At 71.8% G+C, this 41,004-nt stretch carries 31 protein-coding genes; 8 read left to right on the top strand and 23 right to left on the bottom strand.

What is annotated here, in order from left to right; genetic code table 11:
* Nucleotides 1–60 precede the first annotated feature (60 nt).
* From moaB to GVN67_RS10420, 6 genes are all read right to left on the bottom strand, one after another.
* Nucleotides 61–594 carry a molybdenum cofactor biosynthesis protein B gene (gene moaB, locus GVN67_RS10445; protein WP_159995547.1) on the bottom strand — a complete coding sequence of 178 codons (534 nt, stop codon included), beginning with the start codon at nucleotides 592–594 and terminating at the stop codon, nucleotides 61–63.
* 14 nt (nucleotides 595–608) lie between these two features.
* Nucleotides 609–2,252 carry a diguanylate cyclase gene (locus GVN67_RS10440; RefSeq protein WP_159995545.1) on the bottom strand — a complete coding sequence of 548 codons (1,644 nt, stop codon included), beginning with the start codon at nucleotides 2,250–2,252 and terminating at the stop codon, nucleotides 609–611.
* Nucleotides 2,245–2,631, bottom strand: coding sequence for a response regulator (locus tag GVN67_RS10435; RefSeq protein WP_159995543.1), 387 nt, complete (start codon nucleotides 2,629–2,631; stop codon nucleotides 2,245–2,247). Before GVN67_RS10435 ends, GVN67_RS10440 begins: the two co-directional genes overlap by 8 nt.
* Nucleotides 2,632–2,637: 6 nt before the next feature.
* Nucleotides 2,638–5,127, bottom strand: coding sequence for a response regulator (locus tag GVN67_RS10430; RefSeq protein WP_159995541.1), 2,490 nt, complete (start codon nucleotides 5,125–5,127; stop codon nucleotides 2,638–2,640).
* 255 nt (nucleotides 5,128–5,382) lie between these two features.
* Nucleotides 5,383–7,002 (bottom strand): lytic transglycosylase domain-containing protein, encoded by a 1,620-nt coding sequence (locus GVN67_RS10425; protein ID WP_235035224.1) that lies wholly within the window; start codon nucleotides 7,000–7,002, stop codon nucleotides 5,383–5,385.
* Between the two features lie 335 nt (nucleotides 7,003–7,337).
* Nucleotides 7,338–8,258: a uracil-DNA glycosylase family protein gene (locus GVN67_RS10420; RefSeq protein WP_159995539.1), complete on the bottom strand. Its 921-nt coding sequence runs from the start codon at nucleotides 8,256–8,258 to the stop codon at nucleotides 7,338–7,340.
* Nucleotides 8,259–8,362: 104 nt separating this feature from the next.
* Between GVN67_RS10420 and GVN67_RS10415 the strand changes: the two genes are divergently transcribed.
* Nucleotides 8,363–9,970: an electron transfer flavoprotein-ubiquinone oxidoreductase gene (locus tag GVN67_RS10415; RefSeq protein ID WP_200845217.1), complete on the top strand. Its 1,608-nt coding sequence runs from the start codon at nucleotides 8,363–8,365 to the stop codon at nucleotides 9,968–9,970.
* A 258-nt stretch (nucleotides 9,971–10,228) separates the two neighbouring features.
* Here the strand turns inward: GVN67_RS10415 and GVN67_RS10410 are convergent, their stop codons facing one another.
* The 5 genes from GVN67_RS10410 to GVN67_RS10390 form a co-directional block, all read right to left on the bottom strand.
* The gene (locus GVN67_RS10410; protein WP_159995535.1) at nucleotides 10,229–11,023 is read right to left on the bottom strand and encodes a class II glutamine amidotransferase; all 795 of its coding nucleotides are present in this window, start codon (nucleotides 11,021–11,023) and stop codon (nucleotides 10,229–10,231) included.
* Between the two features lie 89 nt (nucleotides 11,024–11,112).
* A complete protein-coding gene (locus GVN67_RS10405) occupies nucleotides 11,113–11,508 on the bottom strand; it encodes a DUF3293 domain-containing protein (protein WP_159995533.1) in 396 nt (131 codons plus the stop codon).
* On the bottom strand, nucleotides 11,509–14,538 hold the full coding sequence (locus GVN67_RS30335) for an AAA family ATPase (protein WP_159995531.1): 3,030 nt from the start codon (nucleotides 14,536–14,538) through the stop codon (nucleotides 11,509–11,511).
* Nucleotides 14,538–15,662: an exonuclease SbcCD subunit D gene (locus GVN67_RS10395; RefSeq protein ID WP_159995529.1), complete on the bottom strand. Its 1,125-nt coding sequence runs from the start codon at nucleotides 15,660–15,662 to the stop codon at nucleotides 14,538–14,540. The genes GVN67_RS30335 and GVN67_RS10395 overlap by 1 nt, the downstream gene beginning before the upstream one ends.
* 55 nt (nucleotides 15,663–15,717) lie before the next feature.
* The gene (locus tag GVN67_RS10390; protein ID WP_159995527.1) at nucleotides 15,718–19,830 is read right to left on the bottom strand and encodes a M10 family metallopeptidase C-terminal domain-containing protein; all 4,113 of its coding nucleotides are present in this window, start codon (nucleotides 19,828–19,830) and stop codon (nucleotides 15,718–15,720) included.
* Between GVN67_RS10390 and GVN67_RS10385 the strand changes: the two genes are divergently transcribed.
* Nucleotides 19,817–19,999, top strand: a complete 183-nt coding sequence (locus tag GVN67_RS10385) for a hypothetical protein (protein WP_159995525.1) — start codon at nucleotides 19,817–19,819, stop codon at nucleotides 19,997–19,999. The two genes, GVN67_RS10390 and GVN67_RS10385, sit on opposite strands and share 14 nt — an antisense overlap.
* Nucleotides 20,000–20,024: 25 nt before the next feature.
* Here GVN67_RS10385 and GVN67_RS10380 read toward each other — a convergent pair whose 3' ends face one another.
* Nucleotides 20,025–20,801 carry an enoyl-CoA hydratase/isomerase family protein gene (locus GVN67_RS10380; RefSeq protein ID WP_159995523.1) on the bottom strand — a complete coding sequence of 259 codons (777 nt, stop codon included), beginning with the start codon at nucleotides 20,799–20,801 and terminating at the stop codon, nucleotides 20,025–20,027.
* Between the two features lie 67 nt (nucleotides 20,802–20,868).
* On the opposite strand from GVN67_RS10380, the gene GVN67_RS10375 reads away from it, so the two are divergent.
* The gene (locus GVN67_RS10375; protein ID WP_159995521.1) at nucleotides 20,869–21,693 is read left to right on the top strand and encodes an IclR family transcriptional regulator; all 825 of its coding nucleotides are present in this window, start codon (nucleotides 20,869–20,871) and stop codon (nucleotides 21,691–21,693) included.
* A gap of 96 nt (nucleotides 21,694–21,789) precedes the next feature.
* On the top strand, nucleotides 21,790–22,791 hold the full coding sequence (locus tag GVN67_RS10370) for a tripartite tricarboxylate transporter substrate binding protein (protein ID WP_159995519.1): 1,002 nt from the start codon (nucleotides 21,790–21,792) through the stop codon (nucleotides 22,789–22,791).
* 42 nt (nucleotides 22,792–22,833) lie between these two features.
* On the opposite strand, the gene GVN67_RS10365 is transcribed toward GVN67_RS10370, so the two are convergent.
* From GVN67_RS10365 to GVN67_RS10315, 11 genes are all read right to left on the bottom strand, one after another.
* The gene (locus tag GVN67_RS10365) at nucleotides 22,834–24,000 is read right to left on the bottom strand and encodes an acyl-CoA dehydrogenase family protein (RefSeq protein ID WP_159995517.1); all 1,167 of its coding nucleotides are present in this window, start codon (nucleotides 23,998–24,000) and stop codon (nucleotides 22,834–22,836) included.
* Nucleotides 24,001–24,019: 19 nt separating this feature from the next.
* Nucleotides 24,020–25,153 (bottom strand): CaiB/BaiF CoA-transferase family protein, encoded by a 1,134-nt coding sequence (locus tag GVN67_RS10360; protein WP_159995515.1) that lies wholly within the window; start codon nucleotides 25,151–25,153, stop codon nucleotides 24,020–24,022.
* Nucleotides 25,154–25,155: 2 nt separating this feature from the next.
* Nucleotides 25,156–26,316 (bottom strand): acyl-CoA dehydrogenase family protein, encoded by a 1,161-nt coding sequence (locus GVN67_RS10355; RefSeq protein WP_159995513.1) that lies wholly within the window; start codon nucleotides 26,314–26,316, stop codon nucleotides 25,156–25,158.
* Nucleotides 26,317–26,324: 8 nt separating this feature from the next.
* Nucleotides 26,325–27,677 (bottom strand): MmgE/PrpD family protein, encoded by a 1,353-nt coding sequence (locus GVN67_RS10350; protein WP_235035223.1) that lies wholly within the window; start codon nucleotides 27,675–27,677, stop codon nucleotides 26,325–26,327.
* Between the two features lie 94 nt (nucleotides 27,678–27,771).
* Entirely contained in the window at nucleotides 27,772–28,680 is a 909-nt protein-coding gene (locus GVN67_RS10345) for an SDR family NAD(P)-dependent oxidoreductase (protein ID WP_368667232.1), read from the bottom strand.
* Nucleotides 28,681–28,747: 67 nt separating this feature from the next.
* Nucleotides 28,748–29,137 (bottom strand): Zn-ribbon domain-containing OB-fold protein, encoded by a 390-nt coding sequence (locus GVN67_RS10340; protein WP_159995506.1) that lies wholly within the window; start codon nucleotides 29,135–29,137, stop codon nucleotides 28,748–28,750.
* A 3-nt stretch (nucleotides 29,138–29,140) separates the two neighbouring features.
* The gene (locus GVN67_RS10335; protein ID WP_159995504.1) at nucleotides 29,141–30,313 is read right to left on the bottom strand and encodes a thiolase domain-containing protein; all 1,173 of its coding nucleotides are present in this window, start codon (nucleotides 30,311–30,313) and stop codon (nucleotides 29,141–29,143) included.
* Nucleotides 30,314–30,358: 45 nt separating this feature from the next.
* On the bottom strand, nucleotides 30,359–31,504 hold the full coding sequence (locus tag GVN67_RS10330) for an acyl-CoA dehydrogenase family protein (protein ID WP_159995502.1): 1,146 nt from the start codon (nucleotides 31,502–31,504) through the stop codon (nucleotides 30,359–30,361).
* Nucleotides 31,501–32,556, bottom strand: a complete 1,056-nt coding sequence (locus tag GVN67_RS10325) for an acyl-CoA dehydrogenase family protein (protein WP_159995500.1) — start codon at nucleotides 32,554–32,556, stop codon at nucleotides 31,501–31,503. The genes GVN67_RS10330 and GVN67_RS10325 overlap by 4 nt, the downstream gene beginning before the upstream one ends.
* Complete coding sequence (locus tag GVN67_RS10320) at nucleotides 32,553–33,404, bottom strand: MaoC/PaaZ C-terminal domain-containing protein (RefSeq protein WP_159995498.1); 852 nt, start codon at nucleotides 33,402–33,404, stop codon at nucleotides 32,553–32,555. The genes GVN67_RS10325 and GVN67_RS10320 overlap by 4 nt, the downstream gene beginning before the upstream one ends.
* Nucleotides 33,401–35,551 (bottom strand): acetate--CoA ligase family protein, encoded by a 2,151-nt coding sequence (locus GVN67_RS10315; RefSeq protein WP_159995496.1) that lies wholly within the window; start codon nucleotides 35,549–35,551, stop codon nucleotides 33,401–33,403. Before GVN67_RS10315 ends, GVN67_RS10320 begins: the two co-directional genes overlap by 4 nt.
* Nucleotides 35,552–35,808: 257 nt before the next feature.
* On the opposite strand from GVN67_RS10315, the gene GVN67_RS10310 reads away from it, so the two are divergent.
* The 4 genes from GVN67_RS10310 (at nucleotide 35,809) to mntR (ending at nucleotide 40,972) form a co-directional block, all read left to right on the top strand.
* Nucleotides 35,809–37,023, top strand: a complete 1,215-nt coding sequence (locus GVN67_RS10310) for a serine hydrolase (protein WP_235035222.1) — start codon at nucleotides 35,809–35,811, stop codon at nucleotides 37,021–37,023.
* 212 nt (nucleotides 37,024–37,235) lie between these two features.
* The gene (locus tag GVN67_RS10305) at nucleotides 37,236–37,976 is read left to right on the top strand and encodes an SDR family oxidoreductase (RefSeq protein ID WP_159995492.1); all 741 of its coding nucleotides are present in this window, start codon (nucleotides 37,236–37,238) and stop codon (nucleotides 37,974–37,976) included.
* Nucleotides 37,977–38,059: 83 nt separating this feature from the next.
* Complete coding sequence (locus GVN67_RS10300; RefSeq protein WP_235035221.1) at nucleotides 38,060–40,420, top strand: helicase-related protein; 2,361 nt, start codon at nucleotides 38,060–38,062, stop codon at nucleotides 40,418–40,420.
* Nucleotides 40,421–40,540: 120 nt separating this feature from the next.
* The gene (gene mntR / locus GVN67_RS10295) at nucleotides 40,541–40,972 is read left to right on the top strand and encodes a manganese-binding transcriptional regulator MntR (protein ID WP_159995490.1); all 432 of its coding nucleotides are present in this window, start codon (nucleotides 40,541–40,543) and stop codon (nucleotides 40,970–40,972) included.
* The last annotated feature ends 32 nt before the right edge of the window (nucleotides 40,973–41,004 follow it).

The raw sequence follows: 41,004 nt of genomic DNA, 5'->3' as shown, positions 1-41,004 counted from the left end.
CACCCCGGCGGGGGTCTGGGGGCGGAGCCCCCAGCGGCGTGCCTGCCCTTCGTCCTGAACTTACCGAAGATGTTCCTGCAACCGCGGCATCAGCTCCACCAGGTTGCACGGCTTGTGTCGGGCATCGAGCTGGAAGCGCAGGATATCGTCCCAGCCGTCCTTCACCGCCCCCGACGACCCCGGCAGCGCGAACAGGTAGGTCCCGCCCGACACGCCGCCGATGGCGCGGGACTGGATCGTCGAGGTGCCGATCTTTTGGTAGCTCAGCATGCGGAACAGCTCGCCGAAGCCGGTGATCTCTTTCTCCAGCACGCGGGCGAAGGCCTCGGGCGTCACGTCGCGGCCGGTGATGCCGGTGCCGCCGGTGGTGATGCCGACATCGACCTCGCCATCAGCGATCCAGCCGCGCATCACCGCCTCGATGGCGTTAGCCTCGTCGCGGACGATCTGGCGGCTGTGCAGGCGGTGGCCGGCGCCCTCGATCCGCTCGGCCAGGATGGCGCCGGACTTGTCGCTGGCCAGGTCGCGGCTGTCGGAGACGGTCAGGATGGCGATCGAGACCGGCAGGAAGGGCAGCGACTCGTCGATCGGCATGGGGCGTGAACTCCTCAGGGCGCCAGCGTCACCCGGTTGCGGCCGGCGCGCTTCGCGGCATAGAGGGCCGCATCGGCGGCGGAGATCAAGGCCTCGCCCGATGTCGTCTCCGCCGCCCCGGCGGCGATGCCGTCGACGCCGGCGCTGAAGCGGCAGAAGAAATGGCCGCTGGTGGTCTCGAAGGGGGTCTCGGCGAAGCGGGCGCGGATGCCGTCGATGATCTCGGCGGCGGCCTCGGGGGCGGTGTTCAGCAGCAGCACGGCGAATTCCTCGCCGCCATAGCGGCCGATCACGTCGGTGCGCCGCAGCCGCTTCTGCAGGCTGCGCGACAGGCCGCGGATCACCCGGTCGCCGACCAGGTGGCCATGGGTGTCGTTGACCGCCTTGAAATGGTCGATGTCCAGCAGCACCAGGGACAGCGCCATGCCGTGGCGCTGCGCCCGCTCCAGCTCCAGCCCCAGCCGCTCCTTGAAGCGGGCGTGGTTCAGCAGCCCGGTCAGGCTGTCGGTCTCCATCACGGCGCGCAGCGCGCGGGCGCGCTCGGCGCGCAGCCGCACCAGGTCGACCAGCCGGTCCAGGTCGACCGGCTTCGGGATGAAGTCGTCGCCGCCCAGGCGGCGGGCCAGCATCTGCTTCTGCGGGTCCTGCTCGGCGGACAGGAACAGGATCGGCAGCGACAGGTTGCGGCGGGTCTGGCGGATGACGCGGGCCAGCTCGATGCCGTCGATGCCGGGCATCTGCATGTCCATCAGCACCAGGTCCGGCGTCGCCGCGGCGATGGCGGCGATGGCCTGGGCCGGGTCGGAGATGGCGGTGACCTGCATCCCCGCCTGGCGCAGCGCCAGGGCATAGGCCTCGGCCAGCAGGGCGTCGTCGTCGACCACCAGGATGGACGCGGCGGCCTCGGCGCGGGTGCCGGCGAAATGGTCCAGCCAGTCGGCCAGCTCGTTGACCTCCAGCGGCTTGGGCACCACGGCCTCGACCCCGGCGCGGGCGGCGGCCAGGCGGGCCTCGAAGGTGCTCTCGCCGGCCAGCAGCACCAGCGGCGCGCGGCCGGCCAGGCGGCGGCACAGCTCCAGCGCGCCGGGCACGGCGTCGTCGACCACGGCCGCCGCGATGCGCGGCGTCTCGGCGCCCTCGGCCAGCTCCGGCAGCCGGGTCACGGCATAGCCGAGATTGGCGATCACCGCCGAGAGCATCGCCCGTTCGCTCGGCTCGGCGAACAGGAAGACGGGCTCGGCGGCCTCGGCCGGGCTGCGCGCGGCGGCGGGGCCGGCAGCGCTGTCATGCCCGTCGGGCCCGGCTTCCCAGGCGGCGGCGACGGCACCGATCAGCAGCGTCGCCTGGCGGATATGGTCGGTGCTGGGGATGGCCTCGTCGCGCAGGCCCAGCAGGATCAGCTCCAGCGGCGCGGCGGCCGCCGACAGCGCCGGGAAGCCGAAGGTGCCGCCGGCCCCGGCCAGCCGGTGCGCCGAGGCCGCCAGCTCGGCCACCGCCTCGCGCGCCGCCTGGTCCCAGGCCAGCCGGCGCGGCTGAAGCGCGGTCCAGGCCGCCTCGAGGTCGCGCACCCGCTCGCCCAGCCGCTGCACGCCATCGGCGCGCAGCCGGCGCAGCGCGTCGCGCATCTCGAGCTCGGCGCCGGGCGCGGGCTCAGCCATCGCGGCGGTTCCAGATGTCGCGGACCTGGGCGGAGAGGCTCATCGGGTCGAAGGGCTTGGAGATGACGTCGAGGCTGCCCAGCGCGCGATACCGCGCCACCTCCTGCGGCTGCACCTTGGCGGTCATGAAGATGGCGGGGGTGGCGCTGGTCGCCTCCAGCAGCCGCAGCCGCTCCAGCGTGGTCGGCCCGTCCATGCCCGGCATCATGACGTCGAGCAGCAGCAGCTGCGGCGCGAAGGCCCCGACCTTCTCCAGCGCCTCGGCGCCGGAGGCGCAGGCCTCGACGGTGAAGCCGCCCACCGCCTGCAGCGTCAGCGCGGCCAGGCGGCGGACATCGTCGTCGTCCTCGACATAGAGGATGCGGTTCAGATCGGTCATGGCAGCTCAGGCCTCGGTCGCGGGGGCCGCGGGCGTGCCCTCGATCAGGTTCAGGATGGTGCCCTGCAGGGCGCGGTTGTCGGTGCGGCTTTTCACCAGCGACGCCGAGACGCTGCGCGTGGTGCGCGCATCCATGTCGCTGGCCGAGAAGATCAGCACCGGCGGCGGCGGGTCCAGCGCCCGGATATCCTGCAGCAGGTCGAGGCCGCTGCCATCGGGCAGGCCGACATCGATGATGACCAGCGCGAAGGGCGACGACCCGGCCAGGGCCTCGCGCGCCTCGGCGAGGCTGCGGGCCGGCACCATCTGCGCGGCGTCCCCCATCACGGCGGAGACGACGCGGGTGATGTCGGCATCGTCCTCGACATGCAGGATGGTGGCCGGGCCGCCATGGTGCCGCAGCGCCTGGCGCAGCGCGGCGCGCAGGCGCGCCGGGTCGATCGGCTTGTCCAGCCAGTCGACCACGCCGACCGCGTCGCCGTTCAGCGCCCGCCGCCCCTGGTCGGCGATGGCCGAGACCACCACCACCGGAAGCACGCGGCCATCCTCGCGCCGGCGCAGCCGGCGGAACAGCGACAGCCCGTCCTCGTCCGGCAGCATCAGGTCCAGCGTCATGGCGTCGAAATGGCCGCGGTCGAGCCAGTCGATCGCCTCCGCCGCGTTGCAGGCCAGCTCGCTGTCCCAGCCATACTGGTCCAGCATCCGCTGCAGCAGCGGCCCGACATCGGGGTCGTCCTCCACCACCAGGGCGCGGCGGCGCTGGCCGCCGGCGCCGGCGCTGGCCGAGGGCGGCGGCGCGCTGCGCTCGACCAGCCGCGGCAGCGAGAAGAAGAAGCGGGTGCCGCCGCCCTCGGCATCCTCGAAGCCGATGCCGCCGGCATGGTGCTCGATGATCGCCTTGCTGATCGACAGGCCGAGGCCGGTGCCGCCCTTCTGCCGCGCATCCGAGCTGTCCGCCTGGGCGAAGCGCTGGAAGATGCGGCCGCGGAACTCGGCCGGGATGCCGCGGCCGAAGTCGCGCACGCTGAAGGTGACGTTGCCGGCGTCCACCGCGAGGCTGACCACCACCTTTCCGTCGCGCGGCGAGAACTTGGCGGCGTTGGACAGCAGGTTGGCCAGCACCTGCTGGATGCGCTGGACGTCGGCATAGATCTGCGCGTCCCGGCCTTCCTCCTCCAGCAGGAACTCGACGCCGAACTGGCTGCCATAGGCGCGGTTGGCGGTGACCGCCTGGTTCAGCAGGTGGCGCGCCGAGCTGCGCTCGCGCTGGAAGTCGAGGCGCCCGCTCTCGATCTTCTCGATGTCGAGGATGTCGTTGACCAGTAGCACCAGCCGCTCGGAATTCTTGTGGGCGATGTCGAGCAGGTCGCGCGCCTGGGCCGGCAGGGCGCCGACCACGCCGCCCATCACCAGGCCGAGCGAGGCGCGGATCGAGGTCAGCGGCGTGCGCAGCTCATGGCTGACGGTGGAGACGAACTCGCTTTTCAGCGCGTCCAGCCGGTGCCGCTCGGTGACGTCGCGCAGCACGCAGACGGCGCCGCCATCGGCATATTGGCCGACCGACAGCTCGGCCGGGAACAGCGTGCCGTCGGCACGCCGCGCCTGCACCTCGCCGGCGCGGGCGCCGAAGCCGGGGATGAGGGCGCGGATGCGGCTGCCGGCCAGCTCGTCGGGGGTCAGCTGGAACTGGTCGGAGGCGGCCAGGTTGGCGACCTGCACCCGCTCCTCGGCATCGACCAGCAGGATCGGGTCGCGGGCATGGTCCAGGATCGACTGCAGCTGGCCGCGGCTCTCGCCCAGGGCGGCATTGGCGGCATCGGCCGCCTGCTTGGCCGCCTCCAGCTCGGCATAGCGGGTGGCCGAGGCCGAGAGGTGGCGGTGCAGCCCCCAGACCGAGGCGATGGCCAGCGTCGCCGCGGTCAGCAGCAGCAGCACGAAGACGGTGCGCAGCTGCTCGACCTTGATCAGGTAGACCTGGTTGTAGGTGGCGAGCTCGGTGCGCTCGCGGCCGATCATCACGTCGATGGCGGCGGCCAGCCGGCCGCGCTCCATCCCCGCCTCGCGCAGCAGCAGCGGCAGGTCGATCTCGGCGCCCGACAGCCGGATGGTCTGCAGCAGGCGCGCCGCCAGCCCGTCCAGGCCGCGGCTGAGCACCGCCGCCGCCGGCGCCTGCGGGTCGCCCGCCGGGGCCAGGGCCAGCATGGCGGCCTGGCGCTGCTTCAGCAGGGCCAGGGCGTCGTCGAAGGCGGTCCGCGCCGCGGTGTCGCCGGGGCTGGAGAGGAAGAGGTTGCGCATCACCACCGTCTCGAAGACGGAGTTGCGCAGCTCCAGCAGGCTGGCGACCGTCTGGGTGCTGGAATCGACCGCCTGCCGCTGCTCCCGCCCATCCTCCAGCACGCGCCAGGCGGCGAAGCCCCCGGCGGCGAAGATCAGCAGCAGCACGAGGGCGGTGATCAGCGTGGCGAGGCTGACCCGGCGGGGCGCGGCGTGAACCATCCTGGGGACCATCCTGGGGACCATCCTGGTCGGAGTGAGGCGGCAGCGTGGCAACGCGGCGCAGCGCGGCGCGCCGGACCGGGCGGCCCAGCGCAAGCTGCGCCGGGGCCCGGATGGCATGCGCCGCGCGGCAGTGCAACCGCGGTCTTTCTTGGCAGGATGCGTCAGGAGAAGAGAATAAAACTCTTATGCGTGACCGGTGTCGCATGGCGAAACGGCCGGGGTGCAATTCGCCCCCGGCCGGCGCCATTCCGGTCAGCGCCCGCGGGGGGCGGGCTGCTCGGCCACTTCCAGCGTGGCGCCGCCGAAGCGCGGGAAATTGCCCGCGGCCAGGGCGTCCAGGCTGGGCGAAGGCAGGCCCAGCCGGCTGGCATAGATCCAGGAATAGGTCAGCACCCGCTGCACGAAGACCCGGGTCTCGCCGACCGGGATCGATTCGATGAACAGGAACGGATCGTCCTGGTGCCGCACATTCGGCGCCCAGCGCCCGACATTGCCGGGGCCGTTGTTATAGGCGGCCAGCATGCGGATCAGATCGCCGTCCACCACCTCGCGCGAGGTCAGCAGGTGCAGGTAGCGCTGCGCCAGCTCCATCGAGAAGGAGGGGTCGTGCAGCCGGCCGGCCGCATTTCCCCGCATCCCCGATTCCTTCAGGATATAGGCCGCCGTCGCCGGCATGATCTGCATCAGCCCGCGGGCGCCTGCCGGCGAGACCGCCCGGGCGTCGAAGCGGCTTTCCTGCAGCGCCAGGCCGTAGAGCAGGGCCGGGTCGACGCGGAAGCCGGTCAGCGGCTCCAGCCGCGGCAGCGGGAAGCGGTCATAGTCGCGCGGCCGGCCGTCGCTGGTCTGCGCCAGCGCCGCCACCTGGGCGGCGAGCTCGGTCATGCCGGCGGAGCTCGCCACCGCCAGCATGGCGCGCGACAGGCCCGGATTGCCCTGCGCCACCGGCCAGAGCCGGCGCAGCTCGGCTTCGGCCCGCTCGCGCTGGCCGATCTGCAGCAGGGCCAGCGCCCGCCAGCCGGAGGCGGTCTCGGCCAGCGCCGCGCCCTCGGCCTCGCCGGCCACCTCCCGCTCCCAGGCGAAGCCCGGGGCGAGGCCCAGGATGCGGCGGGCGATCATGCCGTAGAAGGCGCGCGGCTCCTGCGCCGCCTGCAGCATCCAGGGCACGTACAATTGCGGCCGGCGGGTGCGGATCGCCGCCCGCGCGGTCCAGAAGGCGGCCGCCGCCCGCAGCGCCGGGGCGCCGCTATCGGCCCGCGCCGCCGCCTCGAACTGGGCCAGGGCCAGGTCGGCCTTGCCCATGCCCCAGGCCGACAGGCCGGCGACGAAGGCGGGATAGGCCAGGCCCGGCTGGGCGCGGGCCGCCTCGGCGGCGATGCGGTAGCCTTCCTCGTCGCGGCCCTTCTGGAACAAGGCGAGCGCCACCTCGGCCCGCAGCAGCGCGGCATAGCTGCCGCTGGCGCCGCGGTTGACGGCGGACAGCGCCGCCTCGGCATCGCCGTCGCCGGCGGCCGAGCGCACCGAGCGGTCCAGCCGGGCATCCCGGCTGACGCTGCGGTTGGGCGGCTCGCGCTCCTCCGGCACCGCCTCGGCCTCGGGGGCCAGGAACTCGTCGGGCGGGGCCGGCGGATGCGGCGCGTTGCGCGGCAGCCGCCGGCGCAGCAGCGCATGCAGGAAGCCGGCATCCGGGTGGTCGGCATATTCGGCGAGCCAGGCATAGAGCTCGGGCGCCGAAGGTTCCGGCGCGCCGGCCCGGCGCCAGCGATCGGCCAGCACATGGCCCATCAGCCGCCGGTCCTCCAGACGCTCGGCCTCGGCCTGCGCGGCGGCGAAGTCGCCACGCTCCTGCAGCCCGAAGATGCGGGACAGCCGCATCGCGTCGGAAGGGGCAAGTGGTTGCGGAAGTCCCGCCACACCTGCGGACAGGGTGGGGCGTGGGACGCTCATAGCCCGCTCAAGGGGGGCGGTCTCTCCGGCCCGTTGCGCCTGGGCGGGGACCTGAGCCCCCCCCCAAAGCGACGCCGCGCAGCCCAGACCGAAGGCCAGGATGCGCGGACGCAGGGCCATGGTGCAGAACGCTCGCATGGCGTGGATGGCGTTACCGGCCGAATGGCGGGGGGGCAATGCCTGATGTCGGGACAAATCTCACTGAATGAGACGTCTCCCAGGAAATCCAGCAGCTTGGCGCCGCAGGTTTCATCAAAAAACGTTTATTCTGCCGGCGAGTTATTCACATTTTCCGAGTCGATGCTGCGGCGCAACAGCAGCAGGTCGGCCCAGGCCTCGCGCTTCGCAGACGGATTGCGCAGCAGATAGGCGGGGTGCAGCGTCGGCAGCGCCGGCAGCTCGGCGCCCCCCGCCGGCAGCCGGTGCCAGCGGCCGCGCAGCCGGGTGATGCCGTCCTTGGCGCGCAGCAGCGCCTTGGCCGAGGTGCCGCCCAGCATCACCACGTGCCGCGGCTTCACCAGCTCGATATGGCGCAGCACCAGCGGCAGGAACTGGGTGATCTCGGCGTCCGTCGGCGTGCGGTTTCCCGGCGGCCGCCAGGGCAGGATATTGGTGATGTAGAAGCCCTGGCCCGGCGCCGGATTGGTCCGGTCCAGCCCGATGCTGGCCAGCATCCGGTCCAGCAGCTGGCCGGAGACGCCGACGAAGGGGCGGCCCAGCCGGTCCTCGTCGCCGCCCGGGGCCTCGCCCACGAACATCAGCCCGGCCTGCGGGTGGCCGTCGCCGAAGACCAGGTTGGTGGCGGTGTCGCGCAGCGGCGAATCGATGCCGGCGATGGCCTCGCGCAGCGCCTCCAGGCTGTCGACCCCGGCGGCGATGGCGGCGGCGCCCTCGGCGGCCGGCGTCGGTGGCCGGGCCAGCGGCAGCACCGCGGCGGCACGCTTCAGCGGCGCGCGCGCGGCCGGCGCCTCGGCCGGCAAGGCATCCGAGGCGGCGGCGTCCACCGGCGCCGCCCCCTCGCGCCGCGGCGGCAGGGCGGCGGCGGCGGGGCGCAGCGCCAGCCGGTCGATCGGGGCCTCGCCCAGCGCCTCGTCGACGCCCCAGTCAAGCTGCAGCCGCAGCGCGGCCAGCAGCTCGGCCGCGGCGAAAGCGCTGTCGCTCGGGTCGGGGGAGGAGGCGTTCATACCCCGCCATATCGCGCTGCGGCGGGGTTCCGCGCAACCCGCGATCGGGCTAAGGCAATGCAGCGGGACCAAGGGAGAACAGCAAGGTGTCTGAACGCGAGAGCATGGAATTCGACGTCCTGATCGTCGGCGCGGGCCCTGCCGGCCTGGCCGCGGCGATCCGGTTGAAGCAGCTCTCCCCGGACGCCTCGGTCTGCGTGGTCGAGAAAGGCAGCGAGGTCGGTGCCCATATCCTGTCCGGCGCCGTGCTGGAGCCGCGGGCGCTGGACGAGCTGATCCCCGACTGGCGCGACGACCCGCCGGGCCTGGCCACCCCCGCCGCCGACGACCATTTCGTCTTCCTGACCGAGACCCGCGCGATCCGCCTGCCGACGCCGCCGCAGATGCACAACCACGGCAATTACGTGGTCAGCCTGGGCAATGTCTGCCGCTGGCTGGGCGCGAAGGCCGAGGCGATGGGGGTCGAGATCTATCCCGGCTTCGCCGCCTCCGAGACCATCATCGAGGACGGCGTGGTCAAGGGCGTCGTCGCCGGCGTCATGGGCATCGAGCGCAGCGGCGAGGAAGGCCCGAACTACCAGCCCGGCATGGAGCTGCGCGGCCGCTACACCCTGTTCGGCGAGGGCTGCCGCGGGTCGCTGACCAAGAAGCTCGAGGCGCTGTACAACCTGCGCGACGGCGTGCAGCCGCAGACCTACGGCCTGGGCATCAAGGAGCTGTGGGAGATCCCGAAGGAGCGCCACACCCCGGGGCGCATCTGGCACAGCATCGGCTGGCCGCTGAAGGCCGACACCTATGGCGGCTCCTTCATGTACATGCTGGGCGAGAACCTGGTCTCGATCGGCTTCGTCGTCGGGCTCGACTACCAGAACACCTGGCTCTCCCCCTTCGAGGAGATGCAGCGGCTGAAGACCCATCCGGAGATCCGCAAGATCCTGGAAGGCGGCAAGCGCATCGCCTATGGCGCCCGCGCGCTGAACGAGGGCGGGCTGCAGTCGATCCCGAAGCTGGTCTTCCCCGGCGGCGCGCTGATCGGCGACACGGCGGGCTTCCTGAACGTGCCCAAGATCAAGGGCACCCACACCTCGATGAAGTCCGGCATGCTGGCCGCCGAGGCCCTGGCCGAGGCGCTGAAGTCGGAAGCGTCCAGCCCCACCCTCGACGCCTACCCCGAGGCCCTGAAGAACAGCTGGGTCTACGAGGAGCTCTCCGCCTGCCGCAACATCCGCCCGGGCTTCGCGAAGTGGGGCCTGGTCGGCGGCATGATCAACGGCGCGCTGGACACCTATGTGTTGCGCGGCAAGGCGCCCTGGACGCTGGCGCACCACGCCGACTACAGCGCCACCAAGCCGGCCGACCAATGCGAGAAGATCGCCTATCCCCGGCCGGACGGGAAGCTGACCTTCGACCGGCTGTCCTCGGTGTTCCTGTCGAACACCAACCACGAGGAAGACCAGCCCGCCCACCTGAAGCTGAAGGACCCGGACAAGTGGAAAGGCGTCAACTGGGACACCTTCCGCGCGCCGGAAAGCCGCTACTGCCCGGCCGGCGTCTATGAGGCGGTGGGCATGGAAGAAGGCGAGCCGCGCCTGGTGATCAACGCGCAGAACTGCGTGCATTGCAAAACCTGCGACATCAAGGACCCGTCGCAGAACATCGACTGGTGCACGCCGGAAGGCGCCGGGGGGCCGAATTATATCGGCGGGATGTGAAGAGAAGGACTTGGCAGGTCGGGGGAATGAATTCCCCCGAACCCCCATCTTTTTTCTTTCAGACTGCCGTGTCCACGTGAAGACAGTACGTGAAACGGCCCATCGACAGCGCGACCTGCCAGGGCGCGCTGTTTTTGTGAATGGCGTCCCGTCGTGCTGCCCGGGTGTCGCCCGTGGTCGTGCGCTGGTGGTCAAACGGCCGGTGAACAGAAAAAAGATGGGGTCCAGGGGAATTCATTCCCCTGGCCTGTTTCTATCCTAAGCTGCCAAAGCCCATGCTTCGACGCTGAACGCCCGTATCTCCACGGCCGCGTCCGGCTTCGCCACCAGGACGGCGTTGGGCGGGATCGGCTGCCAGCCGGCGCCGCGTTCGTCGACCGGTTCGGAGACCACCATCACGCCACCGCAGCGTCCCTGTCGCCAGTAGAGCGAGGGCGGCCGGCTGTCGGAGGACCAGCGGAAGCAGGTCAGCGTCTCGCCGTCGCTGTGCGCGGCGGCGAAGCGCAGGGGCTGGCGGGTGCCGGCCCCGGCCATCAGGCCCAGCACGCGGCCGAGCGTGCGGGCCATGGCGCCGACCGGGTCCTCGGCCAGGCCTTCGGCGAGGGCGGCCAGGAACAGCGCCTCGGTGTCGCCGGTGCCCTGGCGGTGGGCGTAGAGGCTGTCGGGGATCAGCGCCTCGATCCGGCGCTTCAGCAGGGCGTAGTCGCCAACCTGGCCGTTGTGCATGAACAGCTGCTTGCCATGGGCGAAGGGGTGGCAATTGGCCCGCGTGGTCGAGGTGCCGGTGGAGGCCCGCACATGGGCGAAGAACAGGCGGGAGCGCACCTGGCTGCAGAGCGAGCGCAGGTTCTCGTCCGACCAGGCCGGGCGGATCTCGCGGTAGAGGCCGGGCTCCTCCCGCTCGCCGTACCAGCCGAGGCCGAAGCCGTCGCCATTGGTGACGGTCTTGCCTTCATCGGCATGCATCGACTGGTGGATCAGCGAATGCGCCGGGGCGCAGACCATGTCCGACAGGAAGATCGGGTCGCCGCGATAGGCGAGGAAACGGCACATCGGCAGGTCTTCTCTACGACCTTGCTATTCATTGCCGCCCGCCCGGCTTCCTGCAATCGCTTCGTCATGAATCCTGCGCCATTCGCGCGTCATCGCAGCCAGAGCAGCCGCGCCGGGCGCCGGGCCGCGACCAGGAGGACAGCGTTCTGGCGGAAGGCGCGGCCGATCCGGGCGGCCAAGGCGGGGCGCAGCGGGAAGGCCAGCAGCATCGGCTCGCCGGGATAATCGTCGTCGGGGTGGCCGAAGCCTTCGGCGATCTGCAGGCCCCGGGCGCGGAGGGCGGCGCGCAGCCGGGCCTGGGCGCGGTGGTTGGTGGCACGCGATCGTGGCGCCGAGCCCGGGTTCCAGGCGGTGACGAAGGCCCCCTGCCCCGCCCATTCCGGGCCGCGCTGGCCGGGGCGGATCACGGTCTTCCGCCCCCGATGGACGGCGCGGTAGGTCGTGGCGGCATAGGCGGCCCGCCAGGGGTGGCGGGCCGCGAACATTCAGCCGGTGACGAAGCGGGCGCGGCTGCCGCGCGGGCCGGGGGTGACCTCCAGCCGGGCGGGGATGCGGGCGCGGAGCTCCGCGACATGGCTGATGATGCCGACCAGCCGGTCGCCGGCGGGCAGGCTGGCCAGCACGTCCATCGCCTTGTCCAGCGCTTCCTCGTCCAGCGTGCCGAAGCCCTCGTCGATGAACAGCGCGTCGATCCGCCGGGCGCCGGCATGCGCCTGCACCGTGTCGGCCAGGCCCAGGGCGAGGGCGAGCGCGGCGCAGAACCCCTCGCCGCCGGACAGGGTGGCGGCGGGGCGCGGCTGGCCGGTCCATTCGTCCAGCACCTCGATGTCGAGGCCGATGGCGCGGCCCGGCTCCTCCCGCCGGCGCAGGCTGAAGCGGCCGCCGAGCATCGCCTGCAGCCGCTGGTTGGCCGCCGACAGCGCCTCGTCCAGCAGGCCGGCCAGGACGAAGCCCTGCAGCGACAGCTTGCGGTCGTTCTTGCCGCGGGCGGTCTCGGCCAGGTCGCTGACCAGCAGATGCGCGGCGCGGGCGGCCTCCAGCGCCGCTTCAGCGGCACGGATGCCGGCCAGGCGCCGGGCGGTGGTGGCCAGGCGCTCGGCCAGGCGCCCGGCGGCGTCGCGCGCCTGGCGCAGCGCCTCCCGCGCGGCGGCCTCGGCGGCGGCCAGCGCCGCCAGGTCGGGGGGCGCCAGGCCGGCGATCTCGGCGCTGGCGCGGGTGGCGGCGAGCTCGGCCTGGTGCAGCGCCCGGCCATGCTGCTCGACCGCCTGCTTCAGCGCCGCCAACGCCGCCGGCGGGCGCTGCGCGGCGCGGGCGGCGGCGGCATCGGCGAAGCCGGCGGCGCGGGCGGCCTCCTCCAGCGCGTCGAGGGCCGCCTCGCGCCGGGTGGCGGCGGCGGCGGCGCGGGCGGTGGCGTCGCGCGCGGCCCCTGTCGCGGCCTGCAGCGCGGCCTCGGCGGCGGAATCCTCGCGCTCGGCGGCGCGGATGCTGTCTTCCAGGGCGGCGACGGCGGCCTCGGCCTGGCGCAGCCGCGCGGCGAGGATCGCCGGGTCGCGGGCATCCTCGGGGATCTGGCGGCGGCGGGCGGCGGCCTCGTGCCGGGTTTCCGCCTCCTCGGTCGTGGCGGTGGCCAGGGTGGCGTCGGCCGTGGCCAGGTCCGCCACCGCCGCGGCCAGGGCGGCTTCGGCCTGCGCCAGCGCCCTGGCGGCGGCGGGGGCCTTCTGGGCGATGCCGTCGGCAGCGGCCAGGGCGGCCTCGGCCTGGCCGGCGGCGATGCTGGCGGCGGCGGGGTCCAGCCCCTCCGGCAGGCGCTGGCGCAGGTCGCCGGCGCGGTCGCGGCTGCGCGACAGGGCCTGCTCGGCGACCGACACGGCGCGCTGGCGGTCGGCCAGGGCGGTCGCCGCGGCATCCTCGGCGGCGCGGGCGGTGTCGGGGTCGGCGAGCTCGCCCTCGGGCGCAGCGGCGGGGGCCGGGTGGTCGAGCGCGCCGCAAACCGGGCAGGCCTCGCCGTCGCGCAGCCGGGCCGACCAATGCGCGGCGGCGGCGGCCAGCGCGGCACGCTCGGCCTGCTGCCGCGCGGCGCGGGTTGTTGCCAGCGCCGCGCTGGCGGTGGCCTCGGCGGCGGCCGCCTGGGCCAGGGCGGCGTCCTGGCGGGTGATCTCCGGCGCCAGGGCGGCGAGCGCCACGGCGTCCTTCGCCTGGCCGGCGGCCTGGTCGCGGGTGGCCAGCAGGCCGGGGCGCTGCTGGGTGGCAGCGGCGGCGGATTGCTGGGCGGCCTCGGCGGCGGCGCGGGCCTCGCGCTGGCGGGTTTCTGCCAGTGCCGCCTTCTCGCGGGTGGTCGCGGCGGCCGAGAGGCGACCGGCGGCCTCGGCCGCGTGCTTCTCCAGCGCGGCGAGCGCATCGGCGGCGCGCTGCGCCTCGGCCAGGGCCGCGACGCCCTGGCGCAGGGTGGCGGCCTCGGCGCGGCGCGGCTGGGCTTCGGCCTGGGCCAGCGCAGCCTTGTCGCGGCGGGCGCGGGCGGTGGCTTCGGCGGCGGCGGCGCGGGCGGCGGCGTCGGTGGCGTCCTGCGCGGCCTCGCCGGCGGCGGCCAGGGTGGCGGCGGCGGGGGCGGTGGCCAAAGCGCGCTCGGCGCCCGCGGCTTCGTCCTGCTTTTCCGCCATGGCCGCGGATTGCGCCTGCAGGCCGGCCAGCGCCTCGGCGCTCCGGCGCGCCTCGGCATGGCGCTCGGCGGCGCGGCGGCCGGCTTCGAGGTCAGTCTGGGCGGTGGTCGCCTTGCTTTCCGCATCGCCCGCGGCGAGCGCGGCGGCATCGGCTTCCGATGTCAGCGCCTCCAGCGCGGCGGCGGCCTCCTCCGGCGAGGCGACGCCGGCCTCGCCCAGCAGGCTGCGGCGGTGCTGCTCGGCCTGCTGCGCGGTGGCCAGGGCCGTCTTCGCCTGCAGTGCCAGGGCGTCTTCCAGCCGCGCGTAGAGATGCGTGCGGAACAGACTTGCAAGAATCCGCTGGCGGTCGCCCGGGGGCGCGGTCAGCAATTCGCGGAAGCGTCCCTGGGGCAGCAGCACGACCTGGCGGAATTCCTCGACGCGATAGCCCAGCAGCTCCTCGATCTGCTCGGCGACGCGCGGCACCTGGTCGGCCATGACCAGCGGCGGGCCCTCCGCCGGCAGGCGCCACAGCGTGGCCTCGCCGCCGCGCTGGACCAGCTTGCCGCCGCGCCCCGGCGCCTCCTGCTTCGGCGCGCGGCGCAGCCGGTAGCGGGCCTCGCCGAGCGCGAAGTCGAGCTCGACCCAGGTCGGCTGGCCGGGCTCGGCATGGTGGCTGCGCAGATGCGCGGCCTCGCGCTCCTCGCCGCTGCTCTGGCCGAAGAAGGCGAAGCAGATCGCGTCCAGCAGCGTCGTCTTGCCGGCGCCCGTCGGGCCGTGAATGAGAAAAAGCCGCTGCTGGCCGAGCACCGAAAAATCGAATTCCTGGGTGCCGGCATAGGCGCCGAAGGCCGAGAGGCGCAGGACGAGCGGGCGCATCAGCCTTCCTCCCCCACGCCGGCGATGGCGGCGATGGCGGGGGGGCGGGCCGCGTCCGGCAGGGCCTCGCCGCGCACCGCCAGCCAGAAGGCGTCCAGCACCGCCAGCGGGCTGTGCCGGGCGCCGGCGCGGGTCAGCGGCGAGGAGGCCGCGACGGCGCGGGACTGGAAACGCAGGTCGAGCACATTGGGAAAGGCCTCGCGCAGCCGGGCCATGGCGTCGAAGGGACGGTCGGTCAGGGTGACCTGCAGCCAGTCCTCGCGGCCGGGGGCCTCGGCGGTGGCCAGCACCTCGGCGAGCGTGCCGGTGACCAGGCGCAGCGGGTGGCGGGCCGGCAGCGGGATTTCTTCCAGCGTCACCGCGCCGGTCGCGTCGATCTCCAGCAGGGTGGCGGATTTCTGCTGCCCGGCCTCGGAGAAGGAATAGGCCAGCGGCGAGCCGGAATAGCGGATGCGGCCGCCCTCCATCGCCTGCGGCCGGTGCAGATGGCCCAGCGCCACATAGTCGAAGCCGGCCAGGTGGGCGGCCGAGACGGCGCCGCTGCCGCCCACCTGCAGCAGCCGCTCGCTGTCGGATTCGAGCCCGCCCTGGACGAAGCCATGCGCCATGACGATGGCCCGCGCCGCCGGGTCGCGCAGCCCGCGCAGATGGCCCATCACGGCCGCGAAGCCGGCCTCGTGGTCGGTGATGCCGGCTTCCGGGAAATGCCCCGCCAGCTGCTCCGGCGAGGCATAGTCGGCGGCCAGCAATTGCAGCGGCCCGTGGCGATCCTCGAAGCGGAAGGCACGACCCTGGCCGGTGCCGGCGATATGCAGCCCGGCCGGGGCCAGCAGCGGGGCGGCGAAGCCCAGGCGGCGGGCCTCGTCATGGTTGCCGGCGATCAGGGCGACAGGGATGCCCAGGCCGCGGATGATGGCGTCCAGCACCGTGCCCAGCAGCTCCACCGCCGCGGCGGGCGGGTTGGCGCGGTCATAGACATCGCCGGCCAGCAGCAGCAGGTCGGGGCGCGTGTCGCGCAGCATGTCCAGGAAGGGGCCGGCCAGCAGCCATTCCTGCTCGGGCAGGAAAGGCTGGCCATGCAGCGAACGGCCCAGGTGCCAGTCCGCGGTGTGCAGGATCCGCATGGGCGAAGCAGTAGCCCGCCCCCGGCGTCATTCCAAGCACAGGCTGGACCGGACCCTAGAGCGCCCAGAAATTGTAGCTGGCCAGGCTGGTGACGCCGGTCAGCGCGATCTCGAAATCCGGCGCCAGGTCGGCATCGACATTGCCGTAGAGGATGCCATTGCCGAAGACCAGCTGGCCGGCGCCGGTGATGCTGCCGGTGGGCGACAGGACAAAAGCCTGGTCGCCCACCTGGGTCAGGTCGGCATCGATGCCCGAGAGGTCGAGCTGGTCGACATAGGCGGAAGCGTTGAAATCGGTGATGACGTCGCGGGCGCTGCCCAGCCCGACATCGCCCTCGCTGAAGATGAAGCGGTCATTGCCCGCGCCGCCGGTCATGATGTCGGTGCCGGGGCCGCCGACCAGCCGGTCATGCCCCTCGCCGCCCAGCAGCATGTCGTTGCCGCTGCCGCCGAGCAGCAGGTCGTCGCCACCGCCGCCGGCGATGATGTCGTTGCCGCCCTGGCCATTGATGGTGTCGGCATTGCCGCCACCGGTCAGCACATCGGCGCCGCTGGTGCCCGACAGGGTCAGCGGCGCGGGAAGCTGGAAGATGCCGGGCGCGGTTTCCTCCAGCAGCCCGGCGAGGCCGGTCACCTGGATCGCGCCATCGGTGAAGCCGTCGCCATTCCAGTCGACCAGCAGGCTGCTGCCGTTCTGGCGGATTTCCGCCTCGCCGCCGGCCGAGAAGGCCGTGGCGCCGAGGAAGCGGCCGCCCAGGGCGGAAAGGTCGATGCGGTCGCCGACGCCGAGATCGACGATGGTGTCGGTGAAGCTGCCCAGCAGCTCCGGCTGGCTCCAAACGAAGCTGTCATTGCCGAGCCCCCCGGTCAGGATATCGCTGCCCGGGCCGCCATTCAGCGTGTCGTTGCCGGCGCCGCCATCGAGGATGTCGTTGCCGCCGGCGCCCAGCAGGATGTCGTCGCCGCCCGCCCCGGCCAGCACGTCGTTGCCGGCCTGGCCCTGCAGCGTCTCGGCGGCGGCGGTGCCGGTCAGCACCAGGTCGGCGACGCGGCGATAGATGCCGGAGCCGGTGAAGCTTTCTTCCAGCGGCACGCTGCCGGCGAGGCTGAGCGTGGCGTCCGCGCGGCCGTCGCCGTCGCTGTCCACCGCCAGCCAGGTGACGCCCAGCTGCCAGACGCGCAGCTGCGCCGTGCCGTCGGCGGCGAAGGCGCCGTCGCCCAGGAAGCGCGCCCCGAGCGCCGCGAGGTCGAGAAAATCGCCGGCCGCGAAATCGGCGATGGTGTCGCCCGCCATCTCGGCGGCGGAGGCGTATTTGAAGATGTCGTTGCCGGCGCCGCCGCTGAGCAGGTCGGCGCCCAGCCCGCCGACCAGCGTGTCATTGCCGGCGCCGCCGCGCAGCGTGTCGTTGCCGGCGCTGCCATTCAGCGTGTCGTTGCCGTCGTCGCCCTGCAGCACGTCGTGGCCCGACCCGCCCAGCAGCGTGTCATGGCCGGCGCCGCCGCGCAGCAGGTCGTCGCCGCCCAGCCCGTTCAGCACGTCGTTGCCGTCGAGCCCCGACAGGGTGTCGCGCCCGGCGCGGCCGGTCAGCCCGTCATTGCCGATGCCGCCATCGAGCACCAGGTCGGCGACGCGGCGCAGGATCTCGGTGCCGGCGGTCACCTCCTCCAGCGCGAAGTCGCCATCCATCGACAGCACGGCATCGGCCTGGCCGTCGCCATCGGCGTCGATCGCCAGGAAGGTCCAGCCCAGGTCGCGGCCCTGCCAGGCATCCAGCACCACCACCTGGCCGGCGAGGCCGGTGAAGCCGCCATCGGTGAAGCGCAGGTCGTCGATCAGCGACAGGTCGATGCGGTCCTCCGGCATCAGGTCGGTGATGCGGTCTTCCAGCAGGCCGATCTCGGCGACCGACTTGAAGCGGAAGATATCGGCGCCGCTGCCGCCGGTCAGCAGGTCGCGGCCCAGCCCGCCGATCAGCATGTCGTTGTCGGCGCCGCCGATCAGGATGTCGTCGCCGGTCTCGCCGCGCAGCGTGTCGCCGCCGGGGCCGCCCTCCAGCCGGTCGTTGCCGCCCCAGCCGACCAGGGTGTCGGCGCCCTCCAGCCCGACCAGCACGTCGTCGGCGGCATCGCCGATCAGGATATTGGCCGCCGCGTCGCCGGTCAGCAGCCGCGCCGGCGCCAGGGTCAGCAGGCGCGACCCGGTGGCGCTTTCGCGCAGCGCGCCGCTGCCGGTCAGGAACACCGTCTGCTCGGCCAGGCCGTCGCCATCGGCGTCGATGTCGATGCGCAGGCCGAGGCTGGTGCGCACCTGCCGCGCCTCCGGCCGGGCGCCGCTGAAGGGGTTGTCGCCCAGCCAGGTCAGCGCCCAGAAGGCGGTCAGGGCCAGCGTGTCGGCGCTGCTGAAGTCGAGGATGGTGTCGGTGTTGAACAGGCCGCGGTCGGGCTCGACGACGAAGATGTCGAAGCCCAGCCCGCCTTCCAGCGTGTCGCCGCCGCTGCCGCCGCGCAGCGTGTCATTGCCGTTGCCGCCGCGCAGCGTGTCGTTGCCGGCGCCGCCGATCAGCGTGTCGTCGCCGTCGAGGCCGGAGATCGTGTCCTGCCCGGCGCCGCCGGTCAGGGTATTGGCGGCGGCGGTGCCGTTCAGGATGCGGTCCTGCGCCACGATCAGGGTCAGCGACCCCGCCACCTGGCCTTCCAGCAGCTTGCCGCCGGTGTCGATGGCCGCCGTCGCATCGGCCAGCCCGTCGCCGTCGATATCGACAGTCATCGTGCCGCCGTCGAAGCGGATCTCCATGCCGGCGCCGGTGAAGCCGGCATTGCCGATGAAGCTGTAGCGCCCCATGGCCGAGAGGCTGAGCAGGTCGCCCGCCTCCATGTCGCGGATGATGTCGCCATCCAGCTCCGCGACGCTGGCATAGCGGAAAATATCCTTGCCGCTGCCGCCGCGCAGGATGTCGGCGCCCAGCCCGCCGACCAGCACGTCGTTGCCGCTGCCGCCGATCAGCCGGTCATTGCCGCTGCCGCCGGCCAGGGTGTCGTCGCCCAGCCCGCCTTCCAGCCAGTCATGGCCGCTGCCGCCATTGATCGTGTCGTTGCCGGCGCCGCCATAGAGCATGTCGTCGCCGGCCAGCCCGTTGATCGCGTCATTGCCGCCGGCGCCGTCGAGGCGGTCGGCGCCGCCGCCGCCATTCAGCGTCTCGGTGCTGTCGCTGCCGGTCACCTGCACCGAGCCGGCGCGCAGCAGCACGCGCGACCCCGGGCTGGTCTCCACCAGCATGCCGCCGCCGGAAATCCAGGCCTGGGCATCGGCGACGCCGTCGCCATCGAGGTCGAGCTGCAGCCACTTGCCGCTGAGGCGCATCTCGCCGGGGGTGCGGCTGAAGGCCTCGTCGGCGATATAGGCCAGGCTGGTCAGCCCGCTGAAATCGATGCGGTCGCCCTCGCCGAAATCGACCAGCCGGTCGCCGTCGAACTCGTTGTTGGCGCGGTAGCGGTAGAGGTCGTTGCCCGGCCCGCCCAGCAGCGTGTCGGCCCCGGCGCCGCCGACCAGCAGGTCGTTGCCCTCGCCGCCGGCCAGCACGTCATTGCCGGCGCCGCCCTCCAGCGTGTCGGCGCCGCCCAGCCCCGACAGCCGGTCATCCCCGGCGCCGCCGGTCAGGGTGTCGGCGGCCGCGGTGCCGACCAGGGCCAGCGGCGGGGCGGCGACCAGGATGCCGGAGCCGCCGGCGGTCTCGACCAGGCGCTGGATGCCATTGATGCTGAGCTGCCGCTCCACCGCGCCCAGCCCGCTGACATCGACCTGCAGCAGCGTCGCGCCGCCCAGATAGGCGATGCGCAGCTCCATGCCGGCGCCGGTGAAGGCGCGCTCGCCGAGGAAGCTGAGCCCCAGCCCGCTGAGATCGACCCGGTCGCCGAGAGAAAAGTCCATGATGCGGTCGAGATGCATCTCGGCCACGGCGCGATAGCGGAAGATGTCGTTGCCGGTGCCGCCATGCAGCGTGTCGGCGCCGCGGCCGCCGACCAGGATGTCGTCGCCTGTGCCGCCGGACAGGATATCGGCGCCCAGCCCGCCATCGATGACGTCGTTGCCGCCCAGCCCCTGGAGGGTGTCGTCCAGCGCCGTGCCGGTCAGCGTGTTGGCCACCCCCGTCCCGATGATCGTCGCCATGGTCGCGAAGCCCCCTTCCGTCCTGGAACAGCGCGCGACGGAGCTTCTGCCGGCCGGCCGGACGGTTTTACCACGGGGGATTTTCGCGCAGGGCCGCGCGCGGTGCCTCAACGTCGCGGCCGCGCGCCGCGACAATCACGCGGCGGCGATGTTCTTCACGCCAGGATGAACCGGCGGCCTTGCCGGGGCCGCGCCTATGTTCCGGTAAACTGCGGCGCCCGCTTGCCGAAGAAGGCCGCCTTGCCCTCGGCATGGTCGGCGGTCAGGAACAGCAGCGACTGGTAATGCGTCTCCTGCTCCAGCGCGCGGTCCAGCCCCTCGGCCAGCATCTGCTTGGTCAGCGCCACGGCCGCCGGCGCCTGCCCCGCCAGGAGGCGCGCCCTGTCCATCGCGGCGGCGAAGGCCTGGCCCTTCGGCACCACGGCATCGGCCAGACCCATCGCCAGCGCCTGCGCCGCGTCGATCGGCTCGCCATACAGCAGGATCTGGCGCGCCTTCGCATGGCCGACACGGCGCGGCAGGGTATGCGCCAGGCCCAGATCGGCCATCAGCCCGACCTTGCCGAAGGCGGCCGTGAAGCGCGCATCCTCGGCCGCCACCACCGTGTCGCAGGCGCAGGCCAGCGACAGGCCGGCGCCCGCCGCCCAGCCCTCGACGGCGGCCACCACCGGCTTGGAGCCGGCCACCAGCAGGCGGATCACCTGATGCGCCGGGCGCAGCCGCTCCCGCCCCGCCAGCACGCTGCCCACATCCATCCCCGACAGGTCGCCGCCGGAGCAGAAGGTGCCGCCCGCGCCCTGCACCACCACGGCGCGGATCTCGCGATCGCCTTCGACGCGGTCCAGCACCCGCGCCATCTCGGCACGCAACGCCGGGGCCAGCGCATTGCGCCGCGCCGCATAGTCCAGCGTCAGCACCAGCACGGCGCCGTCGCGTTCCTCGATCAGCCGCGGGGGGGATGGCTCGTTCATGCCGGCGTTTCCTTCTTCTGGGCAGGCAGGCTACATTCCGCATACGGGAAATCAATCGGGATATCGAATGGACAACCTGGCCCCAACCCCCGCCCCATCTCCCGACAAAGATCCCGCCACGCAGCGCGACGTCGGCGCCGTGATCCACGCCATCCGCATCCTGCAGCACCTGGCCGGCGCCACCGGGCCGCTCGGCGTCGCCGCCGTGGCGCGCGGCACCGGCATCAGCCCCAGCACCTGCTTCAACATCCTGCGCACCCTGACCCGCGCCCGCTTCGCCGCCTTCCGCGACAGCGACAAGACCTACACCCTGGGCCTGGCCGTGGCCGAGCTCGCCGCCGGCCTGATCGGCGTCAGCCACGCCCAGCTGATCCGCCCGGAGCTGGAGCGGCTGGCGCTGAACTACGATATGCTGATCGTGCTGTGGCGCGTCACCGAGGACGGCCACATCGTCCTGATCGACCGCGCCCACAGCCACACCGCCGTCCGCGTCGAGATGCGCGAGGGGCTGCGCCTGCCGATGCTGGTCGGCGCCGTCGGCCGCTGCGTCGCCGCCGCCCTGGACCTGCCGGTGGACGAGCTGCGCCGCCGCTTCGCCGGCCTCCGCTGGCAGTCGCCGCCCAGCTTCGAGGCCTATCTGGCCGATGTCGAGGAAAGCCGCCGCAGCGGCTGGAGCCTGGACAACAGCCAGCTCTATCGCGGGCTGATCACCATCGCCGCCCTGGTGCCCGACCAGCACGGCCAGCCGCGCTTCGGCCTGTCCGGCATCACCATCGCCGGCCAGCACCCGCCCGAGGTCTTCCCGCGCCTGGGCGAGGAGCTGCGGGATGTGGCCGCCTTCACCGGCAAGGCGCTGTTCCCCCGCCGCGGCGACATGCGCAATACGGAATAGCATTCCCTTTTTGGAATGACAGCCGGCGCGGCTTCGGCTCAACTTCCCCGCACGAACCGGACCGCCCAAGGCGGCCACGTCCCGAGGGAAGACAGCATGCTCACCATCCCGCGCCGCCGGCTGCCCGTCCTGGCCGTCGGCCTCGGCCTGGCGCCGAAAGCCTTCGCCCAGGCGCCCCAGCAGGAAGGCTGGCGGCCAACCCAGACCGTCCGCGTCGTCGTCCCCGCCGCCGCCGCCGGCACCACCGACATCATGGGCCGCCTGCTGGCCGCCCATCTGTCGCAGCGCTGGGGCCAGAACGCCGTCGTCGACAACAAGTCCGGCGCCGGCGGCACCCTGGGCAGCGCCGAGGTCGCCCGCAGCCGCCCCGACGGCCACACCATCCTGCTGGGCAATATCGGGCCCCAGGCCATCGCCTATTCGCTGTTCCGCAACCTGACCTACCGCGCCGACCAGCTGCTGCCCGTCTCCAACATGATCCGCGGGCCGAACGTGCTGGTGGTCCATCCCTCCCTGCCCGTCCACACCCCCCAGGAATTTCTGGCCTATCTCCGCGCCAACCCGGGCAAGCTGTCCTACGGCACCCCCGGCCTCGGCCAGTCGCCGCATCTCTCGGCCGTCTGGTACCACCAGCTGACCGGCACCCAGGCCACCGCCGTCCACTACCGCGGCGCCGGCCCGGCCATGGTCGCCCTCGTCGCCGGCGACGTGCAGTTCAGCTTCGACAACCTGACCAGCGCCGTCGAGCAGGTCCGCGCCGGCCGCGTCCGCGCGCTGGGCGTCACCAGCGCCGAGCGCAACCCGCAGCTGCCCGAGCTGCCCGCCATGCGCGAGACCCAGGCCGAGCTTGCCCACTACGAGGTGAACTCCTGGTTCGGCGCCTTCCTGCCGGCGGGCACGCCCGATCCCATCGTCAACGCGCTGAACGCCGAGATCAAAGCCCTGCTCGACCTGCCCGAAACCCAGAAGCGATTCGCCGAGATGGGGGGCGTGCCCTCCTATGGGACGCCAGCCCAATACGCGGGCTTCGTCAGGACCGAGACGGAGAAGTGGGGGGAAGTGCTGAAGAAGGAGGGTCTTCAGCTGGATGCCGGGTAGGAAGAGAAGGCCGGGGGGATAGTATCCCCCCGGACCCCGCCTTCAGTAAGATTTCGGCAGGCCCAAAACCTTCTCCGCGATGAAACACAACACCAGCTGCGGACTCACCGGCGCGATGCGCGGGATCATCACCTCCCGCAGATAACGCTCCACATGGTACTCGCGCGCATAGCCGAAGCCGCCATGCGTCATCACCGCCTGGGTGCAGGCCTTGAAGCCGGCCTCGGCGGCCAGGTACTTCGCCGCGTTAGCCTCGGCGCCGCAGGACAGGCCCTGGTCGTAGCGCCAGGCCGCCTTCATCACCATCAGCCAGGCCGCCTCCAGCTCCATCCAGCTCTCGGCCAAAGGATGCTGGATCGCCTGGTTCTGCCCGATGGCGCGCCCGAACACCCGCCGCTCCTTGGCATAGGCGGTCGCCCGCTGCAGCGCGACCACGCCCAACCCCACCGCCTCCGCGGCGATCAGGATCCGCTCGGGGTTCAACCCGTGCAGGATATAGTCGAAGCCGCGCCCCTCCTCGCCGATGCGGTCGGCCTCGGGCACTTCCAGCCCGTCGAAGAACAGCTCGTTCGAATCGACCGCCTTGCGCCCCATCTTCGGGATTTCCCGCACCTGCACCTTCGCCCGGTCCAGCGTGGTGTAGAACAGGCTCAGCCCCTGGGTGCGCTTCGCCACCTGCTCGATCGGCGTGGTGCGCGCCAGCAGCAGCACTTTCTCGGCGACCTGCGCCGTCGAGATCCACACCTTCTGCCCATGCACGACATAGTGGTCGCCGCGCTTCTCCGCCCGCGTCCGCAGCTGCGTCGTGTCGAGGCCGGTGTTCGGCTCCGTCACCGCGAAGCAGGCCTGCTCCGTCCCGGCGATCAGCGGCGGCAGCATCCGCGCCTTCTGCGCGTCATTGCCGAAGACCACGACGGGGTTCAGCCCGAAGATGTTCATATGTACCGCCGAGGCGCCGGTCATCCCGGCCCCTGATTCGGCGATGGTCCGCATCATGATCGCGGCTTCGGTGATGCCGAGCCCGGCGCCGCCGAGCTCAGCCGGCATGCAGACGCCCAGCCACCCATCCCTGGCCAGCGCCTGGTGGAATTCCGCGGGAAAGCGCCCGTCGGTGTCGCGCGCCAGCCAGTAGTCGTCGCCGAACCCCTGGCACAGCCGCGCGATCGCCTCGCGCAGCGCGTCCTGCTCCGCGCTCGCCGCAAAATCCATTTTGCTTTCCTTCGTTTCCTCAGCTGGCGGCGAATTCCCGCCGCACCGCCTCGGTCTGCGCCCCCAGCGCCGGCACCGCGCCATACTCCCGCGGCGCGCCGTCGAGACGCGCGGCGGGCGCGGCCATCGCCACCTCGCCATTCGGCGTCTGCACCACCAGCCGCCGCAGCGCCGGATGCGCCGCCAGCGCCGGCAGGTCGTTGACGAAGCCAAAGGCGGTGTTCGACGCCCGCAGCCGCTGCGCGCAGTCATCCCGCGTCAGCGTGGCGAAGACGGCGGCGACATGCGCATCCACTTCCGGCCGATGCGCCACGCGCTCGACATTGCTGCGGAAGCCTTCGCGCTGCGGCAGATCGGGCTCCTGCAGGAAGCCGGCGCAGAACTGCACCCACTCCCGCTCGTTCTGGATCGAGATCAGCACCAGCGCCCCGTCCGAGGTCGCGAAGGCGCCATAGGGACAGATCGACGGATGCGCCAGGCCGAGCCGCTGCGGCGCATTCCCCGTGCCTTCGAAATACAGCAGGGGCACATTCATCCAATCGGCCATGGCGTCGAACAGCGACACGCCGATGGCTTTCCCCTCGCCGGTGATGCCGCGCTCGATCAGCGCCTCCAGCACCGCGGCATGCGCCATGGTGCCGCAGGCGATGTCGCAGACCGAGACCCCGACCCGCCCCGGCCCCGCCGGATGCCCGGTGATCGAGGCCAGCGCGCTTTCCGCCTGCACCAGCAGGTCATAGGCCTTCATCGTGGCGTAGTCGCCGCTCTCGCCATAGCCCGAGATATCCACGGTGATCAGCCGCGGATGCTTCTTCCGCAGTTCCGCGCTGCCGAAGCCGGCCCGCGCCATGGCGCCGGGGGCGAGGTTCTGGATGAACACATCCGCCTTGGCCAGCAAGGCCGCCAGCAGCGCCTTGTCATCCGCCTGCTTGATGTCGAGGCAGACGCTTTCCTTGCCGCGGTTCAGCCAGACGAAATAGGTCGACTGCCCGGCGGCGGCCTTGTCGTAGCCGCGGGCGAAATCGCCCTCGGCGCGTTCGATCTTGATCACTCGCGCGCCGGCATCGGCCAGCTTCACCGAGCAGGTGGGCGCCGCCACCGCCTGCTCCATCGAGACCACCAGCAGCCCGGCGAGCGGCTTGCCCGGAACCATGCTCAATAGCTCCGCGGCATGCCAAGAACATGCTCGCCCAGATAGGACAGGATCAGGTTGGTGCTGATCGGCGCCACCTGGTACAGCCGCGTCTCGCGGAACTTTCGTTCGATGTCGTATTCTTCCGCGAAGCCGAAGCCGCCATGGGTCTGCACGCAGGCCTCGCCGGCGGCCCAGCTGGCCTCGGCGGCCAGCATCTTGCCCATGTTCGCTTCCTCGCCCGGGTTCACCCCGGCCTCGAACTTCTCCAGCCCCTTCTGCACGATGGCCTCGGCCGCGCGCATCTGCGCATAGGCCCGCGCGATCGGGAACTGCACGCCCTGGTTCTGCCCGATCGGCCGGCCGAACAGCACGCGCTCCTTGGCGTAGCCGACCGACTTCTCGATGAACCACTTGGCGTCGCCGATGCATTCCGCCGCGATCAGCAGCCGCTCGGCATTCATCCCGTCCAGGATGTAGCGGAAACCCTTGCCTTCGACGCCGACCAGGTTCTCCGCCGGCACCTCCATGTTGTCGAAAAAGACCTCGCAGGAATTGTGGTTCATCATGGTGCGGATCGGCCGGATGGTCAGGCCCTTGCCCAGCACCGTGCGCATGTCGACGATGAAGGTCGACAGCCCTTCGGTCTTCTTCGTCACCTGGTCGCGCGGCGTGGTGCGCGCCAGCAGCAGCATCAGGTCGGAATGCTCGGCCCGCGACGTCCAGATCTTCTGGCCGTTGACGATGTACTTGTCGCCCTCGCGCTTCGCCACCGTGCGCAGCGCCGTGGTGTCGGTGCCGCTGGTCGGCTCGGTCACGCCGAAGGCCTGCAGCCGCAGCTCGCCGCTGGCGATCTTCGGCAGGTACTCGGCCTTCTGCCGGTCGTTGCCGTGCCGCAGGATGGTGCCCATGATGTACATCTGCGCGTGGCAGGCGGCACCGTTGCAGCCCTGGCGCTGCACCTCCTCCAGGATCGCCGCCGCCGCCGACAGCGGCAGGCCCGAGCCGCCGAACTCCTCCGGGATCAGCGCCGCCAGCCAGCCGGCCTCGGTCAGGGCGTTGACGAACTCGGTTGGGTAGCCGCGCACCTCGTCCAGCTTGCGCCAGTATTCGCCGGGGAAGCGGGCGCAGAGCTTCGCCACCTCGGCGCGGATTTCGGCATGGTTGTCGGTCTGGTCCATCATGCGATCTTTCAGGCGGCTTCGGCGGGGCTGCGCAGCAGCGCGGAGACGTCGTTCAACCGGTCCATCCGCGCGATGGTCTCGGCCAGGGCAGCGGCCGCATCGGCCCCCAGCACCGCATCGGCCAGCCCGCCGAACTTGGCGCGCAGCTCGTCATCGGTCAGGAAATTCTCGGGCTCGCCCTTCGGCACGATCACCGTGCGGGTGAAGGTTTTTCCCCGCGCCCGCACGGTCAGCTTGCCGGACATATTGGCCGGGAATTCGGCTTCGATCTCCGGGTCGTTCTCGCAGGTGATCTTCTGCATCAGCGCTTTCCGCGCCGGGTCCTGAAGCTGGGCATAACTGTCCCAGCCCATCTGCCCGGTGGCCAGGGCGGTGGCGATGACGAAGGGCCCGCTGAACTGCCCGTCGACGATATTGGTCGGGTTCGCCTTGCGCTCGGCCGGCGACCCCACCAGCAGCATCCCCGCCCGCGAGATGCCCAGGGTGGCGCCTTCGATCTCGCTGGCCTCGAGGCCCAGCTCCGCCCGCAGCGCCAGCGCCGCGTCGATCCCGGCATGGCCCCAGCGGCAGGACGGATAGGGCTTCACCCCCGTCAGCATCAGCTCCCACACCTGGCCCAGATCCTGCAGCACGCGCGCCGGCTGCGGCGCCGGGGCATAGGCGTTGAGGAAGCCGTGCTTGCCCTCGATGGCCTCCGACGCGCCCTTGAAGCCCTCCCGCGCCAGCGTCGCCGCGGCGAAGCCCGACATCCCCGCCCAGCCCACCTGGAACCGCTTGGTCCAGGCGCCATTGGCCAGGAACTGCAGGCTGCCCGCGCTCTGGCTCAGCGCGATACCCAGCGCCGACGCCATCCCCGCCGCATCCAGCCCGAAGACCCGCGCCGCCGCCGCCGCCGCGCCGAAGGCGCCGCAGGTGGCGGAGGGGTGGAAGCCGCGGTCGTAATGCGCCCCCGCCGGCAGCGCCAGCGCCAGCCGCAGCGCCACCTCGTAGCCGGCGACGATGCCCGCCAGCACCTCCGCCCCCGAGGCGCCGACCAGCTCGCCGGCGGCGATCGCGGCCGGGATCACCGGCGCGCCGGGATGCACCACGGCGACCGCATGGGTGTCGTCGAAATCCAGCGAATGGCCCAGCGTGGCGTTGATCAGCACGGCGCCGGCCGGGCTGTAGGTGGCGGGATCGGCGAAGACCCGGGCGCTGCCATGGTCCAGCCCCAGCGCCTTCACCGCGGCCAGCAGCGCCGGCGTGCTCTCCGCCTCATGCCGGGCACGGACGATATTGCCGACGAGGTCGAGCACCAGGTCGCGCGCGCGCGCCACCACCTCGGGCGGCAGCGCCTCCAGGCGGAGGCCGGACGCGAACACGGACAAGTCCTGGGTGATGCCCATCGGCGCTGCTCCCACTTGAAAAAGGCCGGGGGAAGGAATTCCCCCGGACCCCCATCTTCTTTCTGTCAGATTAGACAGGATCCCAGGAAAAGACATCGCCGCTGCGCTCGAGGGCCACGAACGCGGCCTTGAAGCTGGGCAGCGCATGCTCGGCGATCAGCTCGGGGGTCCAACCCTCCGAACGATGCGCGCTGCGCACCGGGCGCGGCTGGCTGAACAGGAACAGCTCGTTGTTGCGGGCGGCGAAGATCTGGCCATTCACGTCCTTCGCGGCATCGCTCGCCAGGAACACCGCCAGCGGCGCGTTCTTCTCCGGCGTCATCCGCTTCAGCTTCTCGACGCGGGCCTTCTGCTCCGGCGTCTCGGCCGGGATCGAGCTCGTCATCCGGCTCCAGGCGAAAGGCGCGATGCAGTTGGACCGCACGCCGAAACGCTGCATGTCCAGCGCGATCGACTTCGACAGCGCCGCCACCCCGAGCTTGGCCGCCGAATAATTCGCCTGGCCGAAATTCCCGATCAGGCCGGAGGTCGAGGTCATGTGCACATAGGCGCCCGAGCCCTGCGCCCGGAAATGCTCCGCCGCCGCGCGCGAGACGAAGAAGCTGCCGTTCAGATGCACGTTGATGACCGCGAGCCACTCTTCTGCCGAGGTCTTGTGGAAGATCTGGTCGCGCAGGATGCCGGCATTGTTGACCACGATGTCGACGCGGCCGAAGGCGTCGATCGCCGTCTTGACGATGTTGCGCGCGCTGTCCCAGTCGGAGACGCTGTCGGTGTTGGTCACCGCCTGGCCGCCGCGCTGCTCGATGATGTTCTTGGTCTGCTCGCCGGGTGTCGCCGAGGTCTCGCCCTCGCCGGTCAGCGAGGCGCCGATGTCGTTGACCACCACCTTGGCGCCCGCCAGCGCCATGGCCAGCGCGATCTCGCGCCCGATCCCGCCGCCGGCGCCGGTGACGATGGCGACCTTGCCTTCAAGCATCATTGTCTCGTTTCCTCGTTCGCAGGCGGAAGGGGGCGCCGCAGGCGACGCCCCCGCATCGTCAGGCTCAGGCCGGGGTGAACATCGGCACCGGCGCGCCGTCATCGGCGGTCGGCTGGAACTGCAGCTTCACCTTCTGGCCGATGCGGATGCTCTCGAACGGCGTGCCGATGATGTTGGTCATCATCCGCGGCCCCTCGTCCAGCTCCACATAGGCGATGGCATAGGGCACCTTCGCCCGCATGATGCTGAAGCTGTAGATGGTGCCGGTGCCCTTGGCGGCCACGTATTCGACCTCGCCCTCGTCGTCGAAGGGGCAGACCGGGCGCGGCGGGTAATGCGTCTTGCCGGTCTTGCTGTTGCGGCCGATCAGCAGCGTGCCCTGCCTCGCCGCGTCCCAGAACTTCTGGGTCGAGGGATCGGGAGTCGGCGCCGGGGGAATGCGGGTCTCGGTCATGGCTCAGCCCCTCTCCAGCACCAGGGTGGCGCTGCCGTGCCGCGTGCCGAGCGAGCCGCCCGTGCCATGCGCCACCGCCAGGTCGCAATTCTTCACCTGCACGGCCGGATGCGCCTCGCCGCGCAGCTGCCGCACCGCCTCGATCACCTTGGTGATGCCGCCGCGATTGGCCGGGTGGTTGTTGCACAGCCCGCCGCCATCGGTGTTGAAGGGCAGCTTGCCGACGCCGGCGATCAGGTTGCCGTCCGAGACGAACTTGCCGCCCTGCCCCTTCTCGCAGAAGCCGAGGTCTTCCAGCTGCATCAGCACGGTGATGGTGAAGCTGTCATAGATGCTGGCATACTTGATGTCGGCCGGCTTCACGCCCGCCATCTCGAAGGCGCGGGCGCCGGCATAGCGGGCGCCGGTATAGGTCAGGTCGATGCGGCCGCCATCGACATGCTTGATCGCCTCGCCGGTGCCGCGGATATTGACGATCGGCCGCTTCAGCGTCCGCGCGATCTCCGGGCTGGTCACCACCAGCGCGCCGCCGCCATCGCTGATGACGCAGCAGTCGAGGCGGTGCAGCGGGTCGGCCACCAGCGGCGAGTTCACCACATCCTCGACGGTGACCACCTTGCGCAGCATCGCATGCTCATTGTGCTGCGCATGATGGCTGGCGGCGACCTTGATCCAGGCCAGCTGCTCCGACGTCGTGCCATACTCGTACATGTGCCGCTGCGCGCACATGGCGTACATGTTGGCGATCGCCGGGCCGAAGGGGAATTCGAACTGCACGTCGGGCTGGCGCGGGTCGCCCGGGCGCGGCGCCGTGCCGGTGGCGACACCCTCGGAGCGCGGGCGGCCGGCCAGCGTGATCAGCGCCACCTTGCACTTGCCCATGGCGATGGCTTCCGCCGCATGCGCCACATGCATCAGGTAGGAGCAGCCGCCGACATCGGTCGAATCGTAATGCGTCAGCCGGTTCAGCCCGATGTAGTCGGCCATGCTCAGCGGGCCCATGCCGGGCGCGTCGCCGGCGCAGAAATACCCGTCCACATCGGCCCGCGTCAGCCCGGCATCGCGCAGCGCGCCGAGGGCGACCTCCGCATGCAGCTGCGCGACGCTCTTGTCTTCGGCCTTGCGCGTCGGATGCTCATAGGCGCCGACGATGCAGGCCTTGCCTCGGATGCTCAACCTGATCTTCCTTCTGCTGCTACGGCTTTGGAACGGTGACGGCGGTCAGCCCGGCAGGCCCAGCACATTCTTGGCCAGGATGCCGCGCTGGATTTCCGAGCTGCCGCCATAGATGGTGGTCGGCCGCGCCTCGATGAACTGGCCGGAGGGATGCAGGTCACGATTGCCCTCCATCGGCTTCAGCAGCCCCGCATTCTCGCCGGCGATCTCCAGCATCAGCTCGGTGATGCGCTGGAACAGGTCGGACTGGTGCAGCTTCAGCATCGAGACATCCGGGCCCAGCGTCTCGCCGCGCCGTAGGATGGCGACGAAGCTTTCGTACAGCGCCTTGTGGTCCTCGAGGTCGCAGCGCAGCCGGATATAGCGGTCCTGGAAATCCGGTTCCTCGAAGACGCCCATCCGCTCGGCCAGCGTCTTCAGCCGCGCCAGGGCGTAGCCCGACTGCCGCGGCGAGCCGAGGAAGATGCGCTCGAAGCCGAGCAGGGCCTTGGCCATGCTCCAGCCCTTGTTCACCGCGCCGACGAGGTTCTCGGCCGGCACGCGGACATTGTCGAAGAAGACCTCGCAGAACTCGTCATGCAGGCCGAGGTTGATGATCGGCCGCACGGTAACGCCCGGCGTCGCCATGTCGATCAGCAGGAAGGAAATTCCTTCCTGCTTTTTCCCGCTCTTGTCCGTGCGAACCAGGCAGAAGATCCAGTTGGCGTCGGTGGCGAGCGTGGTCCAGATCTTCTGGCCGTTGACGACGTAGTGGTCGCCCTCCAGCACCGCCTCGGTGCGCAGCGAGGCCAGGTCGGAGCCGGCGCCGGGCTCGGAATAGCCCTGGCACCAGACATGCTCGCCGGCCAGGATCTTCGGCAGGAAGGTCGCGCGCTGCGCGTCGGTGCCGAAGCGGATCAGCAGCGGGCCCAGCATGATCACGCCATGGTCGGGCAGGCGCGCCACGCCGTGGCGCTCATATTCCTCGATCAGGATGATCTGCTTCGAGGCGTCGAGCCCCATGCCGCCCAGCTCGACCGGCCAGCCCGGCGCGACCCAGCCCTTCTGCTGCAGGATGCGGAACCATTCCTCGCCCTCCTGCCAATGCAGGCGGTGCGGCGGGTTGCGCAGATGGGCCGGGTAGCTGCCTTCGACGAAGCGGCGCACCTCGGCGCGGAAATCGTCGTCGGACAGCGCGTTGTGGTCGGTCATGCCTCTTCCTCCGGCGCCTGGGCCGCGAAGCGGCGGCGGTGCAGCCCGGCGCTGCCGAACTGGCTGGCCAGCACCATCACCTTGCGCAGATAGAGGCCGATATCGGCCTCGTCGGTATAGCCGATGCCGCCATGCAGCTGCACCGCCTGGCGCGTCACCAGCAGCGCCGCATCGGCCGCCCGCGCCTTGGCGCGCGAGATCGCCGCCTGGCGCTGCGCCCGCGGCGCGCCGCGATCGGCCAGCGCCGCCGCGGCCTCAATGCTGGCCCGCGTCAGGGCGATCTGGATCTTCAGGTCGGCCGCGCGGTGCTGCAGCGCCTGGAAGCTGCCGATCGGCTTGCCGAATTGCTGGCGCGTCTTCAGGTAGTCGAGCGTCAGCGCAAAAGCCTGGTCCATGACGCCCAGCAGATAGGCCGCGGTGCCCAGCGCCGCCTCGTCCAGCGCATCTTCCAGCACGGCGGGGTCGAGCTTCAGCACCTCGCCGCGCTCGGCCGGGCGCAGCGTGCCGAAGGCGCCGCCATCCTGGGTCGGCTCCAGCGTCAGGTCGGCGCCCTCGGCCGACTGCAGCAGCAGCCCGCGCCCGGCGACCGGCACCAGGAAGCCAGCGGCGCCCCCGGCCATCGGCAGGAACACGCGCGCGCCGCCCGGGGTGGCCGGCACCGACAGGCTGCCCGGCTTCTCCTGCCAGGCGGTCAGCAGCAGCCTGTCGCCGCCCAGCACATCGTCCAGCGGCGCGCCGGCGGCGGCCAGCAGGCGGGCGGACAGGGTCGCGGCGACCAGCGGCTCCGGCACCAGCGCGGCGCCGAGCTCTTCCACCAGTGCCACGTATTCGGACAGGCCGAGGCCGGCGCCGCCCGCCTCTTCCGGCACCAGCAACCCGATCCAGCCCTGCTCGCCCATCTGGCGCAGCACGCCGGCATCATAGCCGGGCGCCTGGAAGCGCAGCTCGCGGATCCGCTTGCGGTCGCCGCCGCGTGGCGCCAGGCCGGCGGCGCTGTCGCGGATCATGCGGATCGATTCCGCGCGATCCTCGGGCTCCATCACCGCGCTCATGCCGCGAATTCCGCATGGCCGTTGTTGACCACGACCACGTCGCGCTCGACGACGCGGGCGCGGAAGGCGCCGTTCTTCCAGATCTCGGTGCGGATGGTCTCGCCCGGATAGACCGGCGAGGAGAATCTGAGAGACAATTTCTTCAGCGCCTCGGGGCGGTAGTCGCCGAGCTCGCGCATCAGGGCATGGGTGACCACGCCCAGCGTGCACAGCCCGTGCAGGATCGGCCGCGGGAAGCCCGCCTTGGCGGCGATCTCCGGGTCGATATGCAGCGGGTTGTCGTCGCCGTTCAGCCGGTAATAGAAGGCCTGCTCCAGCCGGGTCGGCAGGTCGACGACGATCTCCGGCGCGCCCTCCGGCATCGGGTTGGGCGGGATCACCGGGCCGGAGGGCCCGCCGAAGCCGCCATCGCCGCGCAGGAAGGTGGTGCTGCCGGTGGTGGCCAGCAGCTTGCCCGTCGCCGCGTCGGTGATTTCCTTCTCGGAATACAGCAGGGCGCCTTTCCCCTCGCCCTTGTCGACCAGGCCGGTGACGCGGGTGCGGCCGATCACCTCGCCGGAGGCCGGCAGCGGAGCGTGCAGGGTGATGCGCTGCTCGCCATGCACCACCTTCACCGCATCGATGCCGGTCGCCGGATCGGCGGCCCAGAAGCCGGGATGGCCGATCACCACCGCCATCGCCGGCACCACCGCCGGGCCCTTATGCGTCGCCACATAGGGCAGCTGCCGCGCATCCATCGGGTCCTGGCCGAAGCCGATCGACAGGGCGTAGAAGACGGCGTCCCGCGCGGTCAGGGTCTGCCGCACCTCGGGGATCTTGAAGTTCAGCAGCTTGTCATAGTCGATCATGCGGCATCCTCCGCGATGTCGATCACCGCATCGGCGGCGAAGGCGCCCTGCCCGTCGGGCATGGCGAAGACGGGGTTGAGGTCGATGCCGGCGAGATTCGGCCCGGCCTGGGCCGCGAAGACCGACAGCCGCGACAGCATCTTCTTCAGCGCGCCGATATCGGCGGGCGGCCGGCCACGGGCGCCGAGCAGCAGCGGCGCGCCCTTGATCGAGCGGATCATCGCTTCGGCTTCCGCCTCGCCGAAGGGGCAGCGGCGGAAGGAAACGTCTTTCAGAATCTCGACGAAGATGCCGCCCAGGCCGAACATGGCGACGGGGCCGAAGACCGGGTCGCGATGCACGCCCAGGATGCATTCGACGCCGCCCGACAGCTGCCTGGCCACCAGCACGCCTTCGATCCGCGCGGCCGGGGCGGCGCTCTTGGCCCGCTGCAGCAGCAGGGCGAAGCCGTCACGCACGGCGGCAACGTCGGAAACGTTGAGCAGCACGCCGCCAATCTCGGATTTGTGCAGGATATCCGCGGAAAGAATCTTCAGCACCACCGGGAAGCCGATGCGCTCCGCCGCCGCCACCGCGGCCTCGACGGTCGGGCAGGCTTCCTCGGGCGCGGCGGGGATGCCGGCGGCAGCCAGGATGCGCTTGGCCTCGGCCTCGCTCGGCGTCGTCGCCGGCAGGGTGAAGGCGGGCAGCCCCGGCGGCGGCACCGCGGCGGCGGCCGCAAAGGAGTCGCCGTAGCGGCCCATGGCCTGGATGGCGGTCACCGCGCGGGACGGGTCCTCGAAGACGGTGAAGCCGTCCTCCTCGAACTGGCGCACCAGCGGCGGGTCGGCCAGCACCGACAGGACGAAAAGCCGGTCGGGATGCGCCGCGCGCACCGCCGCCAATTCGGACCGCAGCCGCGGCGCCACGGAAGCGGCACCCCCCGCATGGGTGAAGAACGAAAGAATGGAGGAATAGCCGCCCTCCTCCACCAGCGCCTTGGCAAAGGTGCCAACGAGAGAAAGGTCGTTCAGCGCCTGGGCGGTGCAATCCACCGGGTTCTGCGGCGCGCAGAAGGGCAGCGCGTCGCGCAGGGCCTGCTGCGCTGCCTGCGGCATCTCGGGCATCGGCAGGCCGGAGGCCTCGGCGGCATCGGAAATCAGCACGCCGGCGCCGCCGCTGATGGTCAGCACCCCCAGCGTGTTGCCGACCGGATAGATCTTCCGGGTGGCCAGGCGCGCGATGTCCAGCATCTCCTCGGTGGTGCGGGCGCGGACCACGCCGAACTCGGCCAGCACCGCATCGGTCACCGCGTCGTCGCCGGCGATGGAGGCGGTGTGCGACTTGGCGGCAGCACTGCCCACCGCACTGCGCCCGACCTTCATCAGCACCACCGGCTTGCGGTTCTTCCGCGCCAGCTCGAGCGCTGCCAGGAAGCTGTCGGCGTCGCGGATGCCCTCGGCATAGGCGGCGATGACCTCGGTCTGCGGGTCCTGCGCCATCCAGCCGATCATATGGCCGACATTCAGGTCGGCCTCGTTGCCCGTGGTCACCACGCAGGACAGGCCCAGGCCGAAATCGCGCGCCAGGCCGAAGACATGCATGCCATAGGCGCCGGACTGGCTGGCGATGCCGATCGGCCCGGGCTTGGGCGAGCCGCGCTCCAGGCTGCTGGTGAAGGTGCCGTAGAAGCCGGTGCGGGCATTGAACAGCCCGAGGCAGTTGGGCCCCAGCAGCCGCATGCCATGCGCCTTGGCATCGGCCACCATGGCGGCCTGGGCGATCTCGCCCTCGGCGCCCATCTCGGCGAAGCCGGCGCTGAACATGATCGCCGCCTTGACGCCGCGCTGCGCCAGCTCCTGCACCGCGAGCCCGGCCGCCGCCGCGGGCACGGCGATGATGGCCACATCCGGCACCTCCGGCATCGCCGCGATGCTGGCATAGGCCGGCAACCCCTGGATCTCGTCCCGCTTCGGATTGACCGGCAGGATGGTCCCCTGGAAGCCGAGCTCCTTCATATAGGCGATCGGCCGGCCGCCGATGCGCGCGGCATCCGCCGAGGCGCCGATCACCGCCACCGAGCGCGGCGTCAGCAGGGCCGACAGCGTGCCCATCGGCAGCGCGGCTTCCGCGGTCGAATGGGGTGGCGGCAGGCGCGTATCAGGCAACGGCGCATTCCCTTCCCGGGGGCAGCGACGCGGAACTGCGACCGGCCCTGCCCGACTGTTTCCTGGTGGGCGCCGGTGACCGCGCCCCTGGCCTTCGCGGCCTTGGCCGGGAGGCTAGACCCGGGGCGCCAGCCATTCAATATGCCGAACGCCATTCAACCATGTAAAATCATGGACAAGCGGTCATCCCCCGGGCCCCTCGACGCGGCGCGCCGTCGGCGCCAGGATCGGCGGGTTTCGACAGACGGATGCGCCGCATGATCCTGACCAGCCCCGAGGCCGTCGGCCTCTGCCCCCAGCGCCTGGGCCGCATCGCCGACTGGGCGGATGGCTGGGTGGCCAGCGGGCGCCTGCCCGGCATCACCACCCTGGTGGCGCGGCGCGGCCAGGTCGCGCATCTGCACAGCACGGGCCTGGCCGATGTCGAGCGCGGCACGAAGATGGCGGCCGACACGGTGCTGCGCATCTATTCGATGACCAAGCCGCTGACGAGCCTGGCGCTGCTGATGCTCTACGAGGAAGGGCGCTTCCAGCTCGACGACGCCATCACCCGCTTCCTGCCGGAATTCCGCGACATGCGGGTGGCCGTGGGCGGCGCCCGCGGCAAGGTCGACACGGTGCCGGCGGTGCGCGACATCACCTTCCGCGACCTGCTGACGCATACCTCCGGCCTGACCTATGGCTTCATGCAATCGACCCTGGTCGACGGGCTGTACCGGGAGCGCGGCGTCGACTTCCAGACGGCGGAAGCCAGCCTGGGCGAGGTGGTGGGGCGGCTCGCCGCGCTGCCGCTGATCGCCCAGCCCGGCACCGCCTGGAACTACAGCGTCTCGACCGACGTGATCGGCCACCTGGTCGCGGTGATCTCCGGCCAGGCCTTCGACGCCTTCCTGCGCGAGCGGGTGCTGCGCCCGCTCGGCATGCGGGAGACGGATTTCCACGTCACCGAGGCGCAGCGCCCGCGCTTCGCCGCCAACTACGCCCGTTCGCCGGACGGCGGGCTGGCGCTGATCGACGACCCCGCCAGCAGCCGCTTCCTGACCGCCCCGCGGGTCTGCTCGGGCGGCGGCGGGCTGGTCTCGACGGTCGGCGACTACTGGCGCTTCTGCCAGCTGATGCTGAACCGCGGCATCCTGGACGGCACCCGCCTGCTCGGCCGCAAGACGGTGGAGCTGATGACCGCCAACCACCTGAACGGCGACATGGCGGCGATGGGCCAGGCGCGCTGGTCGGAGTCCACCGCCGAGGGCATCGGCTTCGGCCTGGGCTTCTCGGTGATGCTGAACCCGGCACGCGCCCAGATCACCGGCACGCCCGGCGAGTTCGCCTGGGGCGGCGCGGCGTCGACCGCCTTCTGGATCGACCCGGCGGAGGAGATGGCGGTGATCCTGCTGACGCAGATGACGCCGTCCTCGACCTATCCGATCCGGCGGGAACTGCGGGTGCTGAGCTATTCGGCGGTGGTGGACTGAGAAAAGAGAAGCGATCGTAAGAGAAGAATCTGGGGGCATTGAATGCCCCCAGACCCCCACATTCATTTGGCGTCCCGCCTCAGGCCTCATGGTGCCAACAGATGGCGGGGTCCGGGGGGATACTATCCCCCCGGCGGGGTCCAGGGGCGGAGCCCCTGGCGCTTGCCTCCCCCTGCCTTACAATCGCTTTGTCTCTGCTCCCAAAGGCCACCATGACCGACACCGCTCGCTATCTCCTGCTGACCGGCGCCAGCCGCGGCATCGGCCATGCCACGGTGAAGCTGTTCGGCGAGCGTGGCTGGCGGGTGTTGACCGTCTCGCGCCAGCCTTTCGACCTGGCCTGTCCCTGGCCGGGCGCCGGCGACGGGCATATCCAGGCGGATCTGGCCGATATCGACGATATCGACCGGCTGGCGGCCGAGGTGCGGCTGCGCCTGCCGGGGGGCCGGCTGCATGCGCTGGTGAACAATGCCGGCATCTCGCCCAAGGGCCCGGGCGGCAGCCGGCTGGGCGTGCAGGAGAGCGATGCCGAGACCTGGACCCGGGTGCTGAACGTCAACCTGGTCTCCACCTCCCTGCTGGCCCGCGCTCTGCTGCCGGAGCTGGAGGCGGCGAAGGGCGCCATCGTCAACGTCACCTCGATCGCGGGCTCGCGCGTGCATCCCTTCGCCGGCGTCGCCTATGCCGCCTCGAAGGCCGGGCTGGCGGCGCTGACCCGGGAATTCGCCCATGAATTCGGCCCGCGCGGGGTGCGCGCCAATGCCATCGCGCCGGGCGAGATCGCCACCTCCATCCTGTCGCCGGGCACCGACGCGCTGGTGCAGGACCTGGTGCCGATGGCGCGCCTGGGCGACCCGCGGGAGGTGGCGGAGACCATCCACTTCCTGTGCAGCGAGGCCAGCTCCTACATCAACGGCGCCGAAATCCACATCAATGGCGGCCAGCATGTCTGATCCTGCACCGCAACATTGGCTTTCGCGGGGTGTTTTCCGGTAAGGCTGCGGCGCAACATGCCTTTTCCGGGACTTTCATCACTGTGACGCATCACGACCCCATCGCCCCCGCCCATCCGGCGGAAGCGGCCATCCTGGCCTCGGGCCTGCGGGTCGAGCCGCGCGAGATGCCGCAGCTGACCCGGCTGGTGGCCCGCCGCCTGCCGGCCGACCGCGACGCGGTGGCCGATGCGCTGTGCCAGGTGCGGCGCAAGTCCTGGGCCTCGGCCGCCATGGCCCTGGCCAACCGCGCCGGCCAGGTCTGGGTCCGCCGCGCCGAGGCCGATGCCGCCGCCGCCAGCCTGACCGACCCCGATGCCGGCGAGGAGGCGCTGCGCCAGGCGCTGGACGCCGCCGTCCAGTCCCGCCTGCGCCAGGCCGCCGCCCGCCCCGGCGCCGCGCTGGAAATCGTCGAGGCCGAGCTGCAGGACATCACCGGCAGCACCCTGTCGCCGGAGCGGCACGCCGCCCTGGCCCAGGCCGTCGCCCGCGCGCATGGGCTGGACGTCACCGAGACCGACCGCTTCTCCCGCGCCGCCGCCCATGTCGAGGAGCGCCGGCGCCAGGAATTCCGCCAGGCCGAGAAGGCCGCGCGCGAGAAGCGCCGCGAGGAGGTCGCCCGCCTCCGCGCCTGGGAAAAGAGCCTGGTCGGCATCGAGGCCATCCCGGCCCTGCTGCGCTGCTCGGAGCGCGAGGCGCTGCGCTGGGCCGGCGCCGGGCTGCTGCCGGTGGCGCGCCGCATCCCCGGCCCCGGCGGGCGGGAGCGCTGGGAATTCGACCCGGCCGAGATCACCGCGCTGCGCCGCGACGTGGCCGCCTGGCGCGCCCAGGCCGAGCGCGACCCGCGCGACGCCGGCCGGCAGAGCCCGCGCGCCGCCCGCGCCGCGGAAGAGGCCGCCGGCCGCGGCGGCAAGGCCGCCAATGCCGCGGTGGCCCGCGCCGCGGCGCTCGACCGCTATGCCGCGCATTTCGCCACCGCCCGCGCGCTGATCCGCCGCATCATCCTGGTCACCGGCCCGACCAACAGCGGCAAGAGCCACACCGCGCTGGACCGCCTGGCCCAGGCCGAGAGCGGGCTGGCGCTCGCCCCGCTGCGCCTGCTGGCGCATGAGTTCCGCGACGCGCTGGCCGCCCGCGGCGTCGAGGCGGCGCTGTCCACCGGCGAGGAGCGCATCCTGGCCCCCGGCAGCCGCCATCTGGCCGCGACCGTGGAGATGTGCCCCTTCCACATGCCGGTCGATGTCGCGATCATCGACGAGGCGCAGCTGCTGCACGACCGCGACCGCGGCGCCGCCTGGACCGCCGCCCTGATGGGCGTCCCCGCGCGCGAGGTCTATGTGCTGGGCGCCCCCGAATGCGTGCCCATGGTCAAGCGCATCGCCCAGCTCTGCGGCGACGAGGTCGAGGAGATCACGCTGGAGCGGAAGGGCCCGCTGCATGCCTCCACCACGCCCCTGCATGCCGGCGACCTGAAGACCGGCGACGCGCTGGTCGCCTTCTCCCGCCGCGACGTGATGGACCTGCGCGAGGGGCTGGTGGCGCGCGGCCGCCGCGTCGCCGTGGTCTATGGCGCGCTGTCGCCCGAGGTGCGCCGCGCCGAGGCCGCCCGCTTCCGCTCCGGCGACGCCGATATCCTGGTCGCCACCGACGCCATCGGCATGGGGCTGAACCTGCCGATCCGCCGCGTGGTCTTCTCCACCCTGCGCAAGTTCGACGGCGAGGAGCGGCGCGAGCTGAACAGCCAGGAGGTCAAGCAGATCGGCGGCCGCGCCGGGCGCTTCGGCCACCATGAGGGCGGCGTGGTCGCGGTGCTGGCCGGCGCCGGCGACCCGGGCTTCGTCAAGACCATGCTGGAGGCGCCCCCCGCGCCGCCGGCCGAGCTGCGCCCCCAGGTGCAGCCGGATGCCGATATCATCGCCAATGTCGCCGCCGAGATCGGCTCCGACAGCCTGTTCGGCGTGCTGGCCCGCATCAAGCGCGCGGTGCTGCGCAAGGACGACCCGAACTACCGCTTGGCCGACATGACGCAGCAGATGGCGATCGGCTCGGCGATCGACGGCATCGCCGGCCTGTCGCTGATGGACCGCTGGACCTATGCCATGTGCCCGGTCGACGAGCGCGACAACGGCATCACCCGCCTGGCGCGCTGGGCCGTCGACCATGGCAACGGCCATGCCGTGCGGCCGCCGCTGGCCGGGCGCCTGCCGCCGCCGGACCGCGCCTCGGGCGAGGAGCTGCAGCGCTGCGAGAAGGTGCACAAGCGCCTGGTCGCCTGGCGCTGGCTGGCGCTGCGCTTCCCCCAGGCCTATCCCGACCTGGTCGAGGCGGAGACCGAGACCGAGCGGCTGGACAGCTGGATCGAGGACGTGCTGCGCCAGCAGCGCCGCGCCCGCCGCGCCGCCTGAGGGCAATTTCCGTCCCGATAACAGTATATTAGGAATCGCATAACAAAATGTAGCTTACCCTACATTTTGCGCTGTAGCTTGGCGGATGCTAGAGGCGGCGCACGAGACCGGGAGCGCGGCATGGAGCAGGACGAGGCGGAGATGACGGAAGCGCAGGAAGCCGCGCGGCATGCCTCCGCGCGCACCGCCCGCGCCAGCGCGCTGATGCAGGACTATGTCGAGCTGATCGACGACCTGCTGAGCAGCACCGGCGAAGCACGCCCGACCGACATCGCCCGCCGCCTGGGCGTGTCGCATGCGACGGCGATCAAGACCATCGCCCGGCTGAAGCGCGAAGGCCTGGCCCATTCCAAGCCCTATCGCGGCGTCTTCCTGACCGCCGCCGGCCACGCTTTGGCCAACGAGGTCCGCGCCCGCCACCGGGTGGTGGTCGACGTGCTGAAAGCCCTGGGCGTGCCCCCCGAGGTGGCCGAGATCGACGCGGAAGGCATCGAGCACCACGTGTCGGATGCGACCCTCGCCGCGTTTGAGAAGTTTTTAGGCCGAAGCTGAAGGGTAAAGACCGGGGGCTCCGCCCCCGGACC

Source organism: Roseomonas sp. 18066, assembly GCF_902706185.1.
GTDB lineage: Bacteria > Pseudomonadota > Alphaproteobacteria > Acetobacterales > Acetobacteraceae > Pseudoroseomonas.
Note: the sequence above shows the minus strand (reverse complement) of the source record. Positions and strands in the feature narration are given on the sequence as shown.

What these genes read in the sequence shown, in the direction of transcription:
- GVN67_RS10340 (WP_159995506.1), bottom strand. Translation starts at nt 29,137, where the DNA reads ATGACCGAGACCCGCATTCCCCCGGCGCCGACTCCCGATCCCTCGACC.
- GVN67_RS10345 (WP_368667232.1), bottom strand. Translation starts at nt 28,680, where the DNA reads ATGCTTGAAGGCAAGGTCGCCATCGTCACCGGCGCCGGCGGCGGGATC.
- GVN67_RS10375 (WP_159995521.1), top strand. Translation starts at nt 20,869, where the DNA reads ATGGACAACCTGGCCCCAACCCCCGCCCCATCTCCCGACAAAGATCCC.
- GVN67_RS10370 (WP_159995519.1), top strand. Translation starts at nt 21,790, where the DNA reads ATGCTCACCATCCCGCGCCGCCGGCTGCCCGTCCTGGCCGTCGGCCTC.
- GVN67_RS10425 (WP_235035224.1), bottom strand. Translation starts at nt 7,002, where the DNA reads ATGCGGCTGTCCCGCATCTTCGGGCTGCAGGAGCGTGGCGACTTCGCC.
- GVN67_RS10395 (WP_159995529.1), bottom strand. Translation starts at nt 15,662, where the DNA reads ATGCGGATCCTGCACACCGCGGACTGGCACCTGGGCCGTTCGCTGCAT.
- GVN67_RS10420 (WP_159995539.1), bottom strand. Translation starts at nt 8,258, where the DNA reads ATGAACGCCTCCTCCCCCGACCCGAGCGACAGCGCTTTCGCCGCGGCC.
- GVN67_RS10320 (WP_159995498.1), bottom strand. Translation starts at nt 33,404, where the DNA reads ATGATCGACTATGACAAGCTGCTGAACTTCAAGATCCCCGAGGTGCGG.
- GVN67_RS10330 (WP_159995502.1), bottom strand. Translation starts at nt 31,504, where the DNA reads ATGACCGACCACAACGCGCTGTCCGACGACGATTTCCGCGCCGAGGTG.
- GVN67_RS10385 (WP_159995525.1), top strand. Translation starts at nt 19,817, where the DNA reads ATGATCGTCGCCATGGTCGCGAAGCCCCCTTCCGTCCTGGAACAGCGC.
- GVN67_RS10325 (WP_159995500.1), bottom strand. Translation starts at nt 32,556, where the DNA reads ATGAGCGCGGTGATGGAGCCCGAGGATCGCGCGGAATCGATCCGCATG.
- GVN67_RS10390 (WP_159995527.1), bottom strand. Translation starts at nt 19,830, where the DNA reads ATGGCGACGATCATCGGGACGGGGGTGGCCAACACGCTGACCGGCACG.
- GVN67_RS10310 (WP_235035222.1), top strand. Translation starts at nt 35,809, where the DNA reads ATGATCCTGACCAGCCCCGAGGCCGTCGGCCTCTGCCCCCAGCGCCTG.
- GVN67_RS10305 (WP_159995492.1), top strand. Translation starts at nt 37,236, where the DNA reads ATGACCGACACCGCTCGCTATCTCCTGCTGACCGGCGCCAGCCGCGGC.
- GVN67_RS10435 (WP_159995543.1), bottom strand. Translation starts at nt 2,631, where the DNA reads ATGACCGATCTGAACCGCATCCTCTATGTCGAGGACGACGACGATGTC.
- GVN67_RS10360 (WP_159995515.1), bottom strand. Translation starts at nt 25,153, where the DNA reads ATGGTTCCGGGCAAGCCGCTCGCCGGGCTGCTGGTGGTCTCGATGGAG.
- mntR (WP_159995490.1), top strand. Translation starts at nt 40,541, where the DNA reads ATGGAGCAGGACGAGGCGGAGATGACGGAAGCGCAGGAAGCCGCGCGG.
- GVN67_RS10405 (WP_159995533.1), bottom strand. Translation starts at nt 11,508, where the DNA reads ATGTTCGCGGCCCGCCACCCCTGGCGGGCCGCCTATGCCGCCACGACC.
- GVN67_RS10415 (WP_200845217.1), top strand. Translation starts at nt 8,363, where the DNA reads ATGGAATTCGACGTCCTGATCGTCGGCGCGGGCCCTGCCGGCCTGGCC.
- GVN67_RS10355 (WP_159995513.1), bottom strand. Translation starts at nt 26,316, where the DNA reads ATGATGGACCAGACCGACAACCATGCCGAAATCCGCGCCGAGGTGGCG.
- moaB (WP_159995547.1), bottom strand. Translation starts at nt 594, where the DNA reads ATGCCGATCGACGAGTCGCTGCCCTTCCTGCCGGTCTCGATCGCCATC.
- GVN67_RS10410 (WP_159995535.1), bottom strand. Translation starts at nt 11,023, where the DNA reads ATGTGCCGTTTCCTCGCCTATCGCGGCGACCCGATCTTCCTGTCGGAC.
- GVN67_RS30335 (WP_159995531.1), bottom strand. Translation starts at nt 14,538, where the DNA reads ATGCGCCCGCTCGTCCTGCGCCTCTCGGCCTTCGGCGCCTATGCCGGC.
- GVN67_RS10430 (WP_159995541.1), bottom strand. Translation starts at nt 5,127, where the DNA reads ATGGTTCACGCCGCGCCCCGCCGGGTCAGCCTCGCCACGCTGATCACC.
- GVN67_RS10380 (WP_159995523.1), bottom strand. Translation starts at nt 20,801, where the DNA reads ATGAACGAGCCATCCCCCCCGCGGCTGATCGAGGAACGCGACGGCGCC.
- GVN67_RS10440 (WP_159995545.1), bottom strand. Translation starts at nt 2,252, where the DNA reads ATGGCTGAGCCCGCGCCCGGCGCCGAGCTCGAGATGCGCGACGCGCTG.
- GVN67_RS10365 (WP_159995517.1), bottom strand. Translation starts at nt 24,000, where the DNA reads ATGGATTTTGCGGCGAGCGCGGAGCAGGACGCGCTGCGCGAGGCGATC.